General features: G+C 35.6%; 51 protein-coding genes, 2 tRNA genes and 2 pseudogenes. 30 read left to right on the top strand and 25 right to left on the bottom strand.

Annotated elements, in window-relative coordinates; genetic code table 11:
• Positions 1 to 403 precede the first annotated feature (403 nt).
• Positions 404 to 1,630 (bottom strand): UbiH/UbiF family hydroxylase, encoded by a 1,227-nt coding sequence (locus tag ACFIKO_RS04850; RefSeq protein ID WP_375673434.1) that lies wholly within the window; start codon positions 1,628 to 1,630, stop codon positions 404 to 406.
• A gap of 182 nt (positions 1,631 to 1,812) precedes the next feature.
• Between ACFIKO_RS04850 and pcsA the strand changes: the two genes are divergently transcribed.
• From pcsA to ACFIKO_RS04835, 3 genes are read left to right on the top strand one after another with little or no spacing between them, the layout of a single operon-like run.
• The gene (gene pcsA, locus ACFIKO_RS04845) at positions 1,813 to 2,625 is read left to right on the top strand and encodes a phosphatidylcholine synthase (RefSeq protein WP_375619805.1); all 813 of its coding nucleotides are present in this window, start codon (positions 1,813 to 1,815) and stop codon (positions 2,623 to 2,625) included.
• Positions 2,626 to 2,650: 25 nt separating this feature from the next.
• Positions 2,651 to 3,697, top strand: coding sequence for an enoyl-CoA hydratase/isomerase family protein (locus tag ACFIKO_RS04840; RefSeq protein WP_375619806.1), 1,047 nt, complete (start codon positions 2,651 to 2,653; stop codon positions 3,695 to 3,697).
• Positions 3,694 to 4,107, top strand: coding sequence for a DUF6163 family protein (locus tag ACFIKO_RS04835; protein ID WP_015856393.1), 414 nt, complete (start codon positions 3,694 to 3,696; stop codon positions 4,105 to 4,107). The genes ACFIKO_RS04840 and ACFIKO_RS04835 overlap by 4 nt, the downstream gene beginning before the upstream one ends.
• Positions 4,108 to 4,380: 273 nt before the next feature.
• Here ACFIKO_RS04835 and ACFIKO_RS04830 read toward each other — a convergent pair whose 3' ends face one another.
• The 8 genes from ACFIKO_RS04830 to ACFIKO_RS04795 all read right to left on the bottom strand — a co-directional run bounded on the left by ACFIKO_RS04830 (position 4,381) and on the right by ACFIKO_RS04795 (position 12,919).
• Positions 4,381 to 4,740: a hypothetical protein gene (locus ACFIKO_RS04830; protein WP_375619807.1), complete on the bottom strand. Its 360-nt coding sequence runs from the start codon at positions 4,738 to 4,740 to the stop codon at positions 4,381 to 4,383.
• Positions 4,741 to 4,848: 108 nt separating this feature from the next.
• Positions 4,849 to 5,658 carry an MBL fold metallo-hydrolase gene (locus ACFIKO_RS04825; protein ID WP_375673433.1) on the bottom strand — a complete coding sequence of 270 codons (810 nt, stop codon included), beginning with the start codon at positions 5,656 to 5,658 and terminating at the stop codon, positions 4,849 to 4,851.
• Between the two features lie 10 nt (positions 5,659 to 5,668).
• Complete coding sequence (locus ACFIKO_RS04820) at positions 5,669 to 6,442, bottom strand: TatD family hydrolase (RefSeq protein ID WP_375673432.1); 774 nt, start codon at positions 6,440 to 6,442, stop codon at positions 5,669 to 5,671.
• Positions 6,432 to 7,991: a methionine--tRNA ligase gene (gene metG / locus ACFIKO_RS04815; protein ID WP_375673431.1), complete on the bottom strand. Its 1,560-nt coding sequence runs from the start codon at positions 7,989 to 7,991 to the stop codon at positions 6,432 to 6,434. The genes ACFIKO_RS04820 and metG overlap by 11 nt, the downstream gene beginning before the upstream one ends.
• A gap of 76 nt (positions 7,992 to 8,067) precedes the next feature.
• A complete protein-coding gene (locus ACFIKO_RS04810; protein WP_375619811.1) occupies positions 8,068 to 9,111 on the bottom strand; it encodes a DNA polymerase III subunit delta' in 1,044 nt (347 codons plus the stop codon).
• Positions 9,108 to 9,752 (bottom strand): dTMP kinase, encoded by a 645-nt coding sequence (gene tmk, locus ACFIKO_RS04805; RefSeq protein ID WP_375619812.1) that lies wholly within the window; start codon positions 9,750 to 9,752, stop codon positions 9,108 to 9,110. Before tmk ends, ACFIKO_RS04810 begins: the two co-directional genes overlap by 4 nt.
• A gap of 28 nt (positions 9,753 to 9,780) precedes the next feature.
• Complete coding sequence (locus tag ACFIKO_RS04800) at positions 9,781 to 10,944, bottom strand: D-alanyl-D-alanine carboxypeptidase family protein (protein WP_375619813.1); 1,164 nt, start codon at positions 10,942 to 10,944, stop codon at positions 9,781 to 9,783.
• Positions 10,945 to 12,019: 1,075 nt separating this feature from the next.
• On the bottom strand, positions 12,020 to 12,919 hold the full coding sequence (locus tag ACFIKO_RS04795; RefSeq protein WP_375619814.1) for a septal ring lytic transglycosylase RlpA family protein: 900 nt from the start codon (positions 12,917 to 12,919) through the stop codon (positions 12,020 to 12,022).
• A gap of 285 nt (positions 12,920 to 13,204) precedes the next feature.
• Between ACFIKO_RS04795 and ACFIKO_RS04790 the strand changes: the two are divergent.
• Positions 13,205 to 13,389: pseudogene (locus tag ACFIKO_RS04790) on the top strand (integrase); the annotation flags it as partial.
• A gap of 90 nt (positions 13,390 to 13,479) precedes the next feature.
• Here ACFIKO_RS04790 and ACFIKO_RS04785 read toward each other — a convergent pair.
• Positions 13,480 to 13,555 (bottom strand) — tRNA-Lys (locus tag ACFIKO_RS04785).
• A gap of 1,175 nt (positions 13,556 to 14,730) precedes the next feature.
• Here ACFIKO_RS04785 and lexA point away from each other — a divergent pair.
• Together lexA and rimO are read left to right on the top strand one after the other, a co-directional pair.
• Positions 14,731 to 15,444 (top strand): transcriptional repressor LexA, encoded by a 714-nt coding sequence (lexA, locus tag ACFIKO_RS04780; RefSeq protein WP_375619815.1) that lies wholly within the window; start codon positions 14,731 to 14,733, stop codon positions 15,442 to 15,444.
• 457 nt (positions 15,445 to 15,901) lie between these two features.
• Positions 15,902 to 17,215 (top strand): 30S ribosomal protein S12 methylthiotransferase RimO, encoded by a 1,314-nt coding sequence (gene rimO / locus ACFIKO_RS04775; protein ID WP_375673430.1) that lies wholly within the window; start codon positions 15,902 to 15,904, stop codon positions 17,213 to 17,215.
• Between the two features lie 526 nt (positions 17,216 to 17,741).
• Here the strand turns inward: rimO and ttcA are convergent.
• From ttcA to ACFIKO_RS04755, 4 genes and pseudogenes are all read right to left on the bottom strand, one after another.
• Positions 17,742 to 18,617, bottom strand: coding sequence for a tRNA 2-thiocytidine(32) synthetase TtcA (gene ttcA / locus ACFIKO_RS04770; RefSeq protein ID WP_375619817.1), 876 nt, complete (start codon positions 18,615 to 18,617; stop codon positions 17,742 to 17,744).
• 267 nt (positions 18,618 to 18,884) lie between these two features.
• Complete coding sequence (gene rpsD / locus ACFIKO_RS04765; protein WP_273722651.1) at positions 18,885 to 19,502, bottom strand: 30S ribosomal protein S4; 618 nt, start codon at positions 19,500 to 19,502, stop codon at positions 18,885 to 18,887.
• Positions 19,503 to 19,675: 173 nt separating this feature from the next.
• Positions 19,676 to 20,500, bottom strand: coding sequence for a glutamate racemase (gene murI, locus ACFIKO_RS04760; RefSeq protein ID WP_375619818.1), 825 nt, complete (start codon positions 20,498 to 20,500; stop codon positions 19,676 to 19,678).
• A pseudogene (locus tag ACFIKO_RS04755) lies at positions 20,493 to 21,330 on the bottom strand (RNA methyltransferase). Before ACFIKO_RS04755 ends, murI begins: the two are co-directional and overlap by 8 nt.
• Positions 21,331 to 21,614: 284 nt before the next feature.
• Here ACFIKO_RS04755 and sfsA point away from each other — a divergent pair.
• From sfsA to radC, 3 genes are read left to right on the top strand one after another with little or no spacing between them, the layout of a single operon-like run.
• Complete coding sequence (gene sfsA, locus ACFIKO_RS04750; protein WP_375619819.1) at positions 21,615 to 22,331, top strand: DNA/RNA nuclease SfsA; 717 nt, start codon at positions 21,615 to 21,617, stop codon at positions 22,329 to 22,331.
• Complete coding sequence (map, locus tag ACFIKO_RS04745) at positions 22,324 to 23,154, top strand: type I methionyl aminopeptidase (protein ID WP_375619820.1); 831 nt, start codon at positions 22,324 to 22,326, stop codon at positions 23,152 to 23,154. Before sfsA ends, map begins: the two co-directional genes overlap by 8 nt.
• 17 nt (positions 23,155 to 23,171) lie before the next feature.
• The gene (radC, locus tag ACFIKO_RS04740; RefSeq protein WP_375619821.1) at positions 23,172 to 23,966 is read left to right on the top strand and encodes a DNA repair protein RadC; all 795 of its coding nucleotides are present in this window, start codon (positions 23,172 to 23,174) and stop codon (positions 23,964 to 23,966) included.
• A gap of 42 nt (positions 23,967 to 24,008) precedes the next feature.
• Here the strand turns inward: radC and ACFIKO_RS04735 are convergent, their stop codons facing one another.
• The 4 genes from ACFIKO_RS04735 to ACFIKO_RS04720 all read right to left on the bottom strand — a co-directional run bounded on the left by ACFIKO_RS04735 (position 24,009) and on the right by ACFIKO_RS04720 (position 26,948).
• Positions 24,009 to 24,221: a DUF3126 family protein gene (locus tag ACFIKO_RS04735; RefSeq protein WP_015856411.1), complete on the bottom strand. Its 213-nt coding sequence runs from the start codon at positions 24,219 to 24,221 to the stop codon at positions 24,009 to 24,011.
• 616 nt (positions 24,222 to 24,837) lie between these two features.
• Entirely contained in the window at positions 24,838 to 25,611 is a 774-nt protein-coding gene (locus ACFIKO_RS04730; RefSeq protein WP_375619822.1) for an alpha/beta fold hydrolase, read from the bottom strand.
• Positions 25,608 to 26,120: a DUF192 domain-containing protein gene (locus ACFIKO_RS04725; RefSeq protein WP_375619823.1), complete on the bottom strand. Its 513-nt coding sequence runs from the start codon at positions 26,118 to 26,120 to the stop codon at positions 25,608 to 25,610. Before ACFIKO_RS04725 ends, ACFIKO_RS04730 begins: the two co-directional genes overlap by 4 nt.
• Positions 26,121 to 26,372: 252 nt before the next feature.
• Positions 26,373 to 26,948 (bottom strand): cold-shock protein, encoded by a 576-nt coding sequence (locus ACFIKO_RS04720; RefSeq protein WP_375619824.1) that lies wholly within the window; start codon positions 26,946 to 26,948, stop codon positions 26,373 to 26,375.
• A 325-nt stretch (positions 26,949 to 27,273) separates the two neighbouring features.
• Between ACFIKO_RS04720 and ACFIKO_RS04715 the strand changes: the two genes are divergently transcribed.
• From ACFIKO_RS04715 to ACFIKO_RS04695, 5 genes are all read left to right on the top strand, one after another.
• A complete protein-coding gene (locus ACFIKO_RS04715) occupies positions 27,274 to 28,407 on the top strand; it encodes an ABC transporter substrate-binding protein (protein ID WP_375619825.1) in 1,134 nt (377 codons plus the stop codon).
• Between the two features lie 114 nt (positions 28,408 to 28,521).
• Entirely contained in the window at positions 28,522 to 29,598 is a 1,077-nt protein-coding gene (locus tag ACFIKO_RS04710) for a branched-chain amino acid ABC transporter permease (protein WP_375673429.1), read from the top strand.
• Positions 29,598 to 30,656, top strand: a complete 1,059-nt coding sequence (locus ACFIKO_RS04705) for a branched-chain amino acid ABC transporter permease (RefSeq protein WP_375619826.1) — start codon at positions 29,598 to 29,600, stop codon at positions 30,654 to 30,656. The genes ACFIKO_RS04710 and ACFIKO_RS04705 overlap by 1 nt, the downstream gene beginning before the upstream one ends.
• On the top strand, positions 30,653 to 31,435 hold the full coding sequence (locus ACFIKO_RS04700; protein WP_375619827.1) for an ABC transporter ATP-binding protein: 783 nt from the start codon (positions 30,653 to 30,655) through the stop codon (positions 31,433 to 31,435). The genes ACFIKO_RS04705 and ACFIKO_RS04700 overlap by 4 nt, the downstream gene beginning before the upstream one ends.
• The gene (locus tag ACFIKO_RS04695; protein WP_015856419.1) at positions 31,422 to 32,132 is read left to right on the top strand and encodes an ABC transporter ATP-binding protein; all 711 of its coding nucleotides are present in this window, start codon (positions 31,422 to 31,424) and stop codon (positions 32,130 to 32,132) included. Before ACFIKO_RS04700 ends, ACFIKO_RS04695 begins: the two co-directional genes overlap by 14 nt.
• Before the next feature lie 95 nt (positions 32,133 to 32,227).
• Here the strand turns inward: ACFIKO_RS04695 and gatA are convergent, their stop codons facing one another.
• Together gatA and gatC are read right to left on the bottom strand one after the other, a co-directional pair.
• Positions 32,228 to 33,712: an Asp-tRNA(Asn)/Glu-tRNA(Gln) amidotransferase subunit GatA gene (gatA, locus tag ACFIKO_RS04690; RefSeq protein WP_375673428.1), complete on the bottom strand. Its 1,485-nt coding sequence runs from the start codon at positions 33,710 to 33,712 to the stop codon at positions 32,228 to 32,230.
• Between the two features lie 33 nt (positions 33,713 to 33,745).
• Complete coding sequence (gatC, locus tag ACFIKO_RS04685; protein WP_375673427.1) at positions 33,746 to 34,033, bottom strand: Asp-tRNA(Asn)/Glu-tRNA(Gln) amidotransferase subunit GatC; 288 nt, start codon at positions 34,031 to 34,033, stop codon at positions 33,746 to 33,748.
• A 138-nt stretch (positions 34,034 to 34,171) separates the two neighbouring features.
• Between gatC and ruvX the strand changes: the two genes are divergently transcribed.
• The gene (gene ruvX, locus ACFIKO_RS04680; protein ID WP_375619830.1) at positions 34,172 to 34,651 is read left to right on the top strand and encodes a Holliday junction resolvase RuvX; all 480 of its coding nucleotides are present in this window, start codon (positions 34,172 to 34,174) and stop codon (positions 34,649 to 34,651) included.
• Here ruvX and ACFIKO_RS04675 read toward each other — a convergent pair.
• Entirely contained in the window at positions 34,636 to 36,255 is a 1,620-nt protein-coding gene (locus ACFIKO_RS04675) for an acyl-CoA dehydrogenase family protein (RefSeq protein ID WP_375673426.1), read from the bottom strand. The two genes, ruvX and ACFIKO_RS04675, sit on opposite strands and share 16 nt — an antisense overlap.
• 125 nt (positions 36,256 to 36,380) lie before the next feature.
• Here ACFIKO_RS04675 and ACFIKO_RS04670 point away from each other — a divergent pair, with 125 nt between their 5' ends.
• From ACFIKO_RS04670 to dprA, 4 genes are read left to right on the top strand one after another with little or no spacing between them, the layout of a single operon-like run.
• Complete coding sequence (locus ACFIKO_RS04670) at positions 36,381 to 37,346, top strand: aspartate carbamoyltransferase catalytic subunit (RefSeq protein ID WP_375673425.1); 966 nt, start codon at positions 36,381 to 36,383, stop codon at positions 37,344 to 37,346.
• Positions 37,343 to 38,644 carry a dihydroorotase gene (locus ACFIKO_RS04665; RefSeq protein ID WP_375619833.1) on the top strand — a complete coding sequence of 434 codons (1,302 nt, stop codon included), beginning with the start codon at positions 37,343 to 37,345 and terminating at the stop codon, positions 38,642 to 38,644. Before ACFIKO_RS04670 ends, ACFIKO_RS04665 begins: the two co-directional genes overlap by 4 nt.
• A gap of 11 nt (positions 38,645 to 38,655) precedes the next feature.
• Positions 38,656 to 39,288, top strand: a complete 633-nt coding sequence (plsY, locus tag ACFIKO_RS04660; RefSeq protein WP_375619834.1) for a glycerol-3-phosphate 1-O-acyltransferase PlsY — start codon at positions 38,656 to 38,658, stop codon at positions 39,286 to 39,288.
• The gene (gene dprA, locus ACFIKO_RS04655) at positions 39,263 to 40,477 is read left to right on the top strand and encodes a DNA-processing protein DprA (protein ID WP_375673424.1); all 1,215 of its coding nucleotides are present in this window, start codon (positions 39,263 to 39,265) and stop codon (positions 40,475 to 40,477) included. The genes plsY and dprA overlap by 26 nt, the downstream gene beginning before the upstream one ends.
• Here dprA and ACFIKO_RS04650 read toward each other — a convergent pair.
• A complete protein-coding gene (locus ACFIKO_RS04650; RefSeq protein WP_005773510.1) occupies positions 40,407 to 40,613 on the bottom strand; it encodes a hypothetical protein in 207 nt (68 codons plus the stop codon). The two genes, dprA and ACFIKO_RS04650, sit on opposite strands and share 71 nt — an antisense overlap.
• 265 nt (positions 40,614 to 40,878) lie before the next feature.
• Here ACFIKO_RS04650 and topA point away from each other — a divergent pair, with 265 nt between their 5' ends.
• From topA to ACFIKO_RS04615, 7 genes are all read left to right on the top strand, one after another.
• Positions 40,879 to 43,452 (top strand): type I DNA topoisomerase, encoded by a 2,574-nt coding sequence (gene topA / locus ACFIKO_RS04645; RefSeq protein WP_375673423.1) that lies wholly within the window; start codon positions 40,879 to 40,881, stop codon positions 43,450 to 43,452.
• Positions 43,453 to 43,455: 3 nt separating this feature from the next.
• Complete coding sequence (rnr, locus tag ACFIKO_RS04640; RefSeq protein ID WP_375673422.1) at positions 43,456 to 45,732, top strand: ribonuclease R; 2,277 nt, start codon at positions 43,456 to 43,458, stop codon at positions 45,730 to 45,732.
• Between the two features lie 591 nt (positions 45,733 to 46,323).
• Complete coding sequence (locus tag ACFIKO_RS04635; RefSeq protein WP_375619838.1) at positions 46,324 to 47,091, top strand: MFS transporter; 768 nt, start codon at positions 46,324 to 46,326, stop codon at positions 47,089 to 47,091.
• Positions 47,092 to 47,195: 104 nt separating this feature from the next.
• The gene (gene rpmG, locus ACFIKO_RS04630) at positions 47,196 to 47,363 is read left to right on the top strand and encodes a 50S ribosomal protein L33 (protein WP_004864083.1); all 168 of its coding nucleotides are present in this window, start codon (positions 47,196 to 47,198) and stop codon (positions 47,361 to 47,363) included.
• A 335-nt stretch (positions 47,364 to 47,698) separates the two neighbouring features.
• Positions 47,699 to 48,256 carry a thermonuclease family protein gene (locus ACFIKO_RS04625; protein WP_375619839.1) on the top strand — a complete coding sequence of 186 codons (558 nt, stop codon included), beginning with the start codon at positions 47,699 to 47,701 and terminating at the stop codon, positions 48,254 to 48,256.
• A 28-nt stretch (positions 48,257 to 48,284) separates the two neighbouring features.
• Entirely contained in the window at positions 48,285 to 48,914 is a 630-nt protein-coding gene (locus ACFIKO_RS04620; RefSeq protein ID WP_375619840.1) for a uracil-DNA glycosylase family protein, read from the top strand.
• A gap of 21 nt (positions 48,915 to 48,935) precedes the next feature.
• Positions 48,936 to 49,427, top strand: a complete 492-nt coding sequence (locus tag ACFIKO_RS04615; RefSeq protein WP_375619841.1) for an Lrp/AsnC family transcriptional regulator — start codon at positions 48,936 to 48,938, stop codon at positions 49,425 to 49,427.
• Between the two features lie 35 nt (positions 49,428 to 49,462).
• Here ACFIKO_RS04615 and cobT read toward each other — a convergent pair whose 3' ends face one another.
• The 3 genes from cobT to glpD all read right to left on the bottom strand — a co-directional run bounded on the left by cobT (position 49,463) and on the right by glpD (position 53,945).
• Entirely contained in the window at positions 49,463 to 50,461 is a 999-nt protein-coding gene (gene cobT, locus ACFIKO_RS04610) for a nicotinate-nucleotide--dimethylbenzimidazole phosphoribosyltransferase (RefSeq protein WP_375619842.1), read from the bottom strand.
• Positions 50,462 to 50,852: 391 nt separating this feature from the next.
• Entirely contained in the window at positions 50,853 to 51,833 is a 981-nt protein-coding gene (gene dusA / locus ACFIKO_RS04605; RefSeq protein ID WP_375673421.1) for a tRNA dihydrouridine(20/20a) synthase DusA, read from the bottom strand.
• Positions 51,834 to 52,424: 591 nt separating this feature from the next.
• On the bottom strand, positions 52,425 to 53,945 hold the full coding sequence (gene glpD / locus ACFIKO_RS04600) for a glycerol-3-phosphate dehydrogenase (RefSeq protein ID WP_375619844.1): 1,521 nt from the start codon (positions 53,943 to 53,945) through the stop codon (positions 52,425 to 52,427).
• 350 nt (positions 53,946 to 54,295) lie between these two features.
• Between glpD and ACFIKO_RS04595 the strand changes: the two genes are divergently transcribed.
• The 4 genes from ACFIKO_RS04595 to ACFIKO_RS04580 all read left to right on the top strand — a co-directional run bounded on the left by ACFIKO_RS04595 (position 54,296) and on the right by ACFIKO_RS04580 (position 57,561).
• Positions 54,296 to 55,168, top strand: coding sequence for a DsbA family protein (locus ACFIKO_RS04595; protein ID WP_375619845.1), 873 nt, complete (start codon positions 54,296 to 54,298; stop codon positions 55,166 to 55,168).
• A gap of 241 nt (positions 55,169 to 55,409) precedes the next feature.
• Positions 55,410 to 55,907, top strand: coding sequence for an acetyl-CoA carboxylase biotin carboxyl carrier protein (gene accB / locus ACFIKO_RS04590; protein ID WP_273787930.1), 498 nt, complete (start codon positions 55,410 to 55,412; stop codon positions 55,905 to 55,907).
• Between the two features lie 14 nt (positions 55,908 to 55,921).
• On the top strand, positions 55,922 to 57,280 hold the full coding sequence (gene accC, locus ACFIKO_RS04585) for an acetyl-CoA carboxylase biotin carboxylase subunit (RefSeq protein WP_273787929.1): 1,359 nt from the start codon (positions 55,922 to 55,924) through the stop codon (positions 57,278 to 57,280).
• A gap of 205 nt (positions 57,281 to 57,485) precedes the next feature.
• A tRNA-Thr gene (locus ACFIKO_RS04580) sits at positions 57,486 to 57,561 on the top strand.
• The last annotated feature ends 110 nt before the right edge of the window (positions 57,562 to 57,671 follow it).

Genomic DNA, 57,671 nt, shown 5'->3' with positions numbered 1-57,671 from the left:
TATTATACCTAACGATAAAAAGTTTTGAAAATCTATTGATTAAATAAAATTTTTTTTATTATTAAAAATTAATATTATAAAATAACTATTTCAAAACGGTATTATTTTTCATTTTCTTTATTGTGCAAAATTTAACAGAAATGATTTAGCAAGATATCTTTACAATTTCATCTGTAGTCTATAATTAACTTAATTATTATGATTATTAGTTCTTTATCTGTGATTTTGATATTTCATATAATTATGATAAATACATATATAATAATTTTTAATAAAAAATGATGTATAGTACTAATAGTTGTACATTTTTTATTATAAAAACTAAAATAGAAATAATTTTTTGTTATTAATACATTATTCACTTATTATTATTTGTTTATTTTACGTTATTATCCATTATTGCTCAGTAGAGCTGTTTAGATGATTTTGTTGGAAATATTTGCATAATTTCCTTTAATCCATAACCGGGATACATTCCTTCGCGCATAAATAAATTACGTAATGGTGAAAAACTATGTAACAAACCAAGCCCAACGCTTCGTATGATATGAACAGGCAACATATGAGAAAGTAGAGCAGAGTTAAGTGTATGAACAGCTCCACTTCGGATTAATATATCTGGTTTGCGGCATTTGTTATAATGCGTAACAATCATTTCAGAGTTAGAATTGGATATTTTATTTGGTAAAATATCAATCAAAGTTTGGACATCACGGAATCCTAAATTCAATCCCTGTGCCCCAATAGGGGGGAAAACATGAGCGGCTTCACCCACTAAAATTGTTCGATTAGCAGCAAAATGATGAGAAAGAAGCCCTGAAAGCGGCCATGCTTGAATTGATGTTTCTAAGCGCAGCTTTCCAAGCATTGATTGCATTTGGTTTTCGATCATTTTTGCAATTTCTTTTGGTTCTATATTCAATAATTCCTCAGCACGGGAAGGATGAACAACCCATACAAGACTAGATCTTTGCCCAGGAAGAGGAACCTGTGTAAATGGACCATGTTCTGTATGAAATTCGGTTGATGTATTTTGATGAGAAAACTCATGAGAAAAGTTGAGAACAAGTGCTTTTTGTGGATAATTCCACTGTTTGACACTTATTCCTGCTGCGGCACGTGTAAGAGAGTGACGTCCATCAGCAGCAACAACAAGTGGTGCTTGAATGACTCTATGATCAGCAAGAGTAATACATACATGGTTTTTTGTGTGATGAAAAGATTTGGCTGCCGAAACAAATCTTGTAATATTGGGCGTATGTGTAATAGCATCGACTAAAGCACTGTTCAATTTTACATTAGGTATATTATAGCCAAAAGCTTTTTCACCAATTTCAGCAGAAGAAAAATGCACCGTAGGAGCATGCACAATTCTAGAAGTTATATCTACAATTCTCATGTAGGATAAAGCAGCAGCATATTTTTGAATATTATTCCAAATATTGAGTTTTTGAAGTGTGCGTATTGCAGGCATCATAAGAGCAGTTGTTCGTAACTCATCTGTATGAGCAGGGGGGCCAACAAGAAAAACAGAAAACCCCTCATGTGCAAGACTCAGTGCGGACAACATTCCCAAAGGACCTGCACCAATAACAGCAATATCTTTATGCTCTTCCTTTTCAAATATCACAACGATTTGAACCTTTATCCATTGAGAAAATATTTTAACATTTCCAAATGATCACTCTCTTTTTATTATATGAAGCTCTTCTATTATAGTATGTAATAAATAATGCGATATAAAAAAGTAACCTTTTTATGATTTTTTTAAATGCTGAGTTATATCATCGGTAAAAAATGGCGTATTGATAGATGGTTGAAGACTTTAAAAACGAGGATAAGAAAACCTTGAAACGTAAACTAACAAAGAAAATCAAAACAAATGCTAAATTATTACGCCATAAAAAAGTAACAATGCCACAAGCAAAGGCTTTTTCTGTTCATTTACTAACAGCTTCGGGATCATTTTTAGCGTTTCTTTCTCTTATATCAGCCTCTCAAAAAGAATGGACGGCTATGTTCTGTTGGCTTGGACTTGCACTTCTCGTTGATGGTATAGATGGACCAATTGCACGCAAACTTGATGTTAAATACGTTCTTCCAACATGGTCTGGAGAGTTGTTAGATAATATTATTGATTACGTGACTTATGTCTTAATTCCTGCTTTTGCACTCTATCAAAGTGGTTTTATGGGGGTAGGGTTATCATTTTTATTGAGTGCAATTATTGTTATTTCATCTGCTATTTATTATGCAGATACTAGCATGAAAACCAAAGAAAACTTTTTTAAAGGATTTCCTGTTGTTTGGAATATGATGATTTTTACGCTTTTTGTCGTAAGACCGGTAGAGTGGATTACTTTTATCATTATTGTTTTATCGGCGATTATATCTTTTTTGCCAATTTATTTTATCCATCCAGTAAGAGTCCTTCGTTTACGCAGAGTTAATTTTCCAATTTTTCTCTTATGGTGTTTTTTTGGTGTTTCTGCATTCTTTTATCAACTAGAGGCTCCCTATTGGGTTAAAATAGGAATTTCAGTAACAGGAATTTATATATATTGTATTGGCGCAATCATGCAAATATTTCCTCAACTTGGGGCAAAAAATATAAAAAAACAATAAATAGTTGTTTTAAGAAGGGTGTAAGATGCAAATTGATTTTGGAGCAGATGATGATATTTCTTTTACGAAAGAAGGGCGTGCTGGTATTATAAAGCTCACACGCCCTTCAGCATTAAATGCTCTTAATCAACGAATGGTTTCAGCTTTAAAAAAAGCTCTCAGGACATGGGAAACAGATGATAATGTTTCTTGTGTTTTAATTGAAGGGGAGGGGCGTGCTTTTTGTGCTGGTGGAGATGTTGTAGAAATCTACCATATGGGAAAAAGTGCCTCTGCTTGTCAATACTTTAGTGATGAATATAGTTTAAATGCTTATATCAAACATTTTTCAAAGCCCTACATTTCTTTCTTAAACGGTATTTGGATGGGAGGAGGGGTAGGTATTTCTCTCTATGGTTCGCATAGAATTGTTACAGAAAATACAGTTTTTGCTATGCCAGAAGGTGCAATTGGATTTTTTCCAGATGTAGGTGCAAGTTTTTTCTTACCATCTCTTCCCAATCATTTTGGCATCTATCTTGCATTAACGGGCGCACGCATAAAGTGGGGAGATTGCTTAAATTTAGGATTAGCAACACACGCCGTTGCTGAAATTGAATTCGATATGATTAGAAAAGCTATTATTGAGCAAGGAGATCCTACTTTAGCTTTAAACGAGCGAGCAATTACAAAAGACTATGAAACGAGTCATGAAATACGTTGTATTATTAACACTTGTTTTAGTGCCCATACCTTAGAAGAATGTCTTGAGTTGCTACATAAAAAAAGTAATGAAGGTATTTTATTTGCTAAAGAATGTTATGATATTTTGCAGTCACGTTCTCCGATAAGTTTAAAAGTTATCTGGAAACAAATGAAACAAAATTCATCTCAAACGTTGGAAGATTGTATGAAAATTGAAAACCGCATTGCACATCATATGATTAATTCACATGATTTTCATGAAGGTATACGTGCTATGTTAATCGATAAGGACAAAAGACCTCAATGGCAGCCAGATAAACTTTCAAATGTGACAGATGAAATGGTAGATTCTTACTTTCAACCTGTTGAGCAAGAGTTATTATTGTGAAAAATAATTCTCACAAACGGATTTCAAAAATCAATTTAATCTATAACTGTTATTTACGGTTTTTGGCACTCATTTGTTTAGTCCTAGGTATTTGTTATTGGATACGCCTTGTTGGTGTTTTTCCAGGTATTCTATGGCGTTTTGATCTTATGCCTTGGCAGTGGCAATTTGCATCAGCTATATTGGCTATTCTCTATCCTATTGCCTTAGTTGGACTTTGGATGTATTCATTATGGGGTATCATTGTGTGGTGTATTGCAGCATTGATTGAAGCAATAACAATATATTATTCTGATTTTATTTATCAGCCATTTGTACCATTATTTCATGGAATATTGTTTTTAGCTTTCATAATACTACAAATTGTGATGATTTTTTTTAAAAGAGTAAAAAATAAAAAAACATCGTGATTGAAATTTTCGAGCCAGAATAAAGTGCTAATGCTAGATATACTTTTTCCATAAAGTTCCATAATATATATTATGCGATAATATGATACAGAAAAACAAAGCAAACCCTATTTTAAAACATAAATCACATTTGTAATCGTACAATTCACTTTTAAAACAAAATTATGGTAATGGCGATAATAATTAAATAACACATTAAAATATTTGGTCTTTAAGGATAGTCTCAAAGACCAAAATAGTTGTAATGAAATTACGTCGTATAAATAATAAAAATTACTGTACTATTTTACAACGTTTCATACGTGCAAGATCACTCAAAACAGCATTACGATTATTTAAAGCTGAAATTTCATTACTTTCGTTTGATTTTACATCCATAAAAAACAAAGCAGGTACAAATACAACACTTGCTGCTGCTAAAGCCACGTTTTTATTTCTTGCTTTAGAACGCTCTGCAATTGTATCATTAATCTGACGTTTATTAGCAAAAAACTCCCGTTGAATATCGGCACAACTCATTGATCCGTCATGTATTGTTGTCGTTGAAATATTTTTTTCTAAACGCCCTCCACATGCTGTCAAGGAAACCGCTAAAACCACAATACATACAGCCCGCTTAAAATTCTTATACATAAAAGCCTCATTTTCGACATAAAAGCACTAAATATGTCAAAATTAAAACAAAATAAAGGATAAATTTAAAAGTATTTTATTTAACTTAAAATATTGCGCATAAAAAGCTTACGCATCTGTTTCAAAAGTAAGACCTTGATATGCAGGTTTTACATGGGATGGAACATAATTTATAACCTTGTTGTAATCCAGCGATCTATCCATATGTGTAAGTATTGCTTGTTTTGGCTTTAAGTATTCTATCCATTGTAATGCTTGATCAACAGAAAAATGACTCGGATGGGATTTAAATTGAAGAGCTTCAATGATGAGAACATCCAAATCCATTAATTTGGATAAAGTTTTTTCAGGAAATTCACTAACATCCGTACAATAGGCAACATTCCCAATCCGAAAACCTAAGGAATGAATGTTTCCGTGGTGTTGTAAATGTGTATTGACGCTTATTGCTCCGCCCTGCCCCTGAATAATAAATTGGCTATCTTCATTGATAAGATGCTCTTTTAAAATGGGAGAATAAGATGAAGCTTTTGGTGTTTGAAAACAATATCCAAAAGCACTTGTGAGATGCTCTAGTGTAAATCTGTCGGCATAGATATCTATTAAACATTTTTGTGCAAGTGCATAGCTGCGTAAATCATCAATACCGTGGATATGGTCTGCATGAGAATGTGTGTAAAGAGCAGCATCAAGATGGCTTACACGCGCATCAATCATTTGTGAGCGAAAATCTGGACCTGTATCAATAACGATCGTTGTTTTGTCTCCTGAAGGTTTAATACGTTCCACTAATAAAGAACTTCTGTAGCGTTTATTTTTAGGGTTATTCGGATCACATGTTCCCCAATCACCATTGGGTCGTGGCACTCCCGGAGAAGGACCACAACCTAATATTGTAAATCGGTATTGATCACACATATCTTTTGCCTTATTTCATTTTACTAAATAAACGAAAAGCATTACGCGTTGTTATTTGAGCTATTTCTTCAATGCTTAAGCCAATTGTTTCAGCCAAAACAGCTGCTGTATAGCATACAAAAGATGGTTCATTTGTTTTGCCTCGATGAGGACTAGGTGCTAAGAATGGAGCATCTGTTTCCACTAACAAATGCTCATGAGGCACAATTTTTGCTATTTCACGAATTTCAAATGCATTTTTAAAAGTAAGAATACCTGAAAAAGAAATATAACCACCAAGTTCGATTCCAGCACGAGCAAGTTGCATTCCAGACGAATAACAATGAAGGATAAAGGGAAAAGCTCCTTCTTTTATCTGTTCACGTAATATTTTCTCCATATCGAGATCGGCATTGCGTGAATGTATAACAAGAGGAATCTGTGTTTCTCGAGAAGCAATGATATGTTCTTGAAAAACTTTCTTTTGCTCTTCTGGTGTAGAATAATCATAATGATAATCAAGTCCCCCTTCCCCAAACGCAACAATTTTAGGATGATTCGAGAGCTGTATAAGCTCTTCCGCTGTAATATTTTGTTCTTCATGCGCATGATTGGGGTGTGTTCCAACAGAACAAAAGACTTGATCATAGCTTCGCGCAATGGCTAACAGCTTATCTAACTTATGAACATGGGTTGAAATTGTTATCATACGTTTAACGTCAGCATCTAAAGCCCGTTGGATAACATTATCCAAATCTTGTGAAAAATCTTCAAAATCAAGATGACAATGTGTATCAATCAACATGATAAGTATCTTCTTTCTTCAAGATATAACGAGGAAAAATCGGTTCTGGTGGTGGAAGATCAAGCCCCTCTTGAATTTTTGAATGACTTATATGATACAATAACCGATCATCTTCAGCAACCGCAAGGCTATCAAGAAGTTTTGCTGCTGATTGGGGTATGAAAGGCAAAAGCATAATTCCTATTCTCCGCAAGATTTCTACAGTGATGTAAAGAACTGTAGAAAATCGCTCTTGGTCATTTTTACGTAAACTCCAAGGTTGTTCGTTGGCAAAATAGCGATTAGCATCTGCTACAATTGAAAAAATAGCTGAAAGTGCTAAATGCATACTATAAGAAGACATAGCTTTATGTACAGTTTCAAGTACTTGAAGAGATTGTTCTAAAAGCTGTTTATCTTGAGCTAAAAATGAAGTTGGTCTCGGGACTTGTGCATTACAATTTTTGGCAATCATAGACAAACAGCGCTGTGCTAAATTACCAAGATCATTAGCAAGATCAGCATTAATACGGTTCACAAGGCTTTCATGGCTATAACTACCATCTTGTCCGAATGGTACTTCACGGAGAAGGAAATAACGAACCTGATCAAGACCATAATGATCAACCATTTCAAAAGGATCAACGACATTTCCAATAGATTTTGACATTTTTGCACCACGATTAAGTAAAAAACCATGTGCAAAAATATTTTTAGGCAATTCAATTCCAGCAGACATTAAAAATGCCGGCCAATAGACTGCATGAAAACGAATAATATCCTTACCAATAATATGCGTATTTGCAGGCCAAAAATCACGTTTTTTTGAATTTTTATTGAAAAAACCAATTGCTGATAGATAATTTGTAAGCGCATCAACCCAGACATACATCACGTGCTGTGGATTCTCAGGAACAGCAATGCCCCAGTTAAAACTTGCGCGTGAAATAGAGATATCTTTTAAACCTGATTTTATAAAACTTATAATTTCATTACGCCGCTCAAGTGGAGCAATAAAATCAGGATGTTTTTCATAATATTCAAGAAGAGCTTTTTCATAATGAGAAAGTCTAAAAAAATAACTTTCTTCTTCATTCCATTCAACTGGAGAGCCTAATTCTTTTTCACGGCGGATGTTGTCTGGTCCAATTTCCGTATCTTTTTCTTCATAATAGGCTTCTTGGCGAACCGAATACCACCCCGTATAACGACCGAGATAAATATCGCCATTTGCTTCCATCTTTTTCCAAATTTCTTGACAAGCTTGGTAATGGCGTTCTTCTGTCGTACGAATAAAATCATCGTTAGAACAATTTAATACTGCAAGCATTTTTTGAAACACAGCACTATTACGATCTGCAAGTTGCTGAGGTGTCATGCCTAATGCTGCTGCGGTTTGTTGCATCTTTAGACCATGCTCATCTGTACCAGAAAGAAAAAATACATTTTTTCCGTTTAATCGTTGAAAGCGGGCTAAGACATCGCTTGCAATTGCACTATAGGCATGTCCAATATGTGGAGCACCATTAGGATAAAAAATGGGAGTTGTTATGTAATATGTGTCACGCATGTCATACTCGTTGTAAAACGCTATAAATAAAAGATATAATGACATAACGTCGGTTCATCGTATTGTCACGGAAAAACTAATCCTCATGAATGATCTTATGAACTTTAAAAAGTAAGTTAATAACAAACTGCTTTTTATCTAGATTAAACAGTTGTATTTCCTCTATTTCTTGATGAATCTCTTGCCATTTTTCCGCATATTTTTTTGAGAGAAATAAGTCACCCTTTTCAACGAGCATGATAGCTTTTTTTTGAATTTTATTAAGAATTTCATCACAAAATTGTTGAAATTGGAATGTAGAAGAAACAGATGAACATGTTTGTGCAAGAGTATGTACAATCGTTGCGTTACAAACAGGTTTCTCTAAGAGAGCATCAATTGTTCTAATAATTTCAAGACCGCCATGGCAGATAAGTAAAGCAGCTTTTCGAGGACTTCCTTTAGATTTTTTAATAATTATTTCAATTGTTTTCTCATCAGGTAAGTTCTGATTGGCAAAAATATGTGTAATAACTTTTTTCATTTCATCGTTATTCAACGGACGAAAAGAAATTTTTTGACACCGTGAATGGATTGTTGGAAGCAATTTTCCTGAAGAATGCGCGATAATAACAAATAACGTTTTTGAAGGTGGTTCTTCAAGTATTTTGAGAATTGCATTTGCTGCATTTCTATTCATATCATCTGCAGAATCAATAATAACAATACGCCATCCATTATCTTGCGATGTTCGGCTTAAAAAATGCATAATATCACGGACATCATCAACGAGTATTCCTGTTTTAAACTTTTGCGTTTTTACATCAAATCGACGTGAAATATACAAAAGACCAGGGTGACTTCCTTGTGTAATTTGGCGCCATGGAGTAGAATAAGGATCGGGTTTCAAGAAAGCCCCCTGGTGAGAACTTAAAATGTTCCAAGCAAGATGAAAGGCTAATGTAGCTTTTCCAATCCCATATTCTCCTTCAAATAATAATGCATGATGCAAACGCTCTTCTTTAAGCATTTGTGTCAAAAAATGACGAACGTCCTCATGACCAAAGACAACATCATTCTGGGATGGTGATAAAATTGTATCAATATCATCATATTGGCGTAAGATATTTACATTACTCATGAAAGCTGATCCAACAATACCTGATGACAAATATTTTTTATTTGATGTGCAACGGCTTCCACTGAGCCAGTGGCATCAATGACTCGAAATCTATGGGGTTCCTGTTTGGCCAATTGAAGAAAAGCTTGACGCCTTTGTTCTTGAATTTCCAACTGATCTTTTTCAAAATAATCAATTTCTTCTGTTTCTTTTCTTCGTAAATTTGCACGTTTCATACCACACATTGCTGGCATATCTAATAAAAATGTTAAATGGGGCAAGATACCATTGAGTGCAATACACTCTAAAACAGCAAGAAGAGAAGAACTGACTGTATCATTGAGTCCTTGATAAACACGTGTAGAATCAATAAAGCGGTCACATAAAACGATTTTACCTTTTTGCAAAGAAGGCGCGATAACCTCGGTAACATGGTCGACACGTGCAGCTGTAAACAAAACAGCTTCAATCAACGGTCCATACTGTTGCGCCTGCCCTGACAACAAAATATGCCGGATTGCTTCTGCTCCTAGCGTTCCCCCTGGTTCTCGTGTTGTGACAACATCATAACCTTGGTGTGAGAGAGACTTAGCAAGTAAAGAAATCTGCACCGTTTTTCCTACCCCGTCCCCTCCTTCGAATGTAATAAAATAACCTGACACGTATGACCTTAACCTTATTAGCACGTAACTACAAATATTTCCGTAACCATCCAATTGTTATTTCATAGAATGCATTTTTTACTTTTGCAAAGAAACTTCCTTCCTGAACATTCATTCCGGCAAAAACTGGTTTTTCCAGAAGAACCTTTTTATTTTCTAAAATTTGAATAACGCCAACTGATTGCCCAGAAATGATAGGAGCTTTCAATGGACCATGATATTTAATTTTTGCTTTAACATTTACTTTTTTTTCATTCGAAAGCATAAAACTTATTGGTTTTTTAACAATGAGTGGAACAAAATTTTGCTTACCACCATAAACAGAAGCACGACCAACCGCTTCTTCTTTTGTGAAAATCGTTTTGAGATCAAATGCTGTCATTCCCCATTGAAGAATGCGTTCTATTTCTTTTGTATATTTTTTACCATCTTGCAAACCATTGATTGCTAAAAAAAGACGTCGATGATTTTTAGAAATGGTAGCAACCATTGAAAAACCTTCTTTTTCACTGTAGCCAAAACCAAATCCTTCTACACCAATTTCCTTAGAAATAAGAGGGTTTTTATTACGTTGAAAAATATTATTCCACGTAAAATGAGGTTCACGATAAAGTGCATAATAATCCGGATATTCCTGAACAATATGACGTGCTAATATAATCATATCACGCACGGTTACACATTGTCCCTCTTCGGGTAGCCCTGTTGCGTTAACAAAATGACTCTGAGATAATCCGACTATTTTCGCGCGCTGATTCATCAGTTTTGCAAAATGAGCCTCATGTCCAGATATTCCTTCAGCAAGAATAATAGCAGCATCATTTCCATTCATAATAATTAAACCACGTAAAAGATCAGAAACACTGATTTCTGTCTTTATCTTTGCAAACATAGTAGTTGTACCGGAAGGTGCTCCACCCTTACGCCAAGCATTTTCACTGACCTTGAATTTCTGCGTACTCTTTAACAATCCCTCCTTTAAGTGATGAAATACGACTTCTACTGTCATCAATTTTGCTAATGAAGCAGGAAAAAAAGGAATATCACTTTGTTTTTCATAAAGTATTGTCCCTGTATCATCATCGAGTAACAACAATTGTGATGAAGAAATTTGAAAACCTTCTGCTCTCCCCCACATGTCAAATGCCAATATCCCCCATAAAGTCAATAAGATCCTTAATGTTGTATACATAGCTTCTCCTCCCATCCCAAAGATCAACATAAAGAATCTTATATAGGAAAAAACTTTTTTATTTCCGCAAATTGAGGAATTATTGACAACTCAAGAAAAGACTTTATTTTTATTCAACGTTATAAAAAGTAATACGATGCACTTTTTATCTTATAACTAGTTTTAGTTTAATGTTTTAAAGTATACAAAGACAAAAATGTTTTTATTTTTTTGTTTTATATTTATAGTACATTGTTTATTATAATAAATAATAATAATTTTAACTTATATATTGTGAAAAATACTGTGAGATTTCTTCTCATATTGAATTTAATAAATTTCGCTTACTTACGCATCATAAGTAAAGTTCGTATATGGATAAAAATTATTAAAAAAGAGAGTAAAAATACCTCTTATCAACCTCTCAAGTGTTAAAAATTATCGCACAAAACATTGGAGGCTTGCAAAGTATACGATGGTGTCGGTTTATATCTTCATAAGTGTAAAGATAGTGATGTCTAAAGGCGTTACCAATCATACCATTCATAGGCGCTATCGTAAAATAGGCTTGTAACGTGTTGAAATATTTTCCTTTTAAATAAGTACGTGAATTGGCAATGTAAGTGTATTTTATTTGAGACGCTCTGTTTCTCGTGAGGGGACTTACTCCATTAAAGAACATGATAAACAAAAGCATGAAGTAATGCATAATCTCTTCATAAGATATTACCGTGGATGCTTTTTGGAAAGCTGCAAAACCGAATCAAAAGAAAATATTTTTTAAGCTTTTTATTCCTATCAAATTGATTGTATAGTTGCTTTGGAGATTACACAAACAGACTGATACAATAATCTCCCCTCGTCTAGTAAAAGCTATTACAGCAAGAAAAGTACGCGCTTTATTAAGCAAGCAATATCATAAAACGACGAATAGGCCAGCAATGGGGTGCAAAGGACGCACTGAATTTATAATAGCACCCAACCACGCTTTTTTAAAAGGACAACGCGCTTTAAGATGAAAACCTTACACTAAATCCGTAAGTTCTTATCTTTTTTACTAGAGAATTATATAGATAAAAAATCAACGCATTTTTTCTTAAAAAAGTTGTAGCCAATTGACCTTTGTTTTTTTGTTTAGCTTATTTATAGAAGCAACTTGATCGAATGGCACCGGCTTATCAACCATAATAGGACCAATTTCTGGCAATTTAACTGCAACAGTTTTATTACGTTGTTCCTGTTCAACAGTAGCTGCTTTAGCTAATTCTTCTTTTTTTCCTGTATTGCGCTTCTCTTTTAACAAAACAGTCTCTCTTTTTTTCGAAACATTTTCTGACGCTAATGAATATGAGGCAGCATTTCCAGGAGTATAAGAGGCCATTAAATATGCACCATCATAATAGCCAACGGGTGCTTCAGCAATATATTCTACTTTAACATCTGCGACCCCCCTATCTACATACCCCAGTATTGCCGCAGCTTGCTTTGATAAATCAATGATTCTGTCTTTCATAAAAGGTCCGCGATCATTCACTCTAACAATGATTGAAGATCCATTTTTCAAATTAGTAACACGAGCATAGCTAGGTAAAGGCATTGTAGGATGAGCAGCAGTCAAAAGATTCATATCATAAATTTCACCGTTAGCAGTTAAACGTCCATGAAAGTCTGAACCATACCATGATGCTTCGCCAACACGTTTATAAGTCGGATCATTTTGAGGATAATACCACTTTCCTTTTATTTGATAAGGTTTACCAACAATAGCTCGTCCACGCTTTTTTTCTTCCGATTGATTCTTCTTATTGGATACTTGTTGAGGTAGTACAGAAGTGTTTACGTCAATTGGTTTATTATGATAGGAATCTTTTATTGAAAAATTCATAGTTTGGCTTGCACAACAAGATACCAGTGACTGAGAAATGACGATCATAGAAAACAATTGAAGTGATGGTTTAATAATAAAAGTAAATTTCTTTTTTCTATTTGAAGGCATCTATTCAGTCCACTTATTTCTGTTAAGTACTACTGTAAAAACCACGTCACGCTGTCACGCTTTTTGTACGAGACGGAAGAATTTACGTTTTTAAATGATTTCCCTCGCGCATATACCACTCTTTAATTGTCCCCTTTTATCAAGAAATTAACACATTGTTAACCTTTTTATGATTTTCGTAAGAAATAAATGTACTATAGTAGATGTTTAAAAGAATAAAAATTAAACAAATCAATTTCTTATAGAAAAATCATTTCATAATATAAACTGTGAATAAGTGGTGATTTTAGCAACTTGTTTTGCGAATCATGTAATGCACTAGGTATTAAAAAATCAATCTATGGATTGAGAAAAGGAGCAACCACATGTGCTGCCAACGCAGGTACAAGCGTATCGTAAGCTTAAAGCTCTTTTTTTGGACAGGAGACAGCATAGCATCGCTCTATTCCAAAACATCTGATAGAAAATGACTGATTATAGAATCAATAAAGAACTTCAAAAAGAATCAAAACGAGAAAGATTCTTAAATTTTTGTATAGTCTATTGATATTATTTAAAGTTGGTGAGCGCGCAGGGATTCGAACCCTGGACCTACTGATTAAAAGTCAGTTGCTCTACCAGCTGAGCTACGCGCTCTCACACAAGCTATCTAGTTTGTAGACTATCTAATTTGCAGAAAGTGAAGGGAACATACGGTTGACTTTTCATTTGGTCAACACCTTTTGAAGAAAAATATTATTATTTTCTTCAGTTATCAATAATTTTCCGTTTTCCCCTCCTTTTTTCATCATTGTATAGGTACTATTTAATCTTCTTTTTGAAGTTTCAATCAAGGAACAATTTCACTGCAAAATATTGCATAGATTCGAAGCGCTAAAATTATAAGAAATTACTCCCCCCTTTCCTCACATGGGGTGTTGAGCATAATGGATAGAGAAAAAATACCTTTTACTATAATATTATTTTTATATCTTTATATTTTAGTTTTCAATTTTCAAATATGAATACAGATTTATAATATAAGATATTGATTTATAATAATTTATTATTTCATCACTTGAGTGAGAGAATAAAACTATAAAAAAGAAATGAAAATACCTTTTATACCTCCTTTCAATAACCAAAAATTATCTCAACATTAGGGTTCAGAAAAATAGTATATAGCGGTTGGTACGTTAGACCTGAAAATGGGACAATGAGCAATAATGGCATTTTAAGGGTATGATTTTTATTCATGCATAATGAATATATAACGAAAGGCAATTTATCCTATAGAATAAAACAGACATAAAATTCAGTCTCATTGAAAGTATCCCGAATGACTATAAATTATGCTCACTATTATAGCTGTAAATAATTTTACTTAAAAAAGCAGAAATAATATGCAGTGTGCAAAATGATCTAAATACCCATAGAGTGTTCTAAATATATAAAATGCCTTCTAATTAACTTTTTTATATCAAGAAATTACAAAATACGTAGATATATTTTTAGAAGAAAAGAATAACACTGGTCATAAAATTTAGTGTTGGATAATTCAGTCAGAGCTATAAAGTATTTTTATACATTGTTCAATATTAATGTAGATATATAATATATAAATAATATTTTCATAAAATGCTTAAAGTAAGTTTTATATAAATAATAATTTAAATATGTCTATAAATAAACATATTGCTTAATTAACTATAACTTATAGGATCAAAAATAAAGAAAATAATTTTGATTTGGCGGAAAAAAAATTGTAAAATTGTTATATATACATGTATTTTTACTTTACTCCTTTTTTATTATTTTGATTGGAATATTGAATGCTAACATGTAAACAATATGAGCTACTCTTGTTTATTCATAACCATACAAAAGAAACTGGTGTTCCTCCTTCTTTTGAAGAAATGAAAAATGCATTAGAACTTTCTTCAAAGTCTGGTATTCATAAGCTCATTATAGCCTTAGAACAACGAGGGTTTATACGTCGTTTACCCAATCGCGCTCGTGCAGTGGAGGTGATTCGACTCCCTGAGAAAATAACATTTAACCTTTCTTTAGCACGTAAAATTTCTCCCAGTATGATAGAAAAAAATAAAAGGGAAACATCAAAAAACTTGAGTAACCTTGACAACTTTGATGAAGAAGAAAAAAAAAATATTACCATTCCTATTATGGGACGTATTTCTGCGAGCGTGCCCGCCTCTGCTATACTGCAACAAATAAACACTCTTTCTCTCCCACGTAATATGGTTAATACAGGTGAGCACTACGCATTAGAAGTTAAAGATGATTCTATGATGGAGGCTGGTATCCTTGATAAAGATACGATCATTGTGAAACGTCAAAATACAGCAATAACAGGTGAAATTATTGTTGCGTTTATTGATAAAAAAGAAGCCACATTAAAACGTTATCGACGCAAAGGCGCTTCTATTGCATTAGAAGCTGCAAATCCTCATTATGAAGCACGTACATACGAATCCGAACGTGTAGAAATACAAGGTAAACTTACCGGACTTATTCGCAAATATTAAAAATAAACCTTATAGTACGCGATAGATACCGCAGTAAGGAGTTGTTGAGTATTTTTTATTGTGCCACACGCAGTTGACTTCCTCTCCACTGCCAAAGGATGCCCCAATTCGGTCTATAAACAGTCCAGATCCTTATCGAGCGGATTTCATTTTTCCTTCCCTCCATTGTCCTTCACTTACGCAAGGCGCGACAAGTAAGCTTTAAAATATTCACCACGTACTTTATAAAAGAACTTGAATGCTTTGAAGGAAGCAACCTTATATCATCGTCCTCAATGACAGAATTTTACGATATAATAAGATAAAATTGTATGCATGCATAAAAACACATAAAATTTTGTAGAAAAAAATCAAATAACTTTGTAACAGATTTTATTGCATAGGTATAAAAATAAAGAACATTATTTTTCAGTTATAAAAGTGTAACTCAATCATTCACAATAATTGTAGGATCATCATGGTAGCACCTCGTATTAGTTTTGTCTCCCTCGGATGCCCAAAAGCACTCGTAGATTCTGAGCGAATTATTACACGCCTTCGCTCTGAAGGGTATGAAATTTCACATCAACATCAAGGAGCAGATGTCGTTATTGTGAATACCTGTGGCTTTCTTGACTCGGCAAGGAGAGAATCATTAGCCAATATTGATGAAGCTCTCAAAAAAAATGGAAAAGTTATTGTAACAGGGTGTCTTGGTGCTGATCCTGATGTTATTCGCCAAACATATCCTAATGTATTGGCTATTACAAAACCTCAAGCTTATGAAAGTGTTATAGAAGCTGTTCATACAGCAATTCCTCCTGTTCATGATCCTTTTCTTGATTTAGTTCCACCCCAAGGTATTCGTTTAACACCTCGCCATTACGCCTACTTAAAGATTTCTGAAGGATGCTCTAACCGGTGTAGTTTTTGTATCATCCCTACTCTGCGTGGTGATCTCACTTCACGTCCCATCAGCGATGTTCTTCGTGAAGCTGAAAAACTCGTGCAAGCGGGTGTAAAAGAACTTTTAGTTATTTCACAAGATACGAGTGCTTATGGCATTGATCTTAAATATCTCGAAAATTCTTGGAAAGATCGTACAATCAAAACAAAATTCTTTGATCTTTGTCGCGAACTAGGCGATATGGGTATTTGGATACGTATGCATTACGTTTATCCCTATCCCCATGTTGATGAAGTTATCGAACTTATGGCTGCAAAAAAAATTCTTCCTTATCTGGATATTCCTTTTCAGCATGCATCACCAGCTGTTTTGCGTCATATGAAGCGTCCTGCACTCATAGAAAAAACAAACCGTAGAATTGAAGAATGGCGAAAAATATGTCCAGATCTTACTTTGCGCTCAACATTTATTGTTGGTTTTCCTGGTGAAACGAATGAAGATTTTAATATACTTCTAGAATGGCTAGAAGAAGCAAAAATTGAACGCGCTGGGTGCTTTAAATATGAAGAAGTAAAAGGAGCCGCCGCAAATGATTTGGGATTAGAAAATATTCCTGAAGAGGTGAAAGAAAATCGCTGGCATCGTTTTATGGTAAAACAACAACAAATTTCTACATATCTTTTAAAGAAAAAAATTGGAAAAAGACTCCAAGTGCTTATCGATGAAAGTCAAGGAAAAGTTGCCAAAGGACGTAGTCAATACGATGCTCCAGAAATAGATGGTGTTGTCCATATATCATCACGACGCCCGTTGCGTGTTGGTGAATTTGTCAGCGTTAAAATTGAACAGTCGGATGCCTATGATCTTTATGGTGCAGCAGTTTAAAAATTTAACTTCTTCCCTGTCCTCAATGAGGAAGATTTCCATCAGCATTAGTTTATAAAAAGATCGGCTACTCATAATCGAACTTGATCACTTATGTACTCACTTCATGAGAATTCACGAGAAATCCTTACCCTGAATGTTTGCTATACACTCCAAAAATACCAAGCAGTTATATATTCTCTTAATTTAATGCCTTAAATGAGGTGATGGAGGCGCAAAAGAATAAAATCCACAAGGTTCACTATTTTTACTTAACAAAAGAGTAAATCGACAATCGTACTATTTTCCCATTTTTCATATTGCGACAGTTATTAGTTAGTGAAAGGAAACTTTTTTCAATAGTGTTCTATGCACACAAGAGTTTCCTTTGTGGTATGCAGGCGGATGTTTTTTATGGATGCAATATAAGAAAATTTGAAACAAAACAATCTTACGGTATTTAAATAAAAAAACAATAAATTATCATTATAAATAAGTATCTTATCTTAAACTCTTTGAATTTATTTTTTAAAATATCTAATTTTTATTAACACGTTTTAAAATCAAAGAATTTCTTATCAAGCAAATGACTTGGGCGTACATTTGTTAAAGCGCGAATCATCGTATCTTTACGTCCTGGCATTTGTTTTTCGATATTTTTCAGCATTTCTTTCATTGCATTACGTTGTAAACCATCTTGACTACCGCAAAGATTACAAGGAATAATCGGAAATTGCATTGCTTGAGAAAATTTTTCCATATCTTCCTCAGCAGCATAGACAAGAGGACGTAACACAAAAAGATCTCCTTCATCATTTTTAAGTTTTCCAGGCATGGCAGCTAATCGGCCACCGTGAAACAAATTCATAAAAAATGTTTCTAAAACATCATCACGATGATGACCTAAAACTAATGCAGAACATCCCTCTTCACGTGCAATACGATAGAGATTACCACGTCGTAATCGAGAACAAAGTGAACAATATGTCTGCGACTCTGCCAATTTATCTGTAACAATGGAATAAGTATCCTGGTATTCAATACGATATGGAATTTTATAAGAACTTAAAAAGTCTGGAAGAATATGCTTAGGGAATCCTGGTTGCCCTTGATCAAGATTACAGGCAAGAATTTCAACGGATAAAAGACCTCGCCACTTTAAGTCTAAAAGAAGCGCTAATAAACCATAAGAGTCTTTTCCACCCGATAAAGCAACAAGCCATTTTTTTCCTGTAGAGAGCATAGAAAAATCATCCAAAGCTTGTCGCATATGACGTAAAAGTCGTTTGCGCAATTTATTAAATTCTACGCTTGAAGGAGCAACACGAAACATTGGATGACAATTATCTGCTTCGCTTATTAAAGGATCATCTTTCCCTTCGTTTTCTTCTATTGCCTGATATTTAACTGAAACATCATTCATAATACCATATCCTGCACAATAAACAGCTCGTTTTGCAAAGATAAAAACAAATATTAAAGCAATCTTACATTTATGTTTTTTTGAATGTATAAATTAGATACACAAAAAAGAAACGGAACTATATAAGTTTATGACTATAAAACATAACAATAAACTTAAAATAGAACCATTCACAAAAAGCACTTATTAACTTCAGAGATTGTAAAAACAACACAATATTTTGAAGTTATAATAATAGAAGAGAAAAAAACTTCTCTTGCAGGAAAATTATCGAGAATAAAATTCAACAACCAAATTAGGTTCCATTTGCACAGCATAAGGAACATCTGCAAAAGCAGGAATACGTGTAAAGGTTGCTTTCATCTGTTTATGATCTGCTTCAATATAATCAGGGACATCACGTTCAGCCAATTGCACTGATTCCAAAACTAAAACAAGTTGTTTTGATTTTTCCCGAACCTCAATAACATCACCTGGTTTACAACGATAAGATTGAATATTTGTGCGCCGACCATTTACATTAACATGACCGTGATTGATAAATTGGCGAGAAGCGAAAATCGTAGGAACGAATTTTGCACGATAAACAACAGCATCCAAACGTGATTCTAACAGACCGATAAGATTTTCACCAGTATCGCCCCGTCGACGAGCAGCCTCTTCATAGGTTTTATGAAATTGTTTTTCTGAAATATCTCCATAAAACCCTTTCAATTTCTGTTTAGCACGCAACTGCACCCCATAGTCAGAAAGTTTTCCTTTACGACGCTGTCCATGCTGACCTGGACCATAATCACGACGATTGACAGGAGATTTTGGACGACCCCAAATATTTTCTCCCATACGACGGTCAATTTTATACTTTGTTGTTTCGCGTTTACTCATCGCATTTCCTTATAAAATAAAACACGAGATCTTAAGACCCCAAGGAAACGCGCCCTCCTCTGCCTTTAAATACTAAAGACTGACAGAATACCTTAACATATCAATATGCAAAGTTATCCACGGGACACGTCAATTAATGCTATTTTCTTGAAAAAATAGCTAGATCATCATTATTAGTCTCGCAACCCAAAGTCAACTCCTTTCATGAGTTTTAAGCCAAATCCTTTAAACAAATTCTCCGTTAAAGAAGTGATATTTTTCGATGTTAAAAACGCAAAATCTTGATATTTCTTTATATATTGATCGTGTACTTTTTCCGACAGTGGTAATAATGATCTGATATGTTTGGCAATCGCTTTCGCCGGATCAACCCACTCAACGGACCATAAAGCATGTTCACGAAAGAAGTTAATCAAAAAAGGATAATGTGTGCAGGCTAAAACAATAACATCAGTATATTGTCCATTTTTTTCCACAAAACATGGCAGGATTTCTTTTCTTAACTCTTCTGAATCGATAGATTTTCCCCGTAAATAATCTTCAGCAAATCCAGCCAGCTTTTTACTTCCCACAAGCTGAACATGACACTGTCCAGCAAAAGAATTAATTAATTCATTTGTATAGGCACGTTTCACTGTTCCAGGAGTAGCTAATACGGAAATAAAACCAGATTTTGTTTGTTCAGCAGCTGATTTAATTGCAGGAACCGTTCCTACAAAAGGGACATGAGAAAAATTCTGTCGTAAATCTGCCATCATCAGTGTAGAAACGGTGTTGCAAGCAATCACACATAAGGCTGGATTGTAGCGTGTTAAAAGATTTGTAAAAATCTTTAAAATACGCTCTTTCAAAATATTTTCTTTCCAATTTCCATAAGGAAATCCTGCATCATCAGCAACATAGATAAATTGCATTTCAGGGATAAGAATACGTGCCTCCCTGAACACTGTTAAACCACCAATACCGCTATCAAAAAAAAGAACAGGTCGTTCATCCATTAGTTTTCACACTTATTTTTAATTTTTTTACGATCACGCTCTTCAGGTGCTCTACTCCCCCGTGGATATTGTGGCGAAAAATGATCCAAAGAAGATATAATGCCTCGCAATAAACGAACCTCAGGTTCACTAAAGTTAGCGCGCGTAAAAACAGAGCGCAAATTTGCAAGCATTACTTCTTTGCGTTCTGGGGGTCTAAAATACCCACGAATATTCAAAGCCTCTTCTAACTGAGATAAAAAACCATGAAATATTGTTTTATTTGCAGGTTCCATCTCTGTGGCACGAAATGCCGTATCGCTGACATTCTCTAAACCTGTTTTCATCCATTCGTAAGACATTAAAAGAACCGCCTGCGCAATATTAAGTGACGCAAAAGCAGGATTAACTGGAAAAGTAATAATTTCATCAACAAGGCTGATTTCATCATTTTCTAATCCCCATCTCTCTCTTCCAAAGACAATACCTGTCTTATGTCCGATACTTTCACGCTGACGTAATACGCTTGCTGCTTCGACAGCACTTTTTACAGTTTTAAATCCACATCTTTCACGTGCTGTTGTGGCAAAAACATAGTGTAAATCTGCAATTGAATCACGCAATGTATTAAAAATCACAGCGTTGTTAATGACATGATCAGCTTTACTTGCAGCAGCTCTAGCTTTTTCATTTGGAAACATTTCTCGAGGTTTGACTAACCGAAGATTAGAAAGCCCAAAATTTGCCATTGCCCTTGCGACCATACCAATGTTTTCAGGAAGCTGCGGTTCAACTAAAATAATAATGGGACCATTTGTTAAATTTTCACGATTCTTATTCGTTCCAGCCATCAATCTTACCTAGTTTCACTTAACTATCTCCCTCTCCACTATTTTTTACGAAACCTTCTTCACAGTACTCTAATGCTGTTTAATAATAAATTATAGACAACGTTATCGTTTCACTCAAAGACAATAAATTTTAAAAGCCATTAAAGTGAACGATGGAATTTATAACAATTTATATAGGATATCGTAGCATTTTTTACATCAATTTTATCTTTTTTTATAGGGAATAGCCCCCACAAATCACAATCTCAGTTGAATTATGAAATCATAAATCCTAAAAAAGAAATATGCACTTTATTCCAAAACTTTTTCCCGCAAAGCTTATCCGCCGTTATAAACGTTTCCTTGCGGATGTTGAAAAAGATAATCAGCATGTCCTCACCGTGTCTGTACCTAATACAGGATCAATGCTTGGATTAACAGCTTTCAACTCCAATATTTGGCTTTCATATCATAATAAGATCAAACGAAAATATGCTTATCAATTAGAAATTATTGAAGCCAATAATACTTTGGTTGGCATTAATACTGCTTTACCCAATAAACTTGCATTAGAAGCAATTCAAAACGGATTACTACCAGAGTTAAGTGGATATAAAACAATTTTAAAAGAACAACGCTATGGGACACAATCACGGATTGACTTTCTTTTACGTGATGACATTCTTCCTGATTGTTACCTAGAAGTCAAAAATGTTCATTTTATTCGTCAAAAAGGGTTAGCAGAATTTCCTGATAGCAAAACAAAACGTGGAGCACGTCACCTTGATGAGCTCATAGGAGTTGTACAACAAGGAAAAAGAGCTGCTATGCTTTATATTATTCAACGAGAAGATTGCGCAGCTTTTACGATCTGTCATGATCTTGATCCACTCTATGGACGTAAATTTGATTTAGCATTAAAATCAGGAGTAGAATTTTATGCTGTAAAGTGTCACGTAAGTGTAGAAGGCATTTTTCCGATTCAGAGAGTAAAAATAGAAAACAGAAAAAACAATGACTGAGTATATTGAATATAATAAAAGCCCTTTAAAATTTAATGGGAAAATTCGCATTTTCGATGATTATGCTTTTGCTAAAATGCGTGAAGTTGGTCGCATTGCTGCAGAATGCCTTGATGCGCTTACGGATATTATTAAGCCAGGCGTTACTACGCAAGAAATTGATGATTTTGTATTCATTTTTGGTGCTAAGCGAGGAGCACTTCCTGCTGATCTAAATTATCATGGATACAGCCATTCATGCTGTACATCTATCAATCACGTTGTCTGTCATGGCATTCCCAATAAAAGACCCTTGCAAGAAGGCGATATTGTGAATGTGGATGTAACCTTTATCCTTGATGGTTGGCATGGGGATTCAAGCCGAATGTATCCTGTTGGAAAAATCAGACGTGCTGCAGAACGCCTGCTAAAAATAACCTATGAAAGTCTTATGAAAGGAATCGCTGTTGTTAAGCCTGGAGCAACCACAGGTGATATTGGTGCAGCTATTCAACAGTATGCAGAATCTGAACGATGCTCAATTGTGAAAGATTTTTGTGGACATGGTATTGGGCAGCTTTTTCATGATGCACCCAACATCCTCCATTATGGAAATCCTGGAGAAGGAATAGAATTAAAACAAGGTATGATGTTTACAATTGAGCCTATGATTAACCTTGGGAAACCACAAGTTAAGATTTTATCTGACGGTTGGACTGCTGTTACCCGTGACCGCTCTCTGACGGCACAATATGAACATACAATTGGTGTCACAAATGAAGGGTGTGAAATATTTACACAATCTCCTAAAAATATTTTTTATATTCCAAATTCGCATACCTAACGCAACGTAGAGATGTTATGGCTAAAAAATTAAATCAAAAGGAAGATACTCAAAGTAATCACTTTGCATTAACATCGAGTTCTCCACTCACCCCAGTATCAGAAAGAAAAAGTGAAGAGCCTCAGAAAAACGCACAGCTTCATAAACATTATCAAGGACATCGTGAACGTCTTCGGAAGCGCTATTTAAAGTCAAAAGGAAATGCAATTGAAGATTATGAATATCTTGAATTATTGCTTTTTCGCACAATACCCCGTGCAAACACAAAACCCATAGCTAAAAATTTGATAGCGCATTTTGGTTCATTAGCTGATGTGTTGGGAGCCGATATTCACCGACTTCAAGAAATTCCAGGATGTGGTCCGGCCACTGCAATTGATTTAAAAATTATTTCAGATGTCGCTGGGCGTCTTGCTCGTGCGCAATTGTTTAAACGCGATATTTTTTCATCATGGGATAAAGTGTTAGCTTATTGTAAAGCTGTTATGGCTCACGAAACACGTGAACAATTTCGTATTTTGTTTCTTGATAAGAAAAACGGCTTACTTGCTGATGAGGTGCAACAAACCGGAACCATTGATCATACCCCTGTTTATCCTCGTGAAGTTATTTCTCGAGCTTTAGAGTTATCCGCATCAGGACTTATCTTAGTCCACAATCACCCTTCTGGCGATTCCACCCCCTCTGATGCAGATATAACAATGACATATAGATTAAAAGATGCAGCAAATGCATTAGGCATTATCATCCATGACCATCTTATTATTGCACGAAATAACCATACGAGCTTTAAAGCGTTAAAACTTATATAAATCTTATGGGATAAAAAGATTCATTTAACTATGAATAACGAATCAATTTTCTAAATCAATATCTAATATAGCCATTGAAAAATTATAGGAGAGCTCATCTTCATCTTCATCTCGATAGATAATGCCTAAAAACTCATCTCCCATATAAACCTCACAAGAATCACTCTTTTTAGGCCGTGCTCTGACTTGTAATGCTGAGTTTTGGAATATATTTTTTAAATAATTATCAAGTTTTTTTATTTCATCAGCATTCACTATGCTCTCCTGTTTTTTTGAAACGACTAAAATAATTGCGTGTCGCGCAAATAAGACACTCCCATGATTCTGTAAAGTCAGTAAAAAAGCTTAACCTGGACATTTACTTAATATTACATATATTTACAACGTTCTTTATACATTCATAAAGAACTTTTACAAAAGGAGCCTATCATTATTAAATATACCCGTATAGATTAAAAAATGGCAAAAAACTTTATATTTTTAATAATTTTACTTTATCTCCAATTCTAGCATCTGCATTTAGAATGCATCTTCGTAAGAAAAATTGATCAATAATTTATAATTTTTTTCTTTTTATAAAAAATACAAATAACAATACTTTTTTTATTTAAAACTACATTTTTCAGCAAAAAATATTATTACATCATTCAAAAATAATTCTTTTTAATAAATTTTAAAGTATAATTATCTAACCTTAGAAAAATTACATCTCTAAAAAATATACAAAATAAGCTAATAAGAGTTTATTTTTCTTCCCATTTTTTATAAAAACTTATGTCACAATAGAAAAATTTTTAAATAAGCTTTTTTCAATTTATACGAGATAAAAATACTGAGTATTTTTATAAATGCTAAAACCTATGAAGAATGCTTATCTTATAGGATAACGAGAAAGAAAATCTATAACACCTTTTTTATAAACTTTATCGCCTACAGCAAGCATATGATCTCGACCAGGAATTGATAAAGCTTCACCACAAGGCAATAAAGCTGCTAATGGCTCTGCAGCACCACCAATTTCATCTAATGAACCAACGGCAACAAGTGCAGGTTGCTTAATTTTGTAAACTTCAGACGCCGTTAACTCCTGTTTTGATGTAATGATACAAGCAGCAAGAGCACGCCTATCGCTTTTCGTTTGATCTGCAAATTTACGGAACATTAAACCGCGCGTATTGGTAATGGTAGAAATATCTTCTGCTAAAAGTGCCTCAGCAACAGGCTCCCAATTTCCCGCTCCCGTTACCATACCAATACCTAAACCACCAAAAATAACGCTGTGTACATATGTTGGATGCAAAAGAGCCATGAAAGCACTAATACGAGCCCCCATAGAATATCCCATAACATGGGCTTTAGATAACTCTAAATGCTGTAGTAACTTTATTGCGTCGCCAGCCATAGCTTGAGGTGTATAAAAGACAGGATCATAACTTTTAACTGAATCTCCGTGACCGCGATTATCAAGAGCAATAACACGATATCCTGCTTCAGTGAGAATGCGAAACCAACCTGTTGCATACCAATTCACTCGTGCAGAAGATCCAAAACCATGGATCAACAAAACAGGTGCGCCCTGCCCTTCTTCTCGATAAGCAAATCGCAAACCATTATATTCAAAAAAACGAATATCTTCAGCGGTCATTTTTTATTGCACTTTCCACAAAGTACAGGATGAATAACACGTTGCCCTTTTTGTATCTTTTTTTCAGAAACTTCACCAGCGTTAATCTCAAGTGCAAAAGCTGCAGGAACTTCTGATGAAATGGTATTTGTCGAAAATGGAGAAGTGTTTTCAACAATCGATACAATAACTCCCTCAGAGTTTAGGAAAATCATATCTAAAGGTAAAGGTGTATTTGCCATCCACATAAAAATTTTCTGTTCATCTCCCGATTGAGAACTTTTTAGTTGCTTAAAGAGCATTGCACGATCACGTGGAAAATCAGTCCGATACATTAAACCAGCTGCTGCTTGAGACGGCGTAAAAGCAATCTCTACCTTATAAAAAACCGTACCTTGCTTTGTATGTATTTCTAAAGGAATTGGATGAACAGGAATCTCTATGGGCTTTTTTGCTACAACAACACGCATTTCTAACATAAAAAGCATTACCAATAAAACAATATACCCCTTTTTAAAAGGCTTTAACATTCTTGTCTCCACCACAGAAAAATTTTAAATTTTGTTTCTAAAATAAAAAGTACCAGAGTTTAAAAGTCAAAAAAATAAGAGGATTACTTCCTTATTGTTTTCTAATTTCTTTCAATGGAATACGCGTAACTTTCTCCATTTGGTTTATGGATTCACTAGAGCCATATTTTCTTTAAAAATCTACTTCTATAGCAATTTACGGAATAACCACCTTTAAAAACATAGAAAACATACTGTTTTCATTCGTGAAATTCAATGCGTAGCTAAAGGAATGCCTATATCCGGATAAATCTCTGCTGTCATTAAACCTTTTTCTCCTTTACCAAAACGCACAAGAACAACTTGGCCGGAACGAAGCTCTGCTAAACCAAAACGGCGCAACGTTTCCATATGAATAAAAATATCTTCTGTTCCTTGCCCACGGCTAAGAAAACCGTATCCTTTGTCACGATTAAACCATTTAACAATTGCACGTTCTAGTCCACTTTCTGGAGTAACAACAACATGGGTACGGGCTGGAACTTCTGATGGATGAATTGCTGAAGAACAATCTATAGATTTCACCTGAACGCACTTTAACCCTCTTTCAGTTTTTTCCACAGCACAAATAACTTTCGCTCCCTCCAAAGCTGTTTGAAAACCATCCCTTCGCATTACCGTAACATGCAATAATATATCGGGGAAATGAGGTAAATCAGGTACAATAAATCCATACCCCTTACTACCATCAAACCACTTAATGACACCACTGACTTCGATAATCTCTCCACAAGCACCTATACCATCTTCAGATAGGGGACAATCTTTTAATGCATCCTTACTCGTCATAATAACGTGATCCTGTAGCTTATAAATTGTACGATATTGATTCTCTAGGTTTTAGTAAACATTGCTCTTGTATCAACACGCAAGCCCCAAGATAAGATTTCCCCATATTGTCGTATCTTCTATGTTAATGTCAGAGAATATCAATATGAATATTTATAAAACTATTTGATTGTAAGCTTTATATATCTTACAAGAAGTGCCTTACAAAAGAGGTTATATGAAAGGTTTTTTTACATAATGATATTTTCATAATATGTGTAACTTGCATGATGAAGAAGTTCAATATAAGGTGAAAAAATAACAATTCAATTAAGGAAAATGCGCAATGCAATTGAAGAAAATCCTTACGACAATCACAGCATTCATGGCATTTACAGCAAATGTTTATGCAAGTGAACCTATCAAGATTGGTGTTTATCTTCCATTAAGTGGTCAAAATGCATTTGGAGGTCAGCTTGAAATTAGAGGTATAGAATTAGCCCATAAAAAAATTCCAGAAATTTTAGGACGTAAAGTGGAACTTGTTATTATTGATAATAAATCTGATAAAGTAGAAGCGGCTAATGCTGTTATGCGTTTAACAGCAAGTGAAAAAGTAAGTGGAATTATTGGTAGCTATGGTTCCTCGCTTTCGTTGGCAGGTGGTGAAATATCTGAAAAAGCAAAGACTCCAACCATTGCAACTTCCTCAACGAGTCCTCTTGTTACACAGGGCAAAAAATATTATTTCCGCGCTTGTTTTATTGATTCCTATCAAGGGGTAGGAATCGCGACTTATGTAAGCCAAACTTTACACGCAAAAAAAGCAGCTATTCTCAAAGATATTTCAAACGATTATGCCATTGGTCTTGCAAGCTATTTTATGCGTGCTTTCAAAAAATTAGGTGGTGAAGTTGTCTCAAATTTAAACTATAATTCCGGAGATCAGGATTTTTCAGCTGTTCTTACGCAAATTATCGCGCAAAAACCTGATATCTTATTCATTCCATCTTACTTTTCTGAGGGTGCTATCATTATGAAACAAGCACGAGAATTAGGAGCAAAGTTTCAAATTATGGGTGGAGATGCTATGGATAATCCAGAAACCATTGCGATTGCAGGAAAAGCTGCAGAAGGTTTCTTACATACGACACTTCCCTATAGTGAGGATATGCCAAATATGTCAGTAGCTGCGCAAGAATTCACAGCAGAATGGAAAAAAGAGTATCCCGACAAAGAGCCGAATATTAATTCTGTTTTGGGATATACGAGTTATATGATGTTCATGAAGGCTATTGAAAATGCTGGTAGCACTGATCGTGAAAAAATTACTATCGCTCTTAGCAAATTAAAAGATTTTCAAACCCCCTTCGGTGATATGTCAATGGATGAAAATCATAACCCTAAGATTCCTATTGGTATCATTAAAATACAGGATGGAAAACGTGTTTATTTAGAAGAAGTTAAGCCTGCTTTTTAATTAAAAAGTTTTACTTATTAAAATGCAAGAATTGGTTGAGGATCTTTTTCTCAACCAAAAACTTAAAAATTTCTTGTTATCCTATGTAAATTAATAAATGTGGAAGGATGAGAGATGAGCACTGAAATGTTCATCCAGTATTTTTTTAATGCACTGGCATTGGGATCTCTTTATGGGCTTATCGCTATTGGTTACACCATGGTCTACGGTATACTGAGACTCATTAATTTTGCTCACGGTGATATCTTTATGCTGGGAGCATATTTTGTTTTCTTTTCCACAATTAGCTTTATGCCTGCTTGGGCAGCACTTCTTCTTTTGTTTCTCGCGGCTCTTATTTATTATTCGGTCTTTATAGGGTTTAAAAGGCGCCCTTCAATTTATTGGATTGCTGTTTTTTTAATCCTTGCGTTAGGTTTTGTTTATTATTTTAAAATTTCTCCACAAGATTTCACCCCGATTTGGGTTTTAGCTCTTTGTTTTTCCATTTTTATTACAAGTGCAGTGGGTATTATTGTTGATCAACTTGCCTATAAACCTCTACGCCATGCTCCGCGTATCTCGGCACTTATCGGTGCAATTGGTGTTTCTTTTTTTATTGAAAATCTTTCTACTGTACTCTTTAGTGGTGTTCCGAAAGGTGTAAAACAACCAGATTTCCTTGTAACACCATTTTTATGGCATTTAGGATCAGGAGCAGATGGTATCATTAGAATTGCTCCCATGTCTCTGATCGTTCCAGTTGTGTCATTGATTCTTATTGTTTTGCTTTTATGGATTATCCATAAAACAAAACCGGGTCTTGCTATGCGTGCAATCTCCCATGATATTGAAACGACACGTTTGATGGGTGTGTCTGTCAATAAAGTTATTGCATTTACATTTGGAATAGGCTCAGCTCTTGCTGCTATAGCAGGTATTATGTGGTCTTTACGTTATCCTCAAATTCAGCCTTATATGGGCGTTCTTCCTGGTCTCAAAGCATTTATCGCTGCTGTTATCGGAGGTATTGGTTCAATACCAGGAGCAATGTTGGGAGGATTGTTATTAGGGTTTATTGAAATTATGATTATCGCATTTTTTCCCGCGCTATCTGGATATCGAGATGCCTTCGCTTTCATTTTATTGATTCTGATTTTATTGATATTGCCCACAGGATTAATGGGTAAAAAAAATCAGGAGAAAATCTAATGGCAAAGTCAGTGACAACTGTTTTATCTTGTATAAGTGTTTTAGTTTTCATAGGTTTTTTATTTTATGCTGATAGCCATTTTAATGACTATACGCTTCGTATCATAAATCTGATTGCTATTAATGCGATATTGGCAATTTCGCTTAATTTGATTTACGGTTTCACAGGTATGTTTTCTCTTGGACATGCTGGATTTATGGCTATTGGTGCTTATGTTTGCGCAATTTTACTTCTTTCCCCTGAACAAAAAGAAATGATGTGGATTCTGGAGCCTATCGCTGAACCATTGTATCATCTACAATTACCTTTTTTTGTCGCTGTTGTTATAAGTGGTATATGTGCTGCAGTTGTAGGTTTATTGATTGCTTTGCCAATATTACGTCTTGGTGGTGATTATCTTGGAATTGCAACATTGGGTTTTGCAGAAATTATTCGCATTGTCATTACGAACGCAACATCGCTTACAAATGGCTCTTTAGGTATCAAGGGAATACCTCAAAATGCAACATTATGGTGGAACTATGGTTGGTTAGCATTTACAGTTCTCTTTACTATCCTTTTACTGCAAAGCAATACTGGTAACGTATTACGTGCTATTCGTGATGATGAAATTGCTGCAAAAACTATGGGAATTAACGCTTTTTTCTACCGTAGTTTTTCTTTTACTGTTGGAGCGTTTTTTGCAGGTATAGGTGGAGCATTAATGGCTGCTCTTATTTCAACCATTGATCCCAAAATGTTTAATTTTCTTCTAACTTTTAATATTTTGATGATTGTAGTTGCTGGTGGTCTCGGTTCAATTACAGGAAGCATTATTGGCAGCATTATTATTACAGTTATGCTTGAATGGCTTCGTATTATTGAAAGTCCATTTGACTTAGGTTTTATACATATTCCAGAAACACCAGGACTTCGCATGGTTGTTTTTTCTCTTTTATTGCTTGTAATTATCTTGTTTTGGAGAAAGGGGTTGATGGGACAACGAGAATTCTCATGGAATGGAATTTATAGCTTTTTGACACGCAAAAAGCTTTCTAATACTGAGGGAAGACTATGAACGACACCATCCTTTCACTCAATAATATTATAATGCGTTTTGGCGGATTAATTGCTGTAAATAATATTAATATGGCAATTAAACGAGGAAGTATTACTGGATTAATTGGTCCCAATGGTGCTGGAAAAACAACAGTTTTCAATATGATTTCTGGATTTTATGCCCCTACAAGCGGCATCATTATTTTTGATGAGCAAAAAATTTCTGGAGCGCCTCCTTATATTATCTGTAGACGCCATATTGCCAGAACATTTCAAAATATTCGTCTTTTCTCAGGGTTAACGGTTTTGCAGAATGTTATGGTAGGAGCGCATGTTCGACAAAAATATCCTTGGTTTTCTTCAGCTCTATTTTTTTCAAAAGCAATGAAAGAAAAGAAGGAGGTTTATAAAAATTCCTTGGAGCTCCTTGAGCAGCTACAACTTGATCACCTTGCCAATCAATCGGCAACAGCTTTACCTTATGGTGTGCAACGACGTCTAGAAATTGCACGCGCGTTAGCCACAAAGCCCAAATTGCTTCTTCTTGATGAACCTGTTGCTGGCATGAATCCACAAGAAAGTGAAGATCTTAGAAAATTCATAGCAAAAGTGCAAAAAGACTTTGATCTTACAATTCTTCTTATTGAGCACGATATGAAAGTGGTTATGGGGCTTTGCCAACATATTTTGGTTATGGAATATGGCTGTTGCATTGCCAATGGCACACCAGATGAAATTCGTAATAACCCTAAAGTTATTGAAGCTTATCTTGGCGGAGATGTTTATGGATATTCTTAAAATAAAAAATCTTTACGTTCATTATGGCGCCATTAAAGCTGTCCAAAATCTTTCTATGTCCATAAAAAAGGGAAGTATTGTCACTTTAATTGGAGCCAATGGTGCTGGAAAAAGTAGTATTGTACGTTCTATTACAGGACTTAATCGCTCTGTTTATGGAAAAATTACCTATAATGGCAAATCTATTATTAAAAAATCACCAGAAGAGATTTTGCGATTAGGTATTGCTCTAAGTCCTGAAGGACGACGTATCATGCCCCATCTCACTGTTTTAGAGAATCTTCATCTAGGCGCTTATATTCGTCATGATAAGCAGGGAATTTCCCGTGATATTGAATGGATATTCGATCTTTTTCCGCGTCTACGTGAAAGAGCAAAACAGTTGGGAGGAACAATGTCAGGTGGTGAACAACAGATGGTTGCTGTGGGTCGTGCACTCATGAGCAATCCTGATATGGTCATATTAGATGAACCATCGTTGGGGTTGGCACCGCTTCTCGTTCGAGAAATTTTTTCTATTATTCGAAAAATTAATGAGATGGGGAAAACTGTTCTTCTTATTGAACAAAATGCATTTGCAGCGCTTTCTATAGCTGACTATGCTTATATTTTAGAGGTAGGACATATTTTATTTCACGGTGAAGGTAAAACTATGCTCTCTGATTCGCGTGTTAAAGAAGCCTATCTTGGTGGATAAAGACTACGAATTGAGGAAATAGAGTTCATCCCTCCACCTTTTAAAAAAGCATTTCTCATCCTCAATGAGAAATGCTCCTTTGTGAAGTTTGATTATTACATCCACCATTTTTCTGCACTGAATATCCCTGCTTCTTTTTCAATAATGTGCGCTATCTGAAAAATGACTTCTTCAGCAAAAGGTTTACCAATCAATTGCAATCCTAAAGGCAAACCATTTGATGACAGACCTGCAGGAACAGAGATTCCTGGTAAACCAGCCATATTAACGGGTACCGTAAAAATGTCATTAAGATACATTGCTACAGCATCATTTTTTATTTTTTCATCAGCAATACCAAAGGCAGGTGTTAGTGTTGCTGGTGTCAGAATAGCATCAATGCCTGAAGCAAAACATTGATCAAAATCACGTTTTACGAGTGTTCTTACTTTTTGAGCTCTTAGATAACAGGCATCATAATAACCAGATGAAAGAACATAAGTCCCAACCAAAATACGTCGCTTGACTTCATCACCAAAACCAACAGAGCGCGTGTTTTCATACATCTCAATGATGTCTTTTCCAGGCACGCGTAGACCAAAACGCACACCATCATAACGCGCTAAATTAGAAGAGGCTTCTGCAGGAGCTATAATATAATAAGAAGGTAGAGCATATTTTGTATGAGGCAAAGAAATGTTCTTAATCTCAGTTCCTGCTTCTTTTAACCAACTTATGCCTTTTTGCCAAAGCTCAATAACTTCTGGAGACATTCCATCCATATGATATTCTTTTGGAATACCAATTTTCATTCCTTTAATTGATTGACCAAGATAACTTTCATAATCAGGAACTGGTAAATTTACGGAAGTAGAATCTTTTTCATCAAAAGAGGCCATTGATCTTAGTAAGATAGCACAATCACGAACATCTCTGGCAACAGGTCCAGCTTGATCAAGGGATGAAGCAAATGCAACAACGCCCCACCGTGAACAACGTCCATAAGTTGGCTTTATTCCTACAGTTCCAGTAAAAGCTGCTGGTTGACGTATTGAGCCACCTGTATCGGTTGCAGTTGCACCAGCACAAATTTGTGCAGCAACAGCGGCAGCAGATCCTCCCGAAGAACCACCAGGTACGAGTTTTTCATCCGAGCCTTTTTTTCTCCACGGATTAATAACGGGACCATAATATGATGTTTCATTAGATGAGCCCATAGCAAACTCATCCATATTAAGTTTTCCTAACATTACAGCACCGTCTTGCCATAAATTAGCCGTGACAGTTGATTCATAATGTGGTTTAAAACCATCAAGGATATGTGAACAGGCTTGAGTATGAACACCATAGGTCGCAAAAAGATCTTTAATCCCCAAAGGGATTCCTTCTAAAAGCCCTCCCTGCCCTCTCGCTAAGCGACTATCTGATTCAGCAGCCATTTTCATTGCCTGTTCTGCTGTTATTGTTACATAAGCATTCAAAATTGGATTAGCTGATTCTATTGCTTGTAAATAAGCTTCCGTTAATTCTGTTGCTTTGAGATTTTTCTTTGTTAGAGAATCACGAGCTTGCGCAATTGTGAGGGTTGTTAAATCAGTCATATTGGTTCTCAAATATTCAAAAATATAATAAAGTTACTCAACAATTTTTGAGACAAGAAAAAAATTTTCTTCTGTAACAGGGGCATTGGCTACAATATCTGCTGCTTTATCGCCATCTGTAACACTATCTTCACGCATTCGTAGAGTCATCGGCATCACAGATGTTAATGGCTCAACTCCACTGACATCAACTTCATTCAATTGGTCTACAAAACCTAAAATAGCATTGATTTTTTTTGTCACAGGTTCTATCTCATCATCGTGGATAGCAATCCGCGCTAAATGTGCGACCCGCTTGACGGTCTCTTGATCAACAGACATACTACTTACACCTTTCTGTTTTTATTAATCTTTATTCTGGCTATACAAGGCTGAGCTTGCAAGCGCAAGAATATTAGGTAACATGAATAAAGAATATAACCACTAGATCTGAAACATTAAAAAACGCATTATATCCTTATGACCGTTATTAATATAAACGAAGTTATGACACATCTTTTGCCTGGACAAACAATAGCAGGCTTAGATTTAGGGACAAAAACTATCGGAATTGCGGTTTCTGATATGGGGCTGACTGTCTCAAATCCGCGTCCTGTACTACAGCGAAAAAAATTTACAGAAGATGCTTACACACTTATTAAAATTTTTGACCGTGAAAATGTAGGCGTTATTATCATTGGCTTACCCCTTAACATGAATGGAAGCAGCGGCTCTCGTGTTCAAGCAACCAGAGCTTTTGTGAGCAATATGAAAGCTTATACAAAAATTCCATTTGTTTTTTGGGATGAACGTTTGTCAACAATTGCTGCAGAACGTTCTCTTCTAGAAATGAATGTATCGCGCGCTAAAAGAGCACACCGAATTGATTCGGCAGCCGCTGCGTTTATATTGCAAGGTGCTCTCAATAGAATTCAAAACTTTCATCATATGGAAGGATAGAGGACATTGAGCAAATGCCCTGCATTATATCGTGCAATAAGCATCCCGTAGGAAGATCTCCATTGTCCCCCAAGGCGGCTTTCCATATAGGCATTTGCAACATGTTCTATATCTATAGAACGTAATGCTGCTGCTGCTGCTGCATAGGCTACCTGTTCAACAAAAAACCTTCCTGCACCTTCATTTGCTGATGCCATATCACCTGCTGACTTAATAATTTCAATTGCTCGTGGTCCCGCTGGTCCAATATCAAGAGCAATTTTTTCTAACAATTTCTGAAATAGGCCCGGTGCTTTTTCAGCAATAAGAATGGCATCCTTTACCAATTGATTAGCAGAACTATTTCTCACAATTCGTGCAGGCCCATTATGCAACATTTGTGATAATGGATTATTCTCTATAAAACTTTCAATACCAAGTTGTGCAATAATTTCGCCAATAATAGGCACAACCAATTGACTTACGTGATAAGCAATAATAGGTGTCATAATGCGGGCAAAAGCTGCTTCAGAACGGTCATTTGCTGCATTGTCAAATGCTCTCGCTAAACGCAAAACCAATGCTTGTGAAGCAGCTATATCTAATGCAATATCTGCAAAAATACGTTCTGTCAGTGGTGGTAAAGGTTGATTGGGCATTTTTTTCCGGAAAAAATCTATGCCAAATTGAAGAGCCGCTCGCAAAACACCTGCCGATATGACTGATTGATCGAAACGCATCATCGTCTCGATATCTTTAATAACTTTAAGCCCTTCTCCAACATTTCCCAAAAGCCAACCATAACTGCCTTGGAAATCAACAACCCCCTCTGGTGTTAAAAGTTCTCCAGAACGCTGAATTAAATGACGAATCGATATAAATCCATTTAATGCGCCATTTTCTTGTATGCGTGGAATAAAAAAACAACTTAAATGACCATTTAAATCTGCACTAACAAGATATCCGTCAGCAGTAGGATTAATAACATTGGTTTTTACAACATTTAAACGATATAGATCACGTTCCATACTTTCATCGAAAGAAATCTTCTTAACACTTGGAAAATTAAAGGCGTATTTTTCAATATCATCAAATGCACAAGTTAGAGAAGCAGCCTTTTTATGATGAATAGGCTTTGATGAGGAATCATATTGGCGTGATAAAAGTACATTTTGCCATTTTTTGAAGAGCTCAATATCACTAATTAAAACAGCAATAGCTGCGCTCGTTATGATAACTTCATTCAAATGTCCTGTTTCTAAACCAGCAGATAAAGCTAAACGAATCGCACGCGCTTGATAGCGTACTCCATTTTCTGAGCTCGTATTTTCCCAAAGTGAGGTAACCAAACCTGCTTGTCTAGAATATTGTTGAAGAGCTTGATAGGAAGAATGGATCTCTAATTTTTCCGTTGGTTGCCCCCATTCATCATTATAACATAATAAAGGCTTATAATGATTCGCCAAGCAAGAGAGTTTCCATGCTTCTCGACTCGCTGCAAAATCTCCTATTTCTTCAAAACTTGCTAACAAAAACTTAGGCAAAGTAGAGGCAATACGAAACATAAGCGTATCGCTAAGAAATGTATTTTTTCGACGATTATTTTGCGCAGATACAGCACTCATAGGTATATTCCTACATTCAAACCATTCATATCATAGACTATTTGTCTTTTTAGAGTTAAGAAACATTTATCATATTCAAACAAATGCTTGTTTAACCTGTTTAGAGAGAGATAAAGAAGAATGCTATGATTCAAGATAATTTTTTTCCACTTTTCCCTCATCAACATCTTTTAGCTATTAAAGATCTGAGTGTACAAGATCTTAATACATTGCTTGATCGTGCAGAAGCAAATGTTATCCTTTCTAACAAAATTGATAAAACAAAATCTACTTTACATGGACGGACTCAAATTAATCTCTTTTTTGAAGCCTCTACGCGAACACAATCTTCTTTTGAATTAGCCGGTAAAAGGCTAGGTGCACACGTGATGAGTCTTGCGATTGGCAACTCATCTGTAAAAAAAGGAGAAACATTACTTGATACAGCTACAACTCTCAATGCGATGAAGCCAGATATACTGGTTTTTCGCCATAACAGTGCAGGAGCGGCAGCTTTATTAGCGCAAAAAGTTGATTGTTGTGTCATTAATGCGGGTGATGGTGCTCATGAACATCCAACCCAAGCTTTATTAGATGCTTTAACCATTAAAAGGGAAAAAGGTCGTATTGAAGGATTAACTGTTGCGATTTGTGGAGATATCTTACACTCACGTGTTGCCCGTTCCAATATCCTGAGTCTCAATGCTTTGGGTGCTCGTGTTCGTGTTGTTGCTCCTTCAACACTCTTACCCGCAGAAATCGCTCATATGAGTGTTGAGGTTTTTAACACGATGAAAGAAGGTCTTAAAAATGCTGACGTTATCATGATGTTGCGCTTACAGCATGAACGGATGACAGGCTCTTTTATTCCCTCTACGCATGAATATTTCCATTATTTTGGCTTACATAAAGAAAATTTAGCCTATGCCAAAAATGATTCCATTATTCTGCATCCTGGACCAATAAATCGTGGTGTAGAGATTGCATCTGACATAGCAGATGGACCACAAAGTATGATTCATACACAAGTAGAAATGGGAATTGCAGTGCGTATGGCGGTTATGGAGACTTTATTAGATTCACGCGCAAAGATCAGAGGAGAGAAAAAATGATAAAACCAATTGTTTTTCAAAATGCTCGTATTATTGATCCTTCGCGCGCAATCGATGAAATTGGTACAGTTATTGTTGAAAATGGACGGATTATAGCCGCTGGAAAAGAAGCTCTGAATCAGGGATTTCCTGACGAAGCAGAAATTGTTAACGCACAAAACAAAGCAATTCTCCCTGGACTTGTTGATGCGCGCGTTTTTGTTAGAGAATTAGGGAATGAAGACTGTGAAACAATCGCATCAACAAGTCAATCCGCCGCCGCCGGTGGTATTACTTCTTTCCTCATGATGCCAGATACGCGTCCAATCATTGATAATGTAGCACTTGTTGAATTTATTAGGCATACAGTACAAGAAAAGTCATCGGTCAATATTTATCCCGTTGCTGCAATCACACAAGGTTTCAACGGACAGCAAATAGCGGAATTTGGTTTACTAAAAGATGCAGGAGCTGTTGCCTTTTGTGAAGGACAAAAAACGCTTCAAAGTTCATCTGTTATGCGACGTGCAATGACTTATGCACGTGATTTTGATGTTCCATTGATGCATGAAACGCAAGATAAAGATCTTACAGGCCAAGGTGTGATGAATGAAGGACTGCTCGCCAGTTGGCTTGGTCTTTCTGGCATCCCCCGCGAAGCAGAAGTTATCCCACTTGAAAGAGATCTGCGATTAGCAGTATTAACGCAAACACGCTATCATGCCGCTCAAATATCAACAGCACTCTCTGCTGATGCACTTCGTTTAGGTAAAAAACGCAGTGAGAAAATTTCAGCTGGTGTATCTATTAATCATTTATCTTTCAATGAAAATGACATTGGTGAATATCGCACCTCTTTTCGCTTAATGCCCCCATTGCGTACAGAAGAAGACCGTATAGCAATGATTGAAGCAATAAAGGATGGGACTATAGATGTTATTGTTTCTTCTCATGATCCTCAGAGTAAAGATACAAAACATTTACCATTTAATGACGCGGCGGTTGGCGCTATTGGTATGGAGACCTTATTGAGTGCAGCCTTACGCCTTTATCATGATGAGAGCCTATCTCTTCTACGGATAACTGAACTTTTGTCAACAGCGCCTGCAAAGCTCTTTGGACTCAATGCAGGAACACTGAAGAAAGGTGCTCATGCAGACCTTATTGTGGTTGATCTTGAAGAACCATGGGTTGTTTCGAAAGAGAAGCTCTATTCACGTTCAAAAAATACCCCTTTTGAGAATGCACGTTTTCAAGGACGCGTGCTCCAGACCTTTGTGAAAGGGAAAACCGTTTTTAAACTTGATCAACAAACTTAATGAGATTCTTAATGAATAAAGCAGAAATATTTTTTCAGTCCACTCCATGGTTTATTTTCCTCATATCTTATCTCATTGGCTCGATTCCATTTGGTCTTCTTTTTACGAGATTAGCCAAACTTGGCGATGTGAGAACAATTGGTTCCGGCAATATTGGAGCTACAAATGTTTTACGAACAGGAAATAAACAGCTTGCTGCTCTAACTCTTCTTTGTGATATGTTGAAAGGAACTATCGTTGTTTTCGTTATAAAGTTTTTTAGTGATCCGCTAGACAACAGTATCCTTGTTTCTCTAGCAGGTTTTTTTGTTTTCTTAGGACATCTTTTCCCCATATGGCTTAAATTTAAAGGCGGCAAAGGTGTTGCTACCTATCTAGGGGTCTGCTTAGGAATCTATTGGCCTGCAGCAATTATTTTTATTATTGTATGGATAACGATTTTTCTACTCACACGCTATTCTTCATTATCCGCACTCGTTTCTGTTGTTATAACTGCGATATTTGTTTTTTACTTTTCCGATCCTTATTTCTATTTTATGCTGATTGTGATGAGCATATTTGTGTATATAAAGCATTACGCAAATATCGGTAGATTATTAATTGGGGAAGAAAGTAAGATTGGGACTCAAAACGGGGATAAATAAAGGAATCCTGCTCACTGATCGTCAACGTCTAAATTGGTTACGGTTGTTGCGTAGTGAAAATATTGGAGCTGTTAGTTTTCGTAATCTCATTGATCATTATAAAACAGCAGAAGCTGCTCTGGCAGCGCTGCCAGAGCTTAGCAAAAAAGGTGGTGGTTCTGTATCTATTAAAATAGCAAGCTTAGAAGATGCAGAAAAAGAAATACAAAAAGCTAAAAGATTAGGTGTTCGGTTTATCGGTATGGGAGAACCAGATTATCCAGCTTTTCTTAAGATTACAGAAGCTCCTCCGCCGCTTATTGCTATCAAAGGTAATGTTTCAATTTTTCAAAAAACTTCTATTGGAATTATAGGTTCTCGAAATGCTTCAGCTGCTGGAAAAAAGCTTACGGCTCAATTTGCGCGTTTTCTCGGAGAAGCAGACTTTGTAACAATTTCTGGGCTCGCTCGTGGAATTGATAGCGTTGCGCATCAAGCAAGTTTAAAAACAGGAACTGTTGCAGTCATGGCTGGGGGAATTGATCATATCTATCCTCCTGAAAATAAAAGGTTGCATGAAGATATCATCGCCAACGGCGGAGCCATCATCAGCGAAATGCCCATTTCTTGGAAGCCCCGTGCTATCGATTTTCCAAGAAGAAACCGTATTATTGCAGCTCTATCACTTGGTCTCTTGGTTGTAGAGGCAGCCCTGCGCTCAGGGTCCTTAATTACCGCACGTCAAGCAGCTGAAATGGGACGGTTAATTTTTGCCATTCCCGGTTCACCACTTGATCCAAGATCTGTTGGTACAAACAATCTTATCAAGGACGGTGCTCTACTCACCACACATCCTTCTGACATTATAGAAACACTTACGCCATTAATTTCACCGCTTCCAAATTCGCAACTCAATTTTTTTGAGGAACCATCCTCTTTACAACTTGAAAAGGAGAATTTTAATTTAGCAGACGAAAAAAATAGTGACCTCTCTTTAGCAGGTGATGATGCAGCACGTGCAGCAGTTCTCTCCGCTCTTTCAACAACGCCAATCGATTTAGACACACTCAGTACCCACACAGGTGCTCCACTTCCAACTCTCTACCTCTTGTTGGTAGAACTCGAACTTGCTGGAAAGCTTATTCGACACTCTGATGGTTGTGTGTCATTGTCGAATCTTGATCTTCCCCAAGAGCCTCAGCACTATTAATAATGCTTTGACCTTCTTTGGCAACCATATCCAAAAGCAATGCTAAAAGCGGACTATGCGCCTGACGCGCCATCTGATTCATTTGCTTAGACATGTCTGTAATATATTGGATAACTTTTAAATGATTTATAAACATAATCCTCTATCCTTGAGCATTTCCCCTCCTACCTCTCAATAGACGTTATCTTAGTATTTCGCCGTATGTTTTTGTAATAACAGTGGAAATTAAATCGTGCAATTCTATATAGGGTGTATTCTAATAATAACAATCATAAGTTGTGCAATATTCACGTTTTTTATACGACTAATATTTTTTTATGTGCTCTTAAGCAATTGTCATTAGCTATTCGTGTAAAAGGCGTTTATAAAAAAATTTTTTATTTCAATATTTGGGTAAAATTATGAATATCGTTATCGTTGAATCTCCAGCAAAAGCAAAAACAATTAATAAATATCTTGGGTCTCAATACAAAGTTGTTGCATCATTTGGACATGTTCGTGATTTACCTGCAAAAGATGGTTCTGTTTTACCGGATCAAGATTTTTCTATGAAATGGGATATAGATTCTTCTGCCGCTAAACGTTTAAATGAAATAGCAAAAGCCGTTAAAGAAGCCGATAGCCTTATATTAGCAACAGACCCTGATCGTGAAGGTGAGGCTATTTCATGGCATATTCTAGATGTTCTTCGTCAAAAAAAAGTTTTAAAAGATAAACCTATTAAAAGAGTTGTCTTCAATGCCATCACCAAAAAGTCTGTGCTTGATGCTATGAACAATCCACGTGATATTGATACATCACTTGTAGATGCTTATCTTGCACGTCGCGCACTTGATTATCTCGTTGGTTTTACACTTTCACCTGTTTTATGGCGGAAACTCCCTGGTGCACGTTCAGCAGGACGCGTTCAATCGGTTGCTTTGCGTATTATTTGTGATCGTGAATCAGAAATAGAACATTTTATCAAAGAAGATTATTGGTCCGTTACAACACAATTAAAAACCATCCGAAATGATAGTTTCCAAGCAAGATTGACAATGTTTAATCAAAGAAAAATAGGCAAGCTTGATATTCAATCTCAAGAACAAGCAGACCAAATTCGCTTTATGTTGGAGAAAGCCCAATATCATACACTCAGTGTTGAAGCAAAACCTACAAAGAGAAATCCTTTTCCTCCATTTACAACCTCCACACTACAACAAGCAGCTTCTTCAAAATTAGGATTTTCAGCTTCTCGCACTATGCAAATTGCCCAAAAGCTTTATGAAGGTATTGAAATTAATGGTGAAACGGCAGGGCTTATTACTTATATGCGTACCGATGGTGTGCAAATAGCACCAGAGGCTATTGATTCAGCACGAAAAGTTATTCATGAAACTTTCGGTAAAGACTATATTCCTGAAAAACCACGTTTTTATTCAACAAAGGCAAAAAATGCACAGGAAGCACACGAAGCGATCCGTCCAACAGATTTTCAACGCAATCCTAGTCAAGTCCGTAATTTTCTCGATAGCGATCAAGCAAAGCTCTATGAGTTGATATGGAAGCGTGCTATTGCCAGCCAAATGCGTTCTGCTGAAATTGAACGCACAACTGTTGAAATTGAAGCACAGCAAGGAGAAAACCGTGCAAATCTACGAGCAACAGGATCTGTTATTCGCTTTGATGGCTTTATTTCCGTCTACACCGATCAACGAGACGAAGAAAATAATGAAGAAAATGAAACAACACGTTTACCACAAATAAACACTGGTGAAGCACTTACAAAAGAAAAAGTTGAATCTGTACAGCATACCACAGAGCCCCCTTCTCGTTATTCTGAAGCTTCATTAATTAAAAAGCTTGAGGAGTTAGGAATTGGTCGTCCTTCAACTTATGCCTCCACATTGGCGACATTGTGTGACCGTGGATATATTGTAATTGATAAACGAAAGCTTATTCCCGATGCTAAGGGACGTATTGTTACAGCCTTTCTTGAAAATTTTTTTAATCGCTATGTAGAATATGGTTTCACAGCAGATCTTGAAGAAAAGCTGGATCTTATCTCTGATGGAAAACTTTCTTGGAAAGACGTATTGCGAGATTTTTGGGATGGATTTAATGCATCTATTAGCAATATCCAAGAACTCCGTATAACCAATGTTCTTGATGTTTTAAATGTAACATTAGCACCTCTCGCCTTTCCTGAACGTGAAGATGGAAGTGATGTGCGTTCCTGTCCTCTTTGTAAAAATGGTCAATTATCATTAAAACTCGGTCGTTATGGTGCTTTTGTTGGCTGTTCTAATTATCCCGAATGTAAGTACACACGCCAACTCGGTACAGATACTGGAGAAGAGAATGAAGCTGTGCGCAATGATGAACCTGTTATCCTTGGTATTGACCCTGAAACAGGAAAAGATATCTCTCTTCGTAATGGTCGGTTTGGTCCCTATATTCAACTTGGTGAAAGCAAAGAAGTTAAGCGTGCAGGACTACCAAAAGAATGGCAGGCAGAAAACGTAACCCTTGATAAAGCCTTGGCTTTACTATCCCTTCCCCGTGAAATTGGCACTCATCCTGAAACTGGAAAAACAATCACAGCTACGATTGGACGATATGGTCCCTATCTTAGCCATAACGGAAAATCTGCGCGCCTTCTTCATGCAGATGAAGTTTTTGATATTGGTATCAATCGCGCTGTTACAGTATTGGCAGAACAACAAGAAAACAAAACCAAGCAAAGAAGAACAACACCTACAGCATTGGCAACATTAGGAGAGCATCCCGAAGGAGGAACTATTACCGTGCGCAACGGGCGTTATGGTCCTTATGTCAATTGGGGTAAAATTAATGCAACATTGCCAAAAGATAAAGATCCCATTAGTGTAACACTGCCAGAGGCATTAGAACTTATATCGGCTAAAGCATCTAGTAAAAAAACAACTTCAAAAAGAGCTTCTTCTAAAACAAAAGCAAAAATAAAAGAGACATAAATTTTGGCTAAAGGTGAAAAAAACATAAAATATCTCTCTTCATTCAAGGGGAAAAAATTTCCCAATAAGGAAGAAATCCTTTCTTTTATAAATGAGAATCCTAACCACTCAAGTAAACGAGAAATCGCCGAAGCTTTTAACTTAAAAGGCGATTCTCATATTTGGCTTAGAGATATATTACGTGAGTTGAAGGATAAAAATCTTATATCTAAACAACGCAAAAGAGCAATAAACAAAGAAAAATTACCTCCTGTTACTTTAGTAAAAATTAGCGGACGTGATAAAGATGGAAGTTTTATCGCTCAACCTCTTGAATGGGAAGATTCTCCAAAGCCCAATATTGAAATACACTCTTTTCATCACATAAAAGGAAGTAGCATTGGTGTTGGAGATCATATTCTTGTAAAAGTTTTTCGAAATAAAAATTCTGAAAGCTCAAGCCCCCCTTATTCGGGACGAATTATTCGTAAAATTGATGTATCTCCCAAAAGCGCATTTGCTGTTGTACGAAAATTTGAAAATAATCAATGGCGCCTTGATCCTATAGACCGCAAAACCAATGAACTCATTGTTGAAATGTCTCCAGAAATGAAGATTGAAATTGGTGATCTCGTTGAAGTCGAAATTAAAAAAAATACTGGTTACGGATTAAAGAGCGCAAAAATAAAGAATGTTTTAGGGCATATTAAGAGTGAAAAAACACTCTCAATGATAGCGCTTCTTTCGAAAGGAATTCCTTATATTTTTCCTGAAAGTGTTCTTGAGCAAGTCAAACATACTAAAGCTGCCAATATGGATAATCGTGAAGATTGGCGACAATTACCATTTATTACAATTGATCCACCAGATGCAAAAGACCATGATGATGCAGTTTATGCAACCAAGGATAAGGATCCAGCAAATAATGATGGTTGGATTATTATTGTGGCCATTGCAGATGTTTCTTACTATATCAAAACAGGAAGCGCATTAGATAAAGAAGCATTGAAACGTGGAAATTCTGTTTATTTTCCCGATACCGTTGTGCCAATGTTACCTGAACGCCTTTCTCATGATTTATGTTCTCTGCGTGAAGGAAAAGAAAGACCAGCTTTAGCCGTTCGTATGATTTTTGATGCAAACGGTAATAAACAAAAACATAGTTTTCATCGTACTATGATTCGTGTAAGAGCCAAGCTTTCTTATCAAGAAGTACAATTAGCAATTGAAGGTAATATAAATGAAAAAACAGCCGCTCTTTTTGAGAGCATTTTGCAACCCTTATGGGAAGCCTATACATGCCTTAAAGCTGCGCGAAATCGTCGCCAACCATTAGAATTAGAAATTGCAGAAAAAAAGATTATTCTTGATCAAAACGGATGCATAAAAGATGTTGTGAGTGAAACACAATTAGAAGCGCATCGTTTAATTGAAGAGTTTATGATACAAGCCAATATTGCAGCTTCTGAAACATTAAAACAACATCACCAGCCCCTCATTTATCGTATTCATGAAAAACCTTCTCTTGCTAAGCAAGAAATACTTCGGAGCTTTCTTCAAAGTTTGGGGATACCACTCTCCCGCGGAAGCGAACTTACCTCAGCGCGCCTTAATAGCATTCTGGCAAAAGTGACGAATACACCACAAAAAGAATTGATCAACCAAGTTATTCTGCGCTCACAATCTCAAGCTGAGTATAATCCAAAAAATATCGGCCACTTTGGTTTAAACCTACATAACTATACACATTTTACATCCCCCATCCGTCGTTATGCTGATCTTATTATTCATCGAGCACTCATTAAAACGCTGAAATTAGGAAATGATCAATTAACAGATACACAAGAACAAAATCTTGCAGAAATTGCTACGCAAATTTCTTTATACGAGCGCCGTGCAATGATGGCTGAAAGGGAAACTATTGATCGGCTTGTTGCTCACTATTTAACGAATAAAATCGGCCGTATTTTTACAGGTCGCATTTCCGGAGTTACAAAAGCAGGTCTTTTTATCTCACTTGATAAACTCAATATAGATGGTTTTGTCCATATTTCTACACTTAAAAATGATTATTATCATTTTGATGAAGCACAACATGTTCTTATAGGACAGCGTAGCCATAAAGGCTATCAGCTCAGTGATGTTGTAGAAGTAAAACTTATAACGGTACAACCTTTTGCTGGCGCTTTATCCTTTGAACTCTTAACAAAACCTCGTCCAATAAAATTTTTACCGACATCCTACCATAAAAACAAATTAAAAAAACAAAAGCATACTTTTTATGGGAAAAGAAAAAATTAAGCTTCTTGTCCTCCATTAAATAGAACATGAATAATAAAAGAATGAATAAATTCAAGTTACGAAATGACTTATATTATGTAATATTTTTATTATTTTATGTGTACAATCTTTTTTCTTTAGTATACAAGAGGATAAATTTTATTGTTATCTCTATAATAACCATATAAAAATCTTGCAGTTTTTTATACTCAGGGAATGAGAAAAACTGCAAAGAATAGTTTTGGCTCCCTTTCATTTCATCTCATCTTTTTATTGTTTAAATCAACAAAAGTACCTTAAGCCATTCTCATGAAAAAAAAGCTTTTGACTCTCAAAACAATTCTTTGCGTGCAATTATTGCAGCTATTGTAACTATTGGCACCGTTGGAACAGCATTGGGAATAGGAACACAACTTGTCTCTCTTCTTATGGCAGAGAAAGGTATTTCCAATAGTATGATCGGCTATAGTGGAACTGTTGGTGGATTTGCCACAATTGTTGCAGCTATTTTTACTTCTCGAATCGCCTTATGCTTAGGCATTTCTAAAACGATATTATTTATGATGGCCATAGGATCTTTAAGTTTTTTAGGATTCTTTTTTTTGAATCCATATGGGTTTGGTTCTTTCCATTTATGCTATTGTCCTAGGATTAGGGTTTGCGGTAGGTCCAACACTATTAGCAAAAGTGGGAACACGAGGATTTATTCCTTTTGCTGTTGGTTATAGTCTTATTATATTGGCTGCTATCCCAATTCTTGCCGCTTGGAAATTAAGTCCAGAATTTCAAAAAAGCCAATATACACCATTTTTTCATTATCTTTTTCACGTTCCAAGCGCAATGATGGCAGTACTTGTTTACGGTGCTATTCAAATGGGCGCATTAACTCTTATTACACCCTTTAGCTTATCCATTGGTTATAATGAGAATGAAGCAGCACAATTTATAGCAACCCTTGCGCTCGGAAATGTTTTCCTCTTAATTCCTATCAGCATTATAAGCGATTATGCCAAAGATCGACGCTATCCGCTGATAAGTTGCGCTATCTTAGGTTTTGTGGGAACTTTCATGGTACCATGGATCATTCAATATCCATGGATTCTGATGCTTGATCTGTTCCTTCTTGGTGGTGTATCAGCGAGCCTTTATACAATCGGCCTTGCACATCTAGGGGCACGTCTCAAGGGACAAGAACTTGCTGCTGCTAATTCTGCTTTTATTTTTTGCTATGGAATTGGTATGCTTATCGGGCCGACCGTTATCGGAAAATCCATGGATATCTTTAATCCTTTCGGTTTTTCAATAGCTATGGCTGTTTTTTTTAGTTTATATGTCACTCTGGTGTTTGTCCAACTTATGAGAAAATTAATCAGCTCTTGACTTTTTTGAGAACATCCGTAGTGTTGCTGGAAAATCTGATGACATCAGAAATAAGTTTTGATAACAAGATAATATTTTTTCAGTATAAATAGGGTTCTTACATTATGGCTAAAGCAGCAACCATTAAGATCAAGCTTTTATCAACTGCAGATACCGGTTTTTTCTATGTAACAAAGAAAAACAGCCGTACAATGACAGATAAAATGAGCAAGCGTAAATATGATCCAGTTGTAAAAAAGCACGTTGAATTTAAAGAAACAAAAATTAAATAAATAGACTTATCATTGAATTGATAGATTTTATACTCCAAAAGAGATGTGGGAATATTGCTCTTCAAAGTTATTTTTTGAGGGGTGTTTTTTGTTTCCTTAAGTTTAAAAAGTTTACTTTAAAATTTGTATGTTTTGTACGGTTTTGAATAAGTTGATTTATTATTTAAGTTGCTTACATATATTCTACATGAATATTTGATTATTGTGATTATCTAACGAAAATTTTGTCATTAAAACGAGACATTGTTTCGTCATATGAATAAAATTTCTCGAACGAATTATAAGCAATACTAAAATAGAGTGCGTTATAATAATGTTAGCAGTTTCTTGGTTTCATGAAAAAAAATTCTCATTTTAATCTAAGAAGCTTAAAAAAAATCACTGGTTTTAATATTTTTGTTGCTGCTAGCATTCTTATTGTTATATCAGTTTATTTTATGCAAAATCAGCCGTTGACTCAAAAAGAAAAATTTTCTTCTCAAAACTCTGTTGAAGGAAATGCGATAATCATTGATGGCGATTCTATCATGATTTCTTCAATTAAGGTTCGACTGGTTGGAATTGATGCTCCTGAACTCCACCAATTTTGTGGAAAAAAGAAGGAACGCTACCCTTGTGGACTTGAGGCTAAAAAATATTTAGAACAACTACTAGAAAATAAAACTGTTACATGTCACTGGCATAAAACAGATCAATACCGTCGTGTTCTTGCAACATGTAAAACAAAACACGTTAGCAATATCAATGCAACGCTTGTACATAATGGTTGGGCTGTAAGTTATTATGAATACCCCAAAGAAGAACAAGAAGCTAGAAAGAAAAAGAAAGGAATATGGGCATCAAGTTTTCAACGACCGCGAGAATGGCGCAAAGCAAATCCTCGCACTGAATAAGAAAAATATTTTTTAATTTCATTGATCAATGAAACGATGTAATCAGATTATTAAACTTGAAAAAAAAATCTATTCCTGTCGTGTTTGTATCCAACAACCACATTATTTCCCTCCTCTTCCTCACGAACCAAATCCCGTCGTTTATTTATCCGATACGGCTTCGATTGCAATTGCAGGACAAGCACCAGGATTGCGTGTCCATGAAACTTCTATCCCTTTTAATGATCGCTCTGGAAAAAGGCTGCGTGATTGGTTGGGGGTAACGAAAGAAGAATTTTATAACAAATCTCTTTTTGCTATTGTTCCTATGGGATTTTGTTTTCCAGGTTATGACAACAATAAAGCTGATTTACCACCAAGGCGTGAATGTCGAGAAATATGGCATGAAAAGATATTTCAAGCGATGCCTCAAATAAAGCTTGTTCTTGCTATTGGCAGTTATGCGCAAAAGTGGCATATTACAGAATTAAAACATAAAACTGTTTCAGCAACCGTTAGTGATTGGAGAAATATTCTTTCCATCCCCCAACCTCAAGGCTATAACGTTATGCCTTTGCCTCATCCATCATGGCGAAATACCTCTTGGTTACAGAAAAACCCATGGTTCAACGATGAGCTTATCATATATCTGCGTCGTTTAGTGCGTAAATTTTTATAAATTAAAATATTGAGAAAAAATATGGACCGTCTTGACCGAAAAATTTTACATCTTTTGCAAGAAAATGCAACACTTTCTGTTGCTGATATTGCTAAAAAAGTGGGACTTTCGACCACTCCTTGCTGGCGTAGAATTCAAAAACTTGAAGAAGATGGCGTCATTCAGCGTCGTGTTGCCGTTCTCTCTCCAGAAAAAGTGAATGCGCACGTCACTGTTTTTGTGTCTATTCGCACAAACACACATAGTCATGAATGGTTTAAGCGTTTTTCAAAAATTGTGCAAGAATTCCGTGAAGTCATTGAATTTTATCGAATGAGTGGAGATATTGACTATTTATTGCGTGTTGTTGTGCCCAACATTGAAGCTTATGATCTTTTTTATAAAAAATTAATTTCTAAAATTGACATCCGTGATGTCTCATCTTCTTTCGCAATGGAACAGATTAAATATACAACGGAACTTCCACTCAATTATATTAAATTACACGACAAGACGCATGAACAAACCTCTTAAGAGTTTTTTATATCGTCTCATTATCTTTTAGGCATTCAAACTTCCTTGTTAAAAACCACCATTTGTGCATGTGTTAAAACAGCAGCTTTGACAATACCAGCTGCCATAGCTGCTCCTGTCCCTTCACCAAGACGCATCCCCAAATCCAGAAGTGGTTCTTTGCCAATTTTTTTTAAAAGTTTACGATGAGCTGTCTCAGAAGAAACATGTCCAACAAGGGTATGATCAAGAGCTTTTGGATGCATTTTATAAAGGACTGCTGCAGCTGCTGTTGCTACAAAACCGTCTAAAATAACGGGTATTTTTCCTATTCTTGCTGCTAAAATAGCACCAACCATAGCAGCAATTTCACGTCCTCCTAAGCGACGCATTATCTCAAAAGGATCATTAAAATAATCCTTATGCAAAGAAATGGCTGTCTTAACCGCTGCGATTTTACGCTGATAAAAATCACCTTCTGATTCCATACCATTTTCTGTCCATTCTTCCACTTCTCCTCCAAACAATGCTAAGCATAAAGCTGAAGCTATTGTTGTGTTTCCAATTCCCATTTCTCCAATACATAAAAGATCTGTCCCACCCGCAATGGATTCCATTCCAAATGCCATTGTAGCAGCTGCACTCCGCTCATCCATTGCAGCATCCTTCGTAATATTCATTGTTGGATATTCCAATGCTAAATCAAATATTTTTAATCCAAGATCATAAGCAATACAAATTTGATTGATAGCAGCTCCACCAGATGCAAAATTTTGCACCATCTTTTGTGTCATAGATTGTGGAAATGGTGTAACATTTTCTTCTACTATACCATGGTTTCCAGAAAAAATAGCGACCAAAGGTCGCGTTACAATAGGTTTTTCTGTACCCCTCCATCCCGCATACCAAACAGCAATATCTCCCAGTTTTCCCAATGTTCCTTGCTCTTTTGTTAAGTTTTTTTGCCGTTTTTTTGCCAAGATTATAGAAAACTCATCAGCAACAGGTAAATTTGTAAGCAAAGCACGAAAATCATCAAATGGACTAGCGGTCATAAGGATACCTTTTAAAATCTACAATGTTTATGAAAATCACGTCATATATATAGGATATGAATAATTTATTGTTTTTTAAATAGTGCCTTAAAAGCGTTAAATATTATGAAAGCAATGATTTCTATATTCTATGTTCTAATCAAATAACGAATATGAAAGATTTAAAAATATTATCAATATGTTATTACTATTTTTACATTATGCTCTTAACCTATTTTTCTATTAAATAGAAGCAATCAGCATGTTGTTTAATATATAAATTCTAACATTCCTTCTATAACAGAAGTTGCAAACTTTCAAAAACTCATAAAATCGAAGGGATCAAAATGATCATAAAGAAATCAAAAAACAAAGGATCTCAACTTTAACATATGTTAATGCCAGGCTGTTATTAAATGAGAGCATAAAAAGCTTCTTTTAAAATACATATATCTGCATTTGGTTTTGTCGCATCATTTGCTAATATTTGCCTCCATCGACGTGCACCACCCCGCCCATGAAATAAACCAATCATGTGACGCGTCACATGAGAAAGGCGCCCTCCCGATGCAATATGTCGAGCCGCATAATCACACATAACCTCAATAAGATCACTCTCACTCAGATTATTTTGCGCCTCATCATAGAGTTCAAAATCAATATGTTTTAACAAAGCTGGATCATGATAAACTTGGCGACCAAGCATGACAGCATCACAGAAAGTTAAGTGTTTTTTGATCTCATCTATCGATTTAATTCCACCATTTATCCCAATGAATTTATGAGGATATTTACGTTTTAATTTATAAACCCTTTCATAATTAAGGGGCGGAATATTGCGATTTTCTTTCGGACTCAATCCTTGTAGCCATGCCTTGCGTGCATGTATCCAGAGCGCATCACATCCAGCATTCCAAACCTGATTAGCCAAAAGATCTAACGCTAACTCTTCATCTTGTTCGTCTACTCCAATCCGACATTTGACAGTTACTGGTATAGTAACCTCTCGTTTCATCGCTTCCACAGCATTTGCCACGATGTCTGGATGTAGCATCAAACAAGCCCCAAAGACACCTGCTTGAACACGATTTGATGGGCAACCGACATTGAGATTTATTTCGTTGTAGCCAAAATCTTCAGCAATTCGTGCAGCTACTGCTAACTTTTTCGGATCTGCCCCCCCTAATTGTAATGCAACTGGACGTTCTTTATCGCTAAAAGCCAACAATTGTTCGCGAACACCATGAATGACAGAATCTGCTACCATCATTTCCGTATAAAGGAGTGCTTTTTTCGTTAAAAGACGATAAAAAAACCTGCAATGTCGATCTGTCCAGTCCAACATTGGTGCTACTGCAAATTTTACAGGTGATGGAAGGTTGTAAAATATCATGAGGGTACTATTACTCTCATATCCCTATAGCTCTCTTTATACATAGAAAAATACTTACTTTTAGTTTACGGAAAGTTTTATTCTCTTATACTATCATGAGTATAATAACAGCCCATTATCTTCAATTGATATAAAGATTTACTACAATCAATCATGATAAAACACAATATGGCATTTCTTATAGATTAGTGTTCAGGTATATAAACATGAAAAAAATTTTTCATAATAGATTTAATTTTCTTTAGATTTTTTTTAACTTATTGTGCAAATAAACGCTACAGAAGGTACTTTTATCTTCTCCTCAAGAAAAAATAAAAATCCTTATTTTACACGAAGCTAATTATAAATCATTTTTTCTCAATGAGTGATTCTTGGTAATATTCTTGGATTTCACTTTATAAGATAGATAAATTTGATCCTAAATATTCTATCTAATTTTGCCATTTTATGACTCTTGCAAAAAAAAACTAAAATCAGGGTATAGACAATCATTGTCTTTTTAATATGTATGACTGACACCAGTATCTCTTGAGAAAAAAATATTTTACAATATTGCAAGATAAAATCTGTAAAATGAAATGATCATAAACGTTATTCAATCTCTTGTTTACCTTGCATATAGGAAGAAAGAGTATCAACCTCTTGTTCATTAAATAGGAGACCAAGTTTTGAACGACGCCATAACACATCTTCACATGCTTTAGCCCATTCTTTTTCCATCAACCATTTTACTTCTACTTCATAAAGCCCATGTCCAAAATTTTTTCCTCTATTTGCCTTACCATGTGCAAATATCACTAATGCTTCCGTACCATAGGAGCGTGCGAGTCTTCGATGTGTAAAAGCATCTAAATCTGGCATCAAAAGAGCAATCTTATTTTCGATTATATTTAATTGATTATACGGAAAATCACCCCCTGGAAGTACTGTCTTAGCCGTCCATGATTCTCCCTTTTTACCAAGCGCTTTTTCAACAAATTTCATCGCATCTTCAGCCAACTTACGATAAGTTGTAATCTTTCCACCGTAAAGATTAAGAATCTTTGGTGTTGTCCCTGTTCCCATTTCTTTTAAAACATAATCGCGCGTAATTTCTTGTGCTTTTGAAGCTCCATCATCATAGAGTGGACGAACTCCAGAGTAAGACCAGACAATTGTTTCAGGCAACACTGGTTGTATGAAATATTCACTGGCTGCTGTACAAATGTAATCAATTTCTGTATCAGTAATATGAACGTCAGCCGGATCTCCTTGATAATTACAATCTGTTGTTCCAAGCAAGGTAAATTCTTCTTGATACGGAATAGCAAATATAATACGCCCATCACCATTTTGAAAAATATAAGCACGATCATGAGTATAAAGCTTAGGAACCAAAATATGAGAACCTCTAACAAGCCGTACTGGTGGATGTTCTTTACAGTCTAATATGCTTGCCAAAACATGATCAATCCAAGGTCCTGTCATATTCGCAACATAAGAAGCTGTAACACTATATTCTTTACTACTTAACTTGTCTTGAAGAACGATACGCCATTTATTGTCTTCTTTTTTTAAAGAGAGAACTTCTGTTCGTACTTTTATATCAGCTCCCCACTTTTCTGCATCACGAGCATTGCCAATAACTAAACGCGCATCATCTACTCTTGCATCAGAATATTCAAAACCTCTCTGATATTCTTTCTTCAGTGTAGAGCAAAATTTTTTTGAAAAATTAATTGTTTTACTACGCCATAATTTCTGATTCCAATTCCCTAAATAATCATAAATAAAAAGTCCAAAACGCAACATCCAAGCAGGGCGCAATTCTTTATGATAAGGAAGGAGAAAACGCAAAGGACGCACAATATGCGGAGCCATACGTAAAATGATCTCGCGTTCTTTCAATGCTTCACGAACAAGTTTGAACTCATAGTGTTCAAGATAACGAAGCCCACCATGAATAAGCTTTGTTGACGCACTTGAGGTCCCAGATGCAAGATCGTTCATTTCAGCCAATCCCACTTTAAATCCGCGTCCTGCTGCGTCTCTTGCCAATCCACACCCGTTTATCCCTCCCCCAATGATAAACAGCTCATAATGTGTTGTGGTTTTCATAATTTCACTTTTCATTTCATTATTTAATTTTGTTTCTCAGTACTCAATAAAGCAATAGGAAAAAATAATACAAGTGTTCTTCATTGTATTATCAACGTACTTTTTTCTAAAATAAACACACACAAAAAGCTTTTGATACCCTTATACATCAAAACAATATTTGACAAATTAAAGAGATTTTTTTTATCTTTTACAAAAAATAATCCTTGCCAAGCCAAAGTTCATCATATGAAGTCTTTTTAGAGAAAAATTGATGTTTTTTCTCATTCTTAAATACACACTATAGCTAAATGCTTTATTGCACATAGATAACGCTTTTCATATAGTTCACTCAATGACACACTAGGAAATATGAAGGTATACAGATGACTCATCACTCTCAAAATTCGAAAATAACACCTCTTTCAAAAATTTTAGTCCCAGTTATGTCGAGTATTTTAATCTTTTTACCTTCTTTATCAAACGCAACATCACACTCAAAAACAGCAAATCATTTAAGCTTAGAAAAGCTTAAAACACAACTTTTGGAAGATTCTAGCTTTTTATCTAAGCTTAAAGAAAAAATGATACCACATACTGATTCTCATCATATTCAACAAATTGTCAGAGAGTACCTTCTTACTCATCCAGAAGTTCTGATTGAAATGCAGCTTATTCTTCAAGATAAGCTGGAAAAACAGAATGAATACGAAAACAAAATACAAACTTCTGTCATCCATTTATTAGAAAAAGAAATTTTTCATTCTCCTCATGACGCCGTTTTGGGAAACCCAAATGGTAAAAAAGTGCTTGTCAATTTTTTTGATTACAACTGTGGATATTGTAAAAGTTCCTATTCACATATAGAAGACTTGATAAAAGAATATCCAGATTTAAAGGTTATTATTAAGGATTTACCAATTTTAAGCTCTGATTCTATGGCAGCCCATACTGTTGCCTACGCATTTCGAAAACAATTCCCAGAGAAATATCCTCAGTTTCACAAAACGCTTTTAATGTATCAGGGTCGCGCAAATGAAGCTAAAGCTATTAAAGTAGCTGTTTCATTAGGAGCAGATGAGAAAAAACTACGTAATGCAATAAAAGATCCGACTCTACAAAACGCTTTTAAAGAAAATATCCAAATTGCCTCTAAACTTCATATTACGGGAACACCTTCTTACATCATTGGTAATAAAATATTCATTGGCGCAGCCAGACAAGATACTCTAAAACAAGCGATAGACAATACACGGTGAATACCTGATCAGTTTTAGGAAGAATACTGTAAATGAGGTAATTTTATGCTTTCTCTTTTTTGATAACAGGCTTATAAGTGCAATTTTGCGTAAAGCAGATACGAGTTTAAATTGCAAAGTATAATGATTTAAAGGAAATAAAAATCTTTAAAGCCTCAAAAGATCTCATCCCTAATCTAGAGATATTCGGTCATAAAATGAGATAATGACGATCTTCATTGATCAAGGAGTTAGAAATAAAATGGCAACAAAAAAAATGGATTCGGCAAAAACCGCAATTGATACGAAAATTATTCGTGATCTTGCTGAAATTTTGAATGATACCAATTTAACGAACATTGAAGTTGAACAAGGGGAGCTTCGTATTTGTGTCTCACGCCAAAATACCTTAACTTCTTCTGAGCAAGCAATCTATGCTCCTGTTTCTACTCCTACTTTTTCTGTAACATCTTCTCCGGTCCCAACAACTGAATCTCCCATACAATCTATCCAAGAAGATAAATCAAAAAACACAATAACCTCTCCGATGGTTGGAACAGCTTATCTTGCACCTTCACCAGGTGCACAACCTTTTGTAGAAGTAGGACAAAATGTTTCTGAAGGAGAGACATTACTTATTATTGAAGCCATGAAAACAATGAATCAAATTTCATCACCACGCTCAGGCACGGTAACCACTGTTCTTGTCAAAGATGGCCAACCTGTTGAATTTGGTGAACCACTTATTATTGTTGAATAAAGCGAGGGGCAACCATGATTCGAAAAATCCTCATTGCTAATCGGGGAGAAATTGCTCTTCGCGTTTTGCGTGCATGTAAAGAACTTGGCATAAAAACCGTAGCTGTTCACTCTACCGCTGATGCAGATGCAATGCATGTTCGTCTTGCTGACGAAAGTGTTTGTATTGGCCCTCCTCCCGCTCGCGATTCTTATTTGAGTATTCAGCAAATTATTGCTGCTTGTGAAATTACAGGAGCTGATGCTGTTCATCCAGGTTATGGCTTTCTTTCTGAAAATGCAAAATTTGCAGATGTTCTAGAAGCCCATGATATTACATTCATCGGTCCAACAGCTACTCATATCCGAATCATGGGCGATAAAATCGAAGCAAAGAAGACCGCCAAAAAACTTGGTATTCCTGTAGTTCCCGGTTCAGATGGAGCAGTCACTGAAGAATCAGATGCTTTACGCACTGCTCGTGAAATTGGTTATCCCGTTATTATCAAAGCTTCTGCCGGTGGTGGTGGACGTGGTATGAAAGTCGTTCATTCTGAACAAGAATTTTCTATAGCTCTCAAAACAACGCGTTCAGAAGCGAAAGCTGCTTTTGGTGATGATGCTGTTTACATAGAGAAATATTTAGAAAAACCCCGTCATATTGAAATTCAAGTCATAGGTGATGGTGCGGGAAATGCTATTCATTTAGGAGAACGCGATTGTTCACTTCAACGACGGCATCAAAAAGTATGGGAAGAAGCTACATCACCTGCACTTAATGAAACTGAACGAAAAAAAATTGGTAGTATTGTTGCAAATGCCTGTGCCCAACTTGGATATCGTGGAGCTGGTACTATTGAATTTCTTTATGAAAATGGCGAATTTTATTTCATTGAAATGAATACGCGTTTACAAGTCGAACATCCTGTAACTGAAGCAATTACAGGTATAGATTTAGTCCATGAACAAATCCATATTGCATCAGGCTGCGAGCTTTCAGTGACACAAGATGATGTCTGTTTTTCTGGTCATGCCATTGAATGCCGTATTAATGCAGAAGATCCTATTAACTTTACGCCATCACCTGGAACCATTACACATTTTCATACACCTGGAGGTTTAGGGATTCGTGTTGATTCAGGTGCTTATTCAGGTTATCGCATCCCCCCTTATTATGATAGTATGATTGGAAAGCTGATTGTTCATGGACGTACCCGTTTAGAATGTATGATGCGTTTACGGCGTGCTTTAGATGAATTTGTCGTCGATGGGATAAAAACTACACTACCTCTTTTTCGCGATCTTATTAATAATCAAGATGTTGCTGATGGTAATTATAATATTCACTGGCTAGAAAAATACCTTGCTCATCAATCAAAGTCTTCAGATTCGTAATTCGATAGCAAAATGGTAAATTCTTATAAAAGATTCTATAAGATATCAACATAAGAATAATTCCAACCTTGCTGTAAAAAGTGGTAAAAGAGGAAATAAGTTGGTTATTTTTTTATTTGTTATATAGTTTTCTTTTAATATGTACAAAATTTGATAATTTTCTGTTTTCCTTTTTGTGAGTTTGTGCTAACTCCTACATGGTTACGCCCTTATAGCTCAGTTGGTAGAGCACCTGATTTGTAATCAGGGGGTCGGGAGTTCGAGTCTCTCTGGGGGCACCATTTTGTATCTTCAACATATTGAAATATATAGATTTTTTCTTTAAATAGCCATTTTCAGACCACCTTTTAGACCACCTTCTACAGTTTATATAATTTTACCTAATTTGTTC

It is taken from the genome of Bartonella sp. TS82HLJMH (assembly GCF_042193495.1).
Taxonomy (GTDB): domain Bacteria; phylum Pseudomonadota; class Alphaproteobacteria; order Rhizobiales; family Rhizobiaceae; genus Bartonella; species Bartonella grahamii.
This window is presented reverse-complemented; position numbering and strand designations above follow the sequence as displayed.

Excerpts from the sequence above, each read along its gene's own strand:
- ACFIKO_RS04710 (WP_375673429.1), top strand. The coding sequence starts at position 28,522 with ATGAGCACTGAAATGTTCATCCAGTATTTTTTTAATGCACTGGCATTG.
- ACFIKO_RS04615 (WP_375619841.1), top strand. The coding sequence starts at position 48,936 with ATGGACCGTCTTGACCGAAAAATTTTACATCTTTTGCAAGAAAATGCA.
- ACFIKO_RS04820 (WP_375673432.1), bottom strand. The coding sequence starts at position 6,442 with ATGTTGATTGATACACATTGTCATCTTGATTTTGAAGATTTTTCACAA.
- map (WP_375619820.1), top strand. The coding sequence starts at position 22,324 with ATGACTGAGTATATTGAATATAATAAAAGCCCTTTAAAATTTAATGGG.
- metG (WP_375673431.1), bottom strand. The coding sequence starts at position 7,991 with ATGCGTGACACATATTACATAACAACTCCCATTTTTTATCCTAATGGT.
- ACFIKO_RS04725 (WP_375619823.1), bottom strand. The coding sequence starts at position 26,120 with ATGTTAAAGCCTTTTAAAAAGGGGTATATTGTTTTATTGGTAATGCTT.
- ACFIKO_RS04830 (WP_375619807.1), bottom strand. The coding sequence starts at position 4,740 with ATGTATAAGAATTTTAAGCGGGCTGTATGTATTGTGGTTTTAGCGGTT.
- ttcA (WP_375619817.1), bottom strand. The coding sequence starts at position 18,617 with ATGAATGATGTTTCAGTTAAATATCAGGCAATAGAAGAAAACGAAGGG.
- sfsA (WP_375619819.1), top strand. The coding sequence starts at position 21,615 with ATGCACTTTATTCCAAAACTTTTTCCCGCAAAGCTTATCCGCCGTTAT.
- ACFIKO_RS04700 (WP_375619827.1), top strand. The coding sequence starts at position 30,653 with ATGAACGACACCATCCTTTCACTCAATAATATTATAATGCGTTTTGGC.
- ACFIKO_RS04705 (WP_375619826.1), top strand. The coding sequence starts at position 29,598 with ATGGCAAAGTCAGTGACAACTGTTTTATCTTGTATAAGTGTTTTAGTT.
- glpD (WP_375619844.1), bottom strand. The coding sequence starts at position 53,945 with ATGAAAAGTGAAATTATGAAAACCACAACACATTATGAGCTGTTTATC.
- ACFIKO_RS04720 (WP_375619824.1), bottom strand. The coding sequence starts at position 26,948 with ATGACGAGTAAGGATGCATTAAAAGATTGTCCCCTATCTGAAGATGGT.
- rpmG (WP_004864083.1), top strand. The coding sequence starts at position 47,196 with ATGGCTAAAGCAGCAACCATTAAGATCAAGCTTTTATCAACTGCAGAT.
- gatA (WP_375673428.1), bottom strand. The coding sequence starts at position 33,712 with ATGACTGATTTAACAACCCTCACAATTGCGCAAGCTCGTGATTCTCTA.
- ACFIKO_RS04635 (WP_375619838.1), top strand. The coding sequence starts at position 46,324 with ATGGGTTTGGTTCTTTCCATTTATGCTATTGTCCTAGGATTAGGGTTT.
- ACFIKO_RS04840 (WP_375619806.1), top strand. The coding sequence starts at position 2,651 with ATGCAAATTGATTTTGGAGCAGATGATGATATTTCTTTTACGAAAGAA.
- ACFIKO_RS04620 (WP_375619840.1), top strand. The coding sequence starts at position 48,285 with ATGAAACGATGTAATCAGATTATTAAACTTGAAAAAAAAATCTATTCC.
- ACFIKO_RS04625 (WP_375619839.1), top strand. The coding sequence starts at position 47,699 with ATGAAAAAAAATTCTCATTTTAATCTAAGAAGCTTAAAAAAAATCACT.
- ACFIKO_RS04650 (WP_005773510.1), bottom strand. The coding sequence starts at position 40,613 with ATGTTTATAAATCATTTAAAAGTTATCCAATATATTACAGACATGTCT.
- ACFIKO_RS04695 (WP_015856419.1), top strand. The coding sequence starts at position 31,422 with ATGGATATTCTTAAAATAAAAAATCTTTACGTTCATTATGGCGCCATT.
- ACFIKO_RS04715 (WP_375619825.1), top strand. The coding sequence starts at position 27,274 with ATGCAATTGAAGAAAATCCTTACGACAATCACAGCATTCATGGCATTT.
- murI (WP_375619818.1), bottom strand. The coding sequence starts at position 20,500 with ATGGATGAACGACCTGTTCTTTTTTTTGATAGCGGTATTGGTGGTTTA.
- ACFIKO_RS04795 (WP_375619814.1), bottom strand. The coding sequence starts at position 12,919 with ATGCCTTCAAATAGAAAAAAGAAATTTACTTTTATTATTAAACCATCA.
- rimO (WP_375673430.1), top strand. The coding sequence starts at position 15,902 with ATGGTAGCACCTCGTATTAGTTTTGTCTCCCTCGGATGCCCAAAAGCA.
- dusA (WP_375673421.1), bottom strand. The coding sequence starts at position 51,833 with ATGATATTTTACAACCTTCCATCACCTGTAAAATTTGCAGTAGCACCA.
- ACFIKO_RS04670 (WP_375673425.1), top strand. The coding sequence starts at position 36,381 with ATGATTCAAGATAATTTTTTTCCACTTTTCCCTCATCAACATCTTTTA.
- accB (WP_273787930.1), top strand. The coding sequence starts at position 55,410 with ATGGCAACAAAAAAAATGGATTCGGCAAAAACCGCAATTGATACGAAA.
- cobT (WP_375619842.1), bottom strand. The coding sequence starts at position 50,461 with ATGACCGCTAGTCCATTTGATGATTTTCGTGCTTTGCTTACAAATTTA.
- rpsD (WP_273722651.1), bottom strand. The coding sequence starts at position 19,502 with ATGAGTAAACGCGAAACAACAAAGTATAAAATTGACCGTCGTATGGGA.
- ACFIKO_RS04675 (WP_375673426.1), bottom strand. The coding sequence starts at position 36,255 with ATGAGTGCTGTATCTGCGCAAAATAATCGTCGAAAAAATACATTTCTT.
- lexA (WP_375619815.1), top strand. The coding sequence starts at position 14,731 with ATGCTAACATGTAAACAATATGAGCTACTCTTGTTTATTCATAACCAT.
- pcsA (WP_375619805.1), top strand. The coding sequence starts at position 1,813 with ATGGTTGAAGACTTTAAAAACGAGGATAAGAAAACCTTGAAACGTAAA.
- ACFIKO_RS04810 (WP_375619811.1), bottom strand. The coding sequence starts at position 9,111 with ATGAGTAATGTAAATATCTTACGCCAATATGATGATATTGATACAATT.
- ACFIKO_RS04800 (WP_375619813.1), bottom strand. The coding sequence starts at position 10,944 with ATGTATACAACATTAAGGATCTTATTGACTTTATGGGGGATATTGGCA.
- ACFIKO_RS04730 (WP_375619822.1), bottom strand. The coding sequence starts at position 25,611 with ATGACCGCTGAAGATATTCGTTTTTTTGAATATAATGGTTTGCGATTT.
- ACFIKO_RS04665 (WP_375619833.1), top strand. The coding sequence starts at position 37,343 with ATGATAAAACCAATTGTTTTTCAAAATGCTCGTATTATTGATCCTTCG.
- ACFIKO_RS04825 (WP_375673433.1), bottom strand. The coding sequence starts at position 5,658 with ATGTGTGATCAATACCGATTTACAATATTAGGTTGTGGTCCTTCTCCG.
- ruvX (WP_375619830.1), top strand. The coding sequence starts at position 34,172 with ATGACCGTTATTAATATAAACGAAGTTATGACACATCTTTTGCCTGGA.
- topA (WP_375673423.1), top strand. The coding sequence starts at position 40,879 with ATGAATATCGTTATCGTTGAATCTCCAGCAAAAGCAAAAACAATTAAT.
- accC (WP_273787929.1), top strand. The coding sequence starts at position 55,922 with ATGATTCGAAAAATCCTCATTGCTAATCGGGGAGAAATTGCTCTTCGC.
- radC (WP_375619821.1), top strand. The coding sequence starts at position 23,172 with ATGGCTAAAAAATTAAATCAAAAGGAAGATACTCAAAGTAATCACTTT.
- gatC (WP_375673427.1), bottom strand. The coding sequence starts at position 34,033 with ATGTCTGTTGATCAAGAGACCGTCAAGCGGGTCGCACATTTAGCGCGG.
- ACFIKO_RS04595 (WP_375619845.1), top strand. The coding sequence starts at position 54,296 with ATGACTCATCACTCTCAAAATTCGAAAATAACACCTCTTTCAAAAATT.
- plsY (WP_375619834.1), top strand. The coding sequence starts at position 38,656 with ATGAATAAAGCAGAAATATTTTTTCAGTCCACTCCATGGTTTATTTTC.